The sequence below is a fragment of the Vibrio splendidus genome, from assembly GCF_002873455.1.
GTDB classification, from domain to species: domain Bacteria; phylum Pseudomonadota; class Gammaproteobacteria; order Enterobacterales; family Vibrionaceae; genus Vibrio; species Vibrio splendidus_J.
Genome location: NZ_MCUN01000053.1, coordinates 1 through 56,919 on the forward strand (window position 1 = coordinate 1; position 56,919 = coordinate 56,919).

Annotated in this window: 56 protein-coding genes, 1 tRNA gene and 1 riboswitch (2 of these 58 cut by a window edge); of the genes, 40 read left to right on the forward strand and 17 right to left on the reverse strand. The window is 44.0% G+C overall.

The features are described from left to right. The first annotated feature begins 80 nt into the window (after nt 1-80). A tRNA-Asp gene (locus BCU75_RS21875) sits at nt 81-157 on the forward strand. 881 nt (nt 158-1,038) lie between these two features. Here BCU75_RS21875 and BCU75_RS21880 read toward each other — a convergent pair. The 4 genes from BCU75_RS21880 to hemC are packed head-to-tail and all read right to left on the reverse strand — an operon-like array spanning nt 1,039 to nt 5,135. Next, on the reverse strand, nt 1,039-2,220 hold the full coding sequence (locus BCU75_RS21880) for a heme biosynthesis protein HemY (RefSeq protein WP_102475081.1): 1,182 nt from the start codon (nt 2,218-2,220) through the stop codon (nt 1,039-1,041). Further along, nucleotides 2,220-3,446: a uroporphyrinogen-III C-methyltransferase gene (locus BCU75_RS21885; protein WP_102475082.1), complete on the reverse strand. Its 1,227-nt coding sequence runs from the start codon at nt 3,444-3,446 to the stop codon at nt 2,220-2,222. The genes BCU75_RS21880 and BCU75_RS21885 overlap by 1 nt, the downstream gene beginning before the upstream one ends. A 19-nt stretch (nt 3,447-3,465) precedes the next feature. Further along, on the reverse strand, nt 3,466-4,194 hold the full coding sequence (locus BCU75_RS21890) for a uroporphyrinogen-III synthase (protein WP_102475083.1): 729 nt from the start codon (nt 4,192-4,194) through the stop codon (nt 3,466-3,468). 2 nt (nt 4,195-4,196) lie between these two features. Beyond that, entirely contained in the window at nt 4,197-5,135 is a 939-nt protein-coding gene (hemC, locus tag BCU75_RS21895; protein WP_102442463.1) for a hydroxymethylbilane synthase, read from the reverse strand. 344 nt (nt 5,136-5,479) lie between these two features. On the opposite strand from hemC, the gene BCU75_RS21900 reads away from it, so the two are divergent. Then, nucleotides 5,480-8,008, forward strand: coding sequence for a class I adenylate cyclase (locus BCU75_RS21900; protein ID WP_076678517.1), 2,529 nt, complete (start codon nt 5,480-5,482; stop codon nt 8,006-8,008). Nucleotides 8,009-8,079: 71 nt separating this feature from the next. Here the strand turns inward: BCU75_RS21900 and cyaY are convergent, their stop codons facing one another. Beyond that, nucleotides 8,080-8,394, reverse strand: a complete 315-nt coding sequence (cyaY, locus tag BCU75_RS21905) for an iron donor protein CyaY (RefSeq protein ID WP_076678518.1) — start codon at nt 8,392-8,394, stop codon at nt 8,080-8,082. A gap of 75 nt (nt 8,395-8,469) precedes the next feature. Between cyaY and lptM the strand changes: the two genes are divergently transcribed. From lptM to BCU75_RS21945, 8 genes are all read left to right on the forward strand, one after another. Next, nucleotides 8,470-8,586, forward strand: coding sequence for an LPS translocon maturation chaperone LptM (gene lptM / locus BCU75_RS24870; protein ID WP_425336951.1), 117 nt, complete (start codon nt 8,470-8,472; stop codon nt 8,584-8,586). A 42-nt stretch (nt 8,587-8,628) separates the two neighbouring features. Then, nucleotides 8,629-9,882, forward strand: coding sequence for a diaminopimelate decarboxylase (lysA, locus tag BCU75_RS21915; protein WP_076678520.1), 1,254 nt, complete (start codon nt 8,629-8,631; stop codon nt 9,880-9,882). An 11-nt stretch (nt 9,883-9,893) separates the two neighbouring features. Continuing rightward, nucleotides 9,894-10,724 carry a diaminopimelate epimerase gene (gene dapF, locus BCU75_RS21920; protein ID WP_102475084.1) on the forward strand — a complete coding sequence of 277 codons (831 nt, stop codon included), beginning with the start codon at nt 9,894-9,896 and terminating at the stop codon, nt 10,722-10,724. Nucleotides 10,725-10,768: 44 nt separating this feature from the next. Then, nucleotides 10,769-11,467: a DUF484 family protein gene (locus BCU75_RS21925; RefSeq protein WP_102475085.1), complete on the forward strand. Its 699-nt coding sequence runs from the start codon at nt 10,769-10,771 to the stop codon at nt 11,465-11,467. Then, nucleotides 11,436-12,368 (forward strand): tyrosine recombinase XerC, encoded by a 933-nt coding sequence (gene xerC / locus BCU75_RS21930; protein WP_076678522.1) that lies wholly within the window; start codon nt 11,436-11,438, stop codon nt 12,366-12,368. The genes BCU75_RS21925 and xerC overlap by 32 nt, the downstream gene beginning before the upstream one ends. Before the next feature lie 15 nt (nt 12,369-12,383). Beyond that, the gene (gene yigB, locus BCU75_RS21935) at nt 12,384-13,100 is read left to right on the forward strand and encodes a 5-amino-6-(5-phospho-D-ribitylamino)uracil phosphatase YigB (protein WP_102475086.1); all 717 of its coding nucleotides are present in this window, start codon (nt 12,384-12,386) and stop codon (nt 13,098-13,100) included. A gap of 170 nt (nt 13,101-13,270) precedes the next feature. Beyond that, nucleotides 13,271-15,769 carry a bifunctional diguanylate cyclase/phosphodiesterase gene (locus BCU75_RS21940; protein WP_102475087.1) on the forward strand — a complete coding sequence of 833 codons (2,499 nt, stop codon included), beginning with the start codon at nt 13,271-13,273 and terminating at the stop codon, nt 15,767-15,769. A gap of 192 nt (nt 15,770-15,961) precedes the next feature. Continuing rightward, the gene (locus BCU75_RS21945) at nt 15,962-18,442 is read left to right on the forward strand and encodes a bifunctional diguanylate cyclase/phosphodiesterase (RefSeq protein WP_102475088.1); all 2,481 of its coding nucleotides are present in this window, start codon (nt 15,962-15,964) and stop codon (nt 18,440-18,442) included. A gap of 180 nt (nt 18,443-18,622) precedes the next feature. Here the strand turns inward: BCU75_RS21945 and BCU75_RS21950 are convergent, their stop codons facing one another. Both BCU75_RS21950 and BCU75_RS21955 read right to left on the reverse strand, forming a co-directional pair. Then, complete coding sequence (locus BCU75_RS21950) at nt 18,623-19,219, reverse strand: tRNA-uridine aminocarboxypropyltransferase (protein WP_102475089.1); 597 nt, start codon at nt 19,217-19,219, stop codon at nt 18,623-18,625. A 2-nt stretch (nt 19,220-19,221) separates the two neighbouring features. Further along, a complete protein-coding gene (locus BCU75_RS21955; RefSeq protein ID WP_102475090.1) occupies nt 19,222-20,766 on the reverse strand; it encodes a COG3650 family protein in 1,545 nt (514 codons plus the stop codon). A 39-nt stretch (nt 20,767-20,805) separates the two neighbouring features. On the opposite strand from BCU75_RS21955, the gene BCU75_RS21960 reads away from it, so the two are divergent. After that, the gene (locus BCU75_RS21960) at nt 20,806-21,273 is read left to right on the forward strand and encodes an EVE domain-containing protein (protein ID WP_102475091.1); all 468 of its coding nucleotides are present in this window, start codon (nt 20,806-20,808) and stop codon (nt 21,271-21,273) included. 85 nt (nt 21,274-21,358) lie between these two features. Here BCU75_RS21960 and BCU75_RS21965 read toward each other — a convergent pair whose 3' ends face one another. Then, nucleotides 21,359-22,186, reverse strand: a complete 828-nt coding sequence (locus tag BCU75_RS21965; RefSeq protein WP_102475092.1) for a Cof-type HAD-IIB family hydrolase — start codon at nt 22,184-22,186, stop codon at nt 21,359-21,361. A 198-nt stretch (nt 22,187-22,384) separates the two neighbouring features. Then, entirely contained in the window at nt 22,385-23,365 is a 981-nt protein-coding gene (locus BCU75_RS21970) for an alpha/beta fold hydrolase (protein ID WP_102475093.1), read from the reverse strand. An 81-nt stretch (nt 23,366-23,446) separates the two neighbouring features. On the opposite strand from BCU75_RS21970, the gene rhtB reads away from it, so the two are divergent. The 7 genes from rhtB to BCU75_RS22005 all read left to right on the forward strand — a co-directional run bounded on the left by rhtB (nt 23,447) and on the right by BCU75_RS22005 (nt 30,002). Beyond that, the gene (gene rhtB / locus BCU75_RS21975) at nt 23,447-24,064 is read left to right on the forward strand and encodes a homoserine/homoserine lactone efflux protein (RefSeq protein WP_102475094.1); all 618 of its coding nucleotides are present in this window, start codon (nt 23,447-23,449) and stop codon (nt 24,062-24,064) included. 43 nt (nt 24,065-24,107) lie between these two features. Beyond that, on the forward strand, nt 24,108-25,328 hold the full coding sequence (locus tag BCU75_RS21980; protein ID WP_102475095.1) for an EAL and HDOD domain-containing protein: 1,221 nt from the start codon (nt 24,108-24,110) through the stop codon (nt 25,326-25,328). 99 nt (nt 25,329-25,427) lie between these two features. Beyond that, nucleotides 25,428-25,769 carry a metalloregulator ArsR/SmtB family transcription factor gene (locus BCU75_RS21985; RefSeq protein ID WP_102475096.1) on the forward strand — a complete coding sequence of 114 codons (342 nt, stop codon included), beginning with the start codon at nt 25,428-25,430 and terminating at the stop codon, nt 25,767-25,769. A gap of 40 nt (nt 25,770-25,809) precedes the next feature. Further along, nucleotides 25,810-26,811, forward strand: coding sequence for an ArsJ-associated glyceraldehyde-3-phosphate dehydrogenase (locus BCU75_RS21990; protein ID WP_102475097.1), 1,002 nt, complete (start codon nt 25,810-25,812; stop codon nt 26,809-26,811). Nucleotides 26,812-27,009: 198 nt separating this feature from the next. Further along, on the forward strand, nt 27,010-27,501 hold the full coding sequence (locus tag BCU75_RS21995; protein ID WP_102475098.1) for a cyclin-dependent kinase inhibitor 3 family protein: 492 nt from the start codon (nt 27,010-27,012) through the stop codon (nt 27,499-27,501). Nucleotides 27,502-27,598: 97 nt separating this feature from the next. After that, nucleotides 27,599-28,819 carry an organoarsenical effux MFS transporter ArsJ gene (arsJ, locus tag BCU75_RS22000; RefSeq protein WP_102475099.1) on the forward strand — a complete coding sequence of 407 codons (1,221 nt, stop codon included), beginning with the start codon at nt 27,599-27,601 and terminating at the stop codon, nt 28,817-28,819. 169 nt (nt 28,820-28,988) lie between these two features. Further along, nucleotides 28,989-30,002, forward strand: coding sequence for an acyltransferase (locus BCU75_RS22005; RefSeq protein ID WP_102475100.1), 1,014 nt, complete (start codon nt 28,989-28,991; stop codon nt 30,000-30,002). A gap of 50 nt (nt 30,003-30,052) precedes the next feature. Here BCU75_RS22005 and BCU75_RS22010 read toward each other — a convergent pair whose 3' ends face one another. Beyond that, a complete protein-coding gene (locus BCU75_RS22010; RefSeq protein WP_102475101.1) occupies nt 30,053-30,382 on the reverse strand; it encodes a DUF2500 domain-containing protein in 330 nt (109 codons plus the stop codon). A 244-nt stretch (nt 30,383-30,626) separates the two neighbouring features. On the opposite strand from BCU75_RS22010, the gene BCU75_RS22015 reads away from it, so the two are divergent. The 4 genes from BCU75_RS22015 to BCU75_RS22035 all read left to right on the forward strand — a co-directional run bounded on the left by BCU75_RS22015 (nt 30,627) and on the right by BCU75_RS22035 (nt 33,681). Further along, nucleotides 30,627-31,001, forward strand: a complete 375-nt coding sequence (locus tag BCU75_RS22015) for a hypothetical protein (RefSeq protein WP_004736595.1) — start codon at nt 30,627-30,629, stop codon at nt 30,999-31,001. A 928-nt stretch (nt 31,002-31,929) separates the two neighbouring features. Further along, a complete protein-coding gene (locus tag BCU75_RS22025; RefSeq protein ID WP_102475102.1) occupies nt 31,930-32,550 on the forward strand; it encodes a lysoplasmalogenase in 621 nt (206 codons plus the stop codon). A gap of 90 nt (nt 32,551-32,640) precedes the next feature. Next, a complete protein-coding gene (locus BCU75_RS22030; RefSeq protein WP_102475103.1) occupies nt 32,641-32,877 on the forward strand; it encodes a YecH family metal-binding protein in 237 nt (78 codons plus the stop codon). 219 nt (nt 32,878-33,096) lie between these two features. Beyond that, on the forward strand, nt 33,097-33,681 hold the full coding sequence (locus BCU75_RS22035; protein WP_076678541.1) for a YhgN family NAAT transporter: 585 nt from the start codon (nt 33,097-33,099) through the stop codon (nt 33,679-33,681). Nucleotides 33,682-33,792: 111 nt separating this feature from the next. On the opposite strand, the gene BCU75_RS22040 is transcribed toward BCU75_RS22035, so the two are convergent. Both BCU75_RS22040 and rsmD read right to left on the reverse strand, forming a co-directional pair. Next, nucleotides 33,793-34,059, reverse strand: a complete 267-nt coding sequence (locus BCU75_RS22040) for a DUF1145 domain-containing protein (protein WP_004736590.1) — start codon at nt 34,057-34,059, stop codon at nt 33,793-33,795. Between the two features lie 10 nt (nt 34,060-34,069). Next, a complete protein-coding gene (gene rsmD, locus BCU75_RS22045) occupies nt 34,070-34,672 on the reverse strand; it encodes a 16S rRNA (guanine(966)-N(2))-methyltransferase RsmD (RefSeq protein ID WP_004736589.1) in 603 nt (200 codons plus the stop codon). Nucleotides 34,673-34,902: 230 nt separating this feature from the next. Here rsmD and ftsY point away from each other — a divergent pair, with 230 nt between their 5' ends. From ftsY to glpG, 6 genes are all read left to right on the forward strand, one after another. Then, complete coding sequence (ftsY, locus tag BCU75_RS22050) at nt 34,903-36,168, forward strand: signal recognition particle-docking protein FtsY (protein WP_102475104.1); 1,266 nt, start codon at nt 34,903-34,905, stop codon at nt 36,166-36,168. Between the two features lie 77 nt (nt 36,169-36,245). Continuing rightward, a complete protein-coding gene (ftsE, locus tag BCU75_RS22055; protein ID WP_004736585.1) occupies nt 36,246-36,923 on the forward strand; it encodes a cell division ATP-binding protein FtsE in 678 nt (225 codons plus the stop codon). Then, nucleotides 36,910-37,878: a permease-like cell division protein FtsX gene (gene ftsX, locus BCU75_RS22060; protein ID WP_004736584.1), complete on the forward strand. Its 969-nt coding sequence runs from the start codon at nt 36,910-36,912 to the stop codon at nt 37,876-37,878. Before ftsE ends, ftsX begins: the two co-directional genes overlap by 14 nt. A 177-nt stretch (nt 37,879-38,055) precedes the next feature. Next, the gene (rpoH, locus tag BCU75_RS22065) at nt 38,056-38,913 is read left to right on the forward strand and encodes an RNA polymerase sigma factor RpoH (protein WP_026012297.1); all 858 of its coding nucleotides are present in this window, start codon (nt 38,056-38,058) and stop codon (nt 38,911-38,913) included. Nucleotides 38,914-39,329: 416 nt separating this feature from the next. Next, nucleotides 39,330-39,650 (forward strand): thiosulfate sulfurtransferase GlpE, encoded by a 321-nt coding sequence (gene glpE, locus BCU75_RS22075; protein ID WP_102475115.1) that lies wholly within the window; start codon nt 39,330-39,332, stop codon nt 39,648-39,650. Between the two features lie 58 nt (nt 39,651-39,708). Then, entirely contained in the window at nt 39,709-40,554 is an 846-nt protein-coding gene (glpG, locus tag BCU75_RS22080) for a rhomboid family intramembrane serine protease GlpG (RefSeq protein WP_102475105.1), read from the forward strand. Between the two features lie 86 nt (nt 40,555-40,640). On the opposite strand, the gene BCU75_RS22085 is transcribed toward glpG, so the two are convergent. Further along, entirely contained in the window at nt 40,641-41,048 is a 408-nt protein-coding gene (locus BCU75_RS22085) for a flagellar basal body-associated protein FliL (protein ID WP_004736708.1), read from the reverse strand. A gap of 162 nt (nt 41,049-41,210) precedes the next feature. Here BCU75_RS22085 and BCU75_RS22090 point away from each other — a divergent pair, with 162 nt between their 5' ends. Together BCU75_RS22090 and ubiA are read left to right on the forward strand one after the other, a co-directional pair. Beyond that, entirely contained in the window at nt 41,211-41,753 is a 543-nt protein-coding gene (locus BCU75_RS22090; protein ID WP_004736706.1) for a chorismate lyase, read from the forward strand. Continuing rightward, nucleotides 41,754-42,608: a 4-hydroxybenzoate octaprenyltransferase gene (ubiA, locus tag BCU75_RS22095; protein WP_102475106.1), complete on the forward strand. Its 855-nt coding sequence runs from the start codon at nt 41,754-41,756 to the stop codon at nt 42,606-42,608. Nucleotides 42,609-42,710: 102 nt separating this feature from the next. On the opposite strand, the gene plsB is transcribed toward ubiA, so the two are convergent. After that, nucleotides 42,711-45,134: a glycerol-3-phosphate 1-O-acyltransferase PlsB gene (gene plsB, locus BCU75_RS22100; protein WP_102475107.1), complete on the reverse strand. Its 2,424-nt coding sequence runs from the start codon at nt 45,132-45,134 to the stop codon at nt 42,711-42,713. Between the two features lie 219 nt (nt 45,135-45,353). On the opposite strand from plsB, the gene BCU75_RS22105 reads away from it, so the two are divergent. The 4 genes from BCU75_RS22105 (at nt 45,354) to dinF (ending at nt 48,880) form a co-directional block, all read left to right on the forward strand. Beyond that, nucleotides 45,354-45,716 (forward strand): diacylglycerol kinase, encoded by a 363-nt coding sequence (locus BCU75_RS22105; RefSeq protein WP_102475108.1) that lies wholly within the window; start codon nt 45,354-45,356, stop codon nt 45,714-45,716. Nucleotides 45,717-45,810: 94 nt separating this feature from the next. Further along, entirely contained in the window at nt 45,811-46,431 is a 621-nt protein-coding gene (gene lexA / locus BCU75_RS22110) for a transcriptional repressor LexA (protein WP_017104719.1), read from the forward strand. 97 nt (nt 46,432-46,528) lie between these two features. Continuing rightward, complete coding sequence (locus tag BCU75_RS22115; RefSeq protein WP_102475109.1) at nt 46,529-47,407, forward strand: class I SAM-dependent methyltransferase; 879 nt, start codon at nt 46,529-46,531, stop codon at nt 47,405-47,407. 117 nt (nt 47,408-47,524) lie between these two features. After that, nucleotides 47,525-48,880 carry an MATE family efflux transporter DinF gene (dinF, locus tag BCU75_RS22120; RefSeq protein WP_198593445.1) on the forward strand — a complete coding sequence of 452 codons (1,356 nt, stop codon included), beginning with the start codon at nt 47,525-47,527 and terminating at the stop codon, nt 48,878-48,880. Nucleotides 48,881-49,075: 195 nt separating this feature from the next. On the opposite strand, the gene sthA is transcribed toward dinF, so the two are convergent. Beyond that, entirely contained in the window at nt 49,076-50,476 is a 1,401-nt protein-coding gene (gene sthA, locus BCU75_RS22125) for a Si-specific NAD(P)(+) transhydrogenase (RefSeq protein WP_102475110.1), read from the reverse strand. 139 nt (nt 50,477-50,615) lie between these two features. Here sthA and BCU75_RS22130 point away from each other — a divergent pair, with 139 nt between their 5' ends. Genes BCU75_RS22130 through BCU75_RS22140 form a run of 3 tightly spaced genes read left to right on the forward strand, consistent with a single transcriptional unit; the run spans nt 50,616 to nt 51,816 of the window. Next, nucleotides 50,616-50,807 carry a pyridine nucleotide transhydrogenase gene (locus BCU75_RS22130; RefSeq protein ID WP_102475111.1) on the forward strand — a complete coding sequence of 64 codons (192 nt, stop codon included), beginning with the start codon at nt 50,616-50,618 and terminating at the stop codon, nt 50,805-50,807. Further along, nucleotides 50,804-51,445 (forward strand): HTH-type transcriptional repressor FabR, encoded by a 642-nt coding sequence (gene fabR, locus BCU75_RS22135; RefSeq protein WP_004736697.1) that lies wholly within the window; start codon nt 50,804-50,806, stop codon nt 51,443-51,445. The genes BCU75_RS22130 and fabR overlap by 4 nt, the downstream gene beginning before the upstream one ends. Then, nucleotides 51,445-51,816: a YijD family membrane protein gene (locus tag BCU75_RS22140; RefSeq protein WP_065205740.1), complete on the forward strand. Its 372-nt coding sequence runs from the start codon at nt 51,445-51,447 to the stop codon at nt 51,814-51,816. The genes fabR and BCU75_RS22140 overlap by 1 nt, the downstream gene beginning before the upstream one ends. Nucleotides 51,817-51,890: 74 nt before the next feature. Here the strand turns inward: BCU75_RS22140 and trmA are convergent, their stop codons facing one another. Beyond that, complete coding sequence (gene trmA, locus BCU75_RS22145) at nt 51,891-53,000, reverse strand: tRNA (uridine(54)-C5)-methyltransferase TrmA (RefSeq protein ID WP_004736694.1); 1,110 nt, start codon at nt 52,998-53,000, stop codon at nt 51,891-51,893. Between the two features lie 154 nt (nt 53,001-53,154). Next, nucleotides 53,155-53,358, forward strand: a riboswitch (cobalamin riboswitch). A 40-nt stretch (nt 53,359-53,398) separates the two neighbouring features. On the opposite strand from trmA, the gene BCU75_RS22150 reads away from it, so the two are divergent. The 3 genes in view from BCU75_RS22150 to murI are tightly spaced (at most 60 nt apart) and all read left to right on the forward strand, a layout consistent with a single transcriptional unit that may run on beyond the window. Beyond that, nucleotides 53,399-55,342, forward strand: a complete 1,944-nt coding sequence (locus tag BCU75_RS22150; protein ID WP_102475112.1) for a TonB-dependent receptor — start codon at nt 53,399-53,401, stop codon at nt 55,340-55,342. A gap of 48 nt (nt 55,343-55,390) precedes the next feature. Continuing rightward, complete coding sequence (locus BCU75_RS22155; RefSeq protein WP_102475113.1) at nt 55,391-56,056, forward strand: ATPase; 666 nt, start codon at nt 55,391-55,393, stop codon at nt 56,054-56,056. Between the two features lie 60 nt (nt 56,057-56,116). After that, nucleotides 56,117-56,919: the 5' portion of a glutamate racemase gene (gene murI, locus BCU75_RS22160; RefSeq protein WP_102475114.1), read on the forward strand. 4 nt of this gene lie beyond the right edge of the window; the window shows 803 of its 807 coding nt (coding positions 1-803); its start codon is at nt 56,117-56,119; the stop codon falls past the right edge of the window. Beyond that, nucleotides 56,886-56,919, reverse strand: partial view of an RNA recognition motif domain-containing protein gene (locus tag BCU75_RS22165; RefSeq protein WP_004736687.1) — the end only. Its footprint extends 419 nt past the window's final position; the window shows 34 of its 453 coding nt (coding positions 420-453); its start codon lies off the right edge, out of view; the stop codon is at nt 56,886-56,888. The two genes, murI and BCU75_RS22165, sit on opposite strands and share 38 nt — an antisense overlap.

Below are 56,919 nucleotides of genomic sequence, written 5' to 3' on the forward strand. Positions count from 1 at the left end.
GACATCGCCAGGCTTTAAATTAAATCTTTAGGTTGACCGACCTGGAGATATGGACGCTCACTTAGTGAGTTGACCACTGCGGAGTGGTAGTTCAGTTGGTTAGAATACCGGCCTGTCACGCCGGGGGTCGCGGGTTCGAGTCCCGTCCACTCCGCCACTTATTGGGAAAGCCCTGCTAGAAATAGCAGGGCTTTTTTACATTTGAAGAAAAGAGTTTTGCTTGTAGATTGTATGAGTGCTGTAAAGGCATCGAGACCCTACACTTCACGCTATTCCGGCACATATTAGAAAGCCTAGTCTGACGACTAGGCTTTTGTCGTTTCCGGCATATGAATCTTATTATTCAACTTCGAGTTTTGTAGATGCGTTGGCCGTTGATCTCGGGCTCTGACATTCCGACACTTATAACAAAGTCTGCTATTTCTAGTAGAGCTTGAGTTGATGTTGTGCATCACCTAAATGACCAACCTTTCCAGAACGTCTTCGACAGCTCTAATTTCTACTAATTTGAACTGGCTTATAAATATGCCTCGTTATTAATAACAAGGTTTTGTTGACCGGCGACTCTTGCAATATCCCTTCTACTTAATAGATGAATCTACAGAGCTGTTACGTGAAGCCCTGTCATAAAGGTTTATAGTGGAATATTGAGGGCTATTTAATTGCTAATTCAGCGTGACTTAAAGTGGGTATCTGTCTGCGGGTAAACATCTTTAAACGTCTTCTCTCAAGGTGAGCTCCTTTTACTCTTCAGCTTAGAGGTGCCACTTTTCTCTATGACTCCTCTCGAGCCTCTTCCTAGAGCTTGTTTATAAAAATCGCAAAACTAAGTGTAGACACAATTAAAGTAATTCTCCGTGTGTTTGGGAGGCTTTATTACGCTATTTCATAGTTACTTTTGTGCACTAGGTTTGCTGGTGTTGGGAGGGTAAGGGTTCGATGAGTTGGGTTTATAGGTGTTGTAGAAGTTATCTAGGGGCAAGTAACAGATACAAAAAAGCCGATGCTAGACATCGGCTTAGTTTGAGTCATTTTGAATTACGCTGGTTGAACGAGAGCGAGTGCCTTACGAGAAACTTCGTGTGCTGCCTTCGTTAAGTTTTGCTTTTCTAGTGCATCAGACAGGTATCCGTAATCGGATACGTTTGAGCGAAGTGCTAGTGCTTTTTCAAAGTGACTTTGCGCTTCTGCCCACTTCTGTTCTCTTAGGTAGAACTGAGCCAATGCGCTGTGTGCTTCGGCATTGCCACCGTCTTTACTGATAGCGCGTTCTAGCATTACCACTACGGGATGGTGATCGGCAAGATTAAGCTCAGGAAGCAACATGTAGAGTTCATTTGAGCCACTCTTCGCAATATTCTCTTTGATCACTGTGAAGGCTTCTGAGTTAGCTTTCCGAGCGATCAGTTGTTTCACAAAACAAGAAACAAGGTGAGCGCTTTGCTTCTGCTTTCTTGAAAGCTTGTTCCAATGGCTGATTAAACCTTCGCTACCTTGCTGTTGTGCCACATCGTGAAGTAAGCCACATTGTGCTTTTTGTTCTAACTCAACTTGCTCATCAGCCGTAAGAAGCTTGTTTTTAGCTAGCTTAGGCGTTAACTCTAATAATGGCTGCCAAAGTTTAAGCTGCATGTAGGTGGCTTTTAGTAAGCCAAGTACAGCGGTGTTATTAGGGTATGTACCTTTTAAAGTCGAAAGTGTATCGAATGCGGATTCGTAGTTCGACTCACTGATTTGTTGTTTTGCTTTAGTTAGCTCAACGGCCAGTAGAGAGTCCTCTTGTTGGCTAGCAAGCTCGATGTACTTATCACGCTCGCTTGTATTACCTTGTTCGTGAGCAGCTTGAGAAGCGACTAAATAACAAAGCAGAGGCATGTCGTGATGGTTAGCCCAACGAGTTACTTTCTTCTCTGCGCCTTTCCAATCACCTTCAAGAAGCTTGATGATGCCTTCATTGGTATAACGACGAGAGCGTTTTAGTTTACGAACACTGAACCAATTCCAAGTTGTCGAGCTTGCGTACATAAGCTTTTTAAATAGGTACTCCAAGCCGAATAGAGCAGCTAGAAGAGCAATGACAAAAATAACCAGTGTTGTCACACTCATCTCAATGGTCTTATTTGCTATCGAGATCAGGACATAACCTTGTTGACCTGAGAACTGGGTACCGACAATTAATCCAGTACCTAGAACGAGAAAAAGAAAAATCCAACGAATCATTATTTTTCCTCCGTGTTCATGACGGTCACTTCACGACGTAAGCGCTCACGTATAACATCTGACAACTCATTTTGAGACTCAAGTTTTACAGGGTATTTCACAGAGATATTCTGCTCACTTAACTGTTTAATCGCCTTCTCAAATTCAATCACTGAGTTGTTATCTTGGTTTAAGTACGCTTTCGACCACTCGCTAGCGGTATTAAGTGCAGCACTATAGACATCACCTTGCTCTTTGTAGACAGCTCGAATTGCGGTCTCTAATTTGCCTTTAATGTTTTCACGTAGGTAGAAGTGTTGCTCAGGAGAGAGTAAAGGGATGACTTCACCATCACGACTACGGAAGGTGATGAAGTTTTCTGAGAAGTCTTTCATCGACGTCATCAGGTTGTTCTGCCAATCATTGATATCTTGCGATACCGCTTTTTTCTCAACAATCGCAGCTTCTGGAAGAATTGCATTGGCAAGCGGTAGCGTATCGACTTGCTGTTGTAGGCTTGTGATGCGTAAAACTAAGCCATCGCGATCGACAAGAGGGATAGTGCGAAGCTTAGTAATATCATTGGTCATTGATTGGCGCAGTGATACTAAGCTTGGGTCATTCAGTGCTGCGATTCGTTGATCGGCACTTTCCATTAGTTTGGTTGCGCTAACAGCGTCATGCTCAAGGAACAGTTTACGACCAGCAAGTTTTACTAGGTAATCGGCTTCAGCAAGCAACCAGTCATTCGGTCGACGGCCTTTAACGTCAGCCACTGCTAACTGCAGGCTTTGAATGCTCTTTTGCTGTTGAGACTGTACGACCTGAGTTTTCTCCACCGCGTGAGAAGCTTCTTGGATAGTCTCTTGCTTGATGGTTTGCAGGTCTTTATTTACTGCAGATTGGGTATTTTGCAGTTGTGTTTGAAGAGCTGCGATTTGAGCTGAGTACTCAGCGCTCTTTTGCTGCATTTGAAATGCGATACCACCACTGAAAATAATAGAAATAGCGATCGCAATAGCACCTAATTTGACACCGCGTTTACCTTGCTTTTCTGCTTTCTCGATTTGCTCTTTATATTCAGCTTGAGGTTGTTCACTTTGAGCAGTATTTGACGTAGAAGCATCAAGTTTTTTTTCGGGCTGTTTTGTCTCTGTAGATTCAGCTTTTTCGTTTTCAACAACTACTGGCTGAGTGTCTTGTTTCTTTTCAGGTTCAATATGCTCATTATTTTTTTTGCTTGTCATGCTTATTTCCTGTTTCTAGCTAGGGCCGGAGAGCAGCCAGTAATATTTGGTTCGTAGCACTGTGAGTATTGGTCACGTTCGAGAAACCGAGTTGTTGTGCTCGTTCTACTATGCGCTGGCTTGGGACAAATAGTTGTCTTGTTGAAAGCCAAGCCAAATACTCATCAGGGGTAATTGAGCAGAGATACTCCAATTGTTCCTGACTAGTGATGACAACTTTGGACGTTTTTTTGTTTATCCATGTTTGATAGATATTGTGATCGTTAATGGGAATATATTCTCTACGGTAGGTCTCACAATAAGAGACTTGTGCACCTCGATTGAGTAAAGAATCTCTAATGAGCTCACGCCCACCATTTCCACGCAGTATCAAAATAGATTTATTATCTACGCCATTAAGTTCAGTAAGTTTGAGAAGGTGTTCACTATCACTCACTTGGGGATAGTTTACTTTTTGTTTACAGATTTTGCTTAAAACGTGCGCAGTTTTTTGACCAACGCCAAGATAAAGTGGCGAAGTTGGCCAAATAGATGAAGTTTTTGAAAGGATGCTTTGGGCAGCGGTCACGGCATGGTGACTGACTGCAATAATGATATCGCTGTTATTAAGCAGGGTGCTTAAATCCGATGAGTGTGGATTATCAACGATACGAATAAGCGGATGATGGATTGCTTGAATCCCTTCATCCGCTAGTTGTTGGCAAAGCGATTGTCCCTCTGAGCCGGGACGTGTCACCAACACTGTCATGATTATTCTTGGTCAGCGTAGAGCTTGGTTAAGATTTCTCTCGCGCCATCATCCAGCAATTGATTTGCCAGAGTAACGCCAAGCGCTTCTGCATCTTTGCGAAGGCCAGAGATCTCACCACGAACCATTTTAGAACCATCTGGTTCGCCTACTAATGCACGTAGCCAGATATTATCGCCATCTAATAGTGAGTAGCTGCCGATAGGAACCTGACAACCACCTTCCAGAGTAAGGTTCATTGCACGTTCACAAAGTACGCGATCGGCTGTGTCTTTATGGTTCAGTGGTTCAAGAAGCTTGATTAGACGTTCATCATCAAGACGACACTCAATGCCAACAGCGCCTTGGCCTACAGCAGGTAGAGACTGTTCTGGTTCGATGAAGCTACGAATACGTTCTTCTAGCTCTAGGCGCTTAAGGCCAGCAGCAGCTAGCACGATAGCATCGTATTGACCATCATCGAGTTTACCTAGACGAGTACCAACGTTGCCGCGCAGTTCTTTGATGATGAGGTCTGGGCGGTATTCTAGCAACTGACATTGACGACGCAGGCTACATGTACCAACGATAGCGCCTTGTGGTAGCTCGTCGATGTTGTTGTAGGTATTTGAAACGAAAGCGTCACGAGGGTCTTCACGTTCACAGATAGTGACCAGACCTAGACCTTCTGGGAAGTCGACAGGTACGTCTTTCATTGAGTGAACTGCTAGGTCAGCACGACCTTCTAGCATTGCCACTTCGAGTTCTTTAACGAACAACCCTTTACCACCCACTTTAGCCAGCGGGGTATCTAGGATGATGTCACCTTTGGTCACCATAGTTACCAACTCAACCTCTAAACCAGGGTGAGCAGCTTGAAGTGCATCCCTTACAAAGTATGCTTGCCAAAGGGCAAGAGGGCTTTTTCTGGTCGCGATACGGATTGGTGCTGAATTTGTCATGGTGTTTCCGATATTGGTTCTGTAATAGGCTAATCCTACCATTGTGAGGCGAAAATTCTTACTGTTTGATCATTCCATGCTTTGATAGCTGAGGGATTTTCATGAGTTCACCAAAATAGTGTGATTGGTATCTCATTTGAAACATGGGCTATTATTAGAAATAGGTAATAAAGGGGACACTACGGCGCCGTGAGTTTAACTTTTTCTCATCAAGGCATTGGCCAGTATGACAGGTTCCTTTACTTTACCATTAAGGGTAAAAGTGTTAAATTGATCACGTTTTGTTGCTCCTTTCGTTCAGTAACTAAACAGAAGTGCATTTAATCTCAAACCAAGGACTTACCTTGCAGGCTTACACTCAGACTTTGATTCAACGATTAGACAATCTTAATCAGCAGCGCATTGATCGTGCGTTGGCGTTGATGAATGTCCAAGGTCAGCGAGTTTTCAACCTTATTCCTGCACTACTTCACTTCAATCATCCCATGATGCCTGGTTATTATGACCAACAAGTTCCTTTTGGAATTCGTAGCTTCACGCCTAATGAATTCCAAAAGCAATTTGTCTCTGATACCGAATTAACGCTGGGTGGAAAACTCACCGAGGCTGCTGAACCAGCAATCCTGGGCTTGTACACCATGGGCAGTACTTCTTCTATTGGCCAAAGCACTTCAAGTGATCTCGATATCTGGGTATGTGTTTCTCCGGATATGGATGGCGCATCTCGCGACAGCCTGACCAACAAATGTTTGTTGATTACCGACTGGGCTGAAACCTTAGGGGTTGAAGCTAACTTTTTCTTGATGGATGAACAGCGTTTCCGCTCAAACCATTCTGAAGAGATGACCGGTGATAACTGTGGTTCTTCACAGCACTTATTACTGCTTGATGAGTTCTATCGTTCTGCCGTTCGTTTGGCAGGCCAGCGTTTGTTGTGGCAAATAATCCCGCCAGAAATGGAAGAGTGTTACGACGAATATGTCCAAGGTCTGTGTCAGGATGGTTATCTTGATTGCTCGCAGTGGATCGATTTCGGCAAGCTGAACCGTATTCCTGCTGAAGAGTACTTTGGTTCAAACCTATGGCAGCTCTATAAGAGTATCGACTCACCGTATAAATCGGTTTTGAAGGCGATCCTGTTAGAAGCTTACTCATGGGAATACCCAAATACCCAGCTACTTAGTATTGATACTAAGCGTCGCTTCTTCGCGGATGAACCTGATCTGTATGGCATGGATAGCTATTATTTGATGCTAGAAAAGGTAACGCGCTACCTAGAACGCATTAACGACCACACTCGTTTGGACTTGGTGAGACGTTGTTTCTACCTTAAGACCCACGAGAAATTGTCACGAGATGCGGGCATTGGCTCTGTCGAATGGCGTCGTGAAGCCTTAACTCAGATGACAAAGTCCTGGAACTGGGGACAGGAAACCATAGCTGAGCTCGACAACCGCCGTAACTGGAAGGTTGAGCAGGTTAAAGTGGTGCACCATGCACTGCTTGATGCTTTGATGCTGAGCTATCGTAACCTGATTCAATTTGCGCGTCGCAACGACATCACTTCTGCAATTAGCCCACAAGATATCAGTATCTTGGCTCGTAAGCTTTACGCTGCGTTTGAGGTATTGCCAGGAAAAGTGACGTTACTGAACCCGCAAATTTCACCGGATCTGCATGAACCAGACTTGAGCTTTATTGAAGTTCGTCAGGGTCAGTCCAACAAAGCTGGGTGGTATCTATATAAACAGCCGCTGGTAGCGCATCGTATTCTTGGTCAGCCCTCACTTGAGCACCATGAGTACTTGAGTAAACTGGTTGCTTGGTCATTCTTTAATGGCTTGATTACGGAGTCTACGCGTTTGCATTCTGTGGTGCGTGATGCTCACATTGATATCGATAAGTTCTATCAAATGGTGAGCGATCTACGCAATACTTTTTCTTTACGTAAGCGCCGCCCGAGTATGCAAGCACTGGCAAGCCCGTGTGAAATAAGCCAACTGGCGATGTTTATCAATTTTGAAAGTGACCCAACTTCTGAATTGAGTGGTCGTGCATTGAAGGTTGATCTTAAGAATGCCGACATTTTCAGTTTCGGCGAAGAGGGTAAGAGTTTAGTCGGAAGTGTTGATCTGGTTTATCGTAACTCTTGGCATGAAGTACGTACGCTTCATTTCCAAGGTGATACTGCAATGCTAGACGCGCTGAAGACGGTACTTGGCAAAATGCACCAGGATGCGTTGCCGCCAGAATCGGTCGATGTGTTCTGTTACAGCAAAAACTTACGTGGTGTGATGCGTAACATGGTGTACCAACTGCTTGCTGAGTGTATCGACTTGCGATTAAAACCGATTGAGCCAGAGAAGCGTCGCCGCTTCAAGGCTATTCGTTTGGCAAACAAGATGTTTGGTCTGTTCTTTGAACGTCGTGGTGTTTCGGTGCAGATGCTCGAAAACTCAGTTGATTTCTATCGTAGTATCTCGACAAATAAGTTGAAAGGCTCACCTTTACTGATGCTCGATAAAGAGCAAGAGTATCAGCTACCAGAGGTGGTTGATGGCTTTGCGAGTGAAGGTTTAATTCAATTTTTCTTTGAGGATACCGACAAAGGTTTCAATATTTATGTATTGGACGAGTCGAATCAAGTTGAGGTATATCACCAATACAGCGGTGAAAAAGATGAGATGATCGCGAGCGTGAATTCTTTCTACACTTCAGTAAAAGATGAGTCGAAGGTGTCGTCTAAGTTGATTAATTTCAATCTACCTCAGTACTACCAAATCGTTCATCCTGAAGAAGGTAATTCTTACGTGGTGCCTTACCGTAACGATGCGACTTTAGCTTCTCGAAGCTCAAAGATAGTTAACATCTAGGCTTACTAAGACTGATTGGTATTAAAAAAGGAGTGATTGATTCACTCCTTTTTAGTTTTGCTTACAAATGATTAGACCCAATTGATCTCTTCATCTGCGTGCTTTTCGCATTCTTCTTTGACCATCTCAAACAATTCCACACCCGTCTTTGAGCATGTCCATTTGTCATCAACTAGCTTGAAGTGAAAGCCACCAGATTTAGACGCTAACCAGATTTCTTTCATTGGTTCTTGGCGGTTGATGATAATTTGGCTGCGGTTCTCAAACTCCAGCGTCATTACGTTACCAGTCACTTCGTAATCAATATCTGCCTCTGATTCATCGATAGCTTCTTCGATGTTTTGCATCTGTATATCGACCAGTTGATGAAATTCAGTCTCGTTCATCCTTTCTATCCTATTGCTTTTCCTGAGTGTGGTGCGATTATAGGGGGCATTGAGTCAATAATCACGATATGCAAAATGAAAAAATTAATTACCGCTCTGTTTATGGTGTCCGTTATAGGACTTTCTGGTTGTGGTCAAACAGGTCCGTTGTACGATCCTGATGCAGTACAGCAAACTGAACAGTCAGAATAAGTGAAAACACGCAGAAATCGTTATTTATAAGGGATAAGAACTTTGGATTACTTCAACTATCAGGAAGATGGCCAGCTTTGGGCTGAGGACGTCGCACTTTCACAACTAGCAGAGCAATATGGTACACCGCTGTATGTATATTCTCGTGCAACATTAGAACGCCATTGGAATGCGTTTGATTCGTCGGTTGGTGAGCATCCACACTTGGTCTGTTATGCCGTTAAAGCTAACTCGAACCTTGGCGTGCTGAATACTTTGGCTCGTTTGGGCTCTGGCTTCGACATCGTTTCTGGTGGTGAACTAGAGCGTGTGGTTGCTGCAGGTGGCGACCCGGCTAAAGTTGTGTTCTCTGGTGTCGGAAAAACAGCGGCTGAAATGAAGCGTGCGCTTGAGTTGAACATTAAATGTTTCAACGTAGAGTCGGAGCCAGAACTGGAGCGACTGAATAAAGTGGCTGGTGAGCTTGGTGTTAAAGCGCCGATTTCACTGCGTATCAACCCAGATGTTGATGCAAACACTCACCCTTACATTTCTACGGGTCTGCGTGATAATAAGTTTGGCATCGCCTTCGACCGTGCTCCTGCTGTTTATGCGTTTGCAAAAACACTCGATAACTTGTCTATCCATGGTATTGATTGCCACATCGGTTCCCAATTAACGAATATCGAACCTTTTATCGATGCCACTGATCGTTTGCTTGCACTGATCGACCAACTACGTGCCAACGATATCAACATCAAACACCTTGATGTCGGTGGTGGTTTGGGCGTGGTTTACCGTGATGAATTACCACCACAACCATCAGATTACGCGAAGGCCTTGTTGGCTCGCCTAGACAATCATTCTGATCTAGAGCTGATTTTCGAGCCTGGAAGAGCGATCGCTGCTAACGCTGGTGTATTATTAACGAAAGTCGAGTTCCTGAAGCCAACAGAGTATAAGAACTTTGCCATCATCGATGCGGCAATGAACGATCTGATGCGTCCGGCACTTTACCAAGCTTGGCAAGATATTGTGCCAGTGAGTCCGCGTCAGGGTGAAGCGGTAACTTACGACTTGGTTGGCCCTATCTGTGAGACGGGTGACTTCCTTGGTAAAGATCGTGACCTTGTTCTCGAAGAAGGCGATCTACTGGCCGTTCGTTCTGCAGGTGCTTATGGCTTTGCTATGTCATCTAACTACAACACTCGTTCGCGTGCGGCTGAAGTGATGGTTGATGGCGATAAAACTCACTTGGTTCGTCAGCGTGAAGAGCTTACGAGTCTGTGGGAACTTGAAAACATTCTTCCGGAGTAATTTTAAGCGTTATGCACTTCCACTTTTCTAAAATGCATGGTTTGGGCAATGATTTCATGGTCGTGGACTGCATTACTCAAAATATTTTCTTTTCTCCAGATTTGATCCGTCGTTTGGCGAATCGTCACACTGGTGTGGGCTTTGATCAGCTACTTGTGGTTGAGGCTCCATATGATCCAGAAACTGACTTCCATTACCGCATATTTAATGCGGATGGCAGTGAGGTGGAGCAGTGTGGTAATGGTGCGCGTTGTTTTGCTCGATTCGTTCGTATGAAAGGCTTAACGAATAAGTACAGCATCAACGTGAGCACCAAGAAAGGTAAAATGGTTCTCAAGATTGAAGACAATGATCAGATCACTGTCAATATGGGCATTCCTGAGTTTGAACCTGGCAAAATTCCATTCAAGGCAAAGCAGCCTGAGAAGACGTATATCTTAAGAGCGGATGTACATACCTTGTTCTGTGGTGCCGTAAGCATGGGTAACCCACATGTGGTTACCGTTGTTGATGATGTCGATACTGCAGACGTGGAGACCTTAGGTCCGCTTCTTGAATCACATGAACGTTTCCCTGAGCGTGTTAATGCTGGCTTTATGCAAGTGATTAACCGTGAAGAAGTTCGCTTGCGTGTTTATGAACGCGGTGCGGGTGAAACTCAGGCGTGTGGCAGCGGTGCATGTGGCGCGGTTGCGGTTGGTATCAATCAAGGCTTGCTGGCTGAGAACGTGAAAGTTCGTCTACCTGGTGGTGATCTACAGATTAGCTGGCAAGGTCCGGGTAAACCTCTGTTTATGACTGGCCCTGCAACCCATGTGTTTGATGGTCAACTTTCTTGCTAATAAGCATTCATAACCAATAGATTCATAAAAATAAAGGATAGGTTTTGTCTTACGTTGAAGCCGACGCGCTCACCTCAGAAGTGGTCGCGGAATATTTACGTGATAACCCAGATTTTTTCCAAGACAGGAAAGGTTTGGTTGATCGCCTTGCTATCAATAACGTTGAGCAGGGCGCTGTATCTCTGGTGGAGGTTCAGCTTAAACGCCAACGCCATCGAATCGAAGAGCTAGAGGAAGAAATCACTGGCTTGATGTCGTTGGCAGCGAATAACGACAAAACCTTCTATGAATTTATGGATCTGCAAGCTCACGTGCTGAAATGCAGTGACTTTATGCAGGTTATCAAAGCTGTTGAACAAAAAGCGTTAGATTTAGGGCTGAAGGCTCATGTACGAATTCTCTCGCAACCTGGCTTTTATAAGCTGAGTGAAGAGCACTATTCGAAGTTTTCGCTCAACCACTTCAATGGCAAAGATGCTTATCTAGGGCGCTTGAGAAAAGCCGACAGACACGATTTGTTTGGTGATTTCCAGGTTCCAGAGCTAGGCTCTTATGTAGTACTACCACTTGCTAAGCAGTCTCCATTGGGTTTGCTTGCCTTTTCTAGTGAAGATGGCGGACATTTCCAACCTCATATGGATACGCTATTTTTACGCCATTTAGCACTTGTTGTGTCTCATTTGGCGGACACCTTACCTTGGCAGATAAATAATGAGCCTAGAGCCCAAAATACCTCTTCCTAACAGCCTTCAAAAGCCACTTTCTCGCTTCTATGAATATCTCAGAAGCGAGAAGGGACTCAGCCTACACACCCAACGTAATTACAAACAACAACTTGAAACTATGGCCGCTCATTTGGTCACACTTGGACTGAAAGATTGGGGGCAAGTAGACGCGGCGTGGGTAAGACAACTTGCCAGTAAAGGCATGCGTGAAGGAATGAAAGCGAGCAGTATCGCGACGCGCTTATCTTCACTACGCAGCTTCTTTGATTTCCTTGTATTACGTGGCGAAATGACTGCAAACCCAGCCAAAGGGGTTTCTGCACCTCGCAAACAGCGTCCTTTACCTAAAAATCTCGATGTCGATGAAGTCGGACAGTTGCTTGACGTGAATGAAGACGACCCATTATCGATTCGTGATCGGGCGATGATGGAGGTGATGTATGGTGCAGGTTTACGTCTCGCTGAACTAGTTGGCATCAATCTTAAAGATGTGTTGGGCCGGCAAGGCGAAATCCGAGTGATTGGTAAGGGCGACAAAGAACGCAAAGCGCCGTTTTCCGGTTTGGCGAAAGAGTGGGTCGATAAATGGCTCAAAGTGCGTGGTGATCTTGCTTCTTCGGGAGAAAAAGCCCTGTTTGTGTCCAAGTTAGGGACCCGGATCTCTCACCGCAGTGTGCAAAAGCGCATGGAAGAGTGGGGTAAGAAGCAATCCGTCGCGAGTCATATCAGCCCGCATAAACTGCGTCACTCCTTTGCAACTCATGTGCTTGAGTCGAGCCAGAATCTTCGTGCTGTCCAAGAGTTGCTGGGGCATGAAAATATTTCGACAACCCAAATTTATACTCACTTGGACTTTCAACACTTAGCTCAAGCGTACGATGAGGCTCACCCTAGAGCACGTAAGAAGAATAAAGATTAGATTAAAGGTTTTACTATGCGAATTTATCGAGGGTTGAAGCCCATCAAAGCCATGACCTTTGACTTGGATGACACACTGTATGACAACTGGCCTGTGATCATGAAAGTAGAAAAAGAGATGGCGCAGTGGCTTTACCAAAAGCACCCAGTGTCGGCTTCTTTATCGCTCGAAGAGTGGCAGGGTATTAAGCAGCAAGTTGCCTCTGAAAACCCAAATTTAAAGAATGATGTTACCGTTTGGCGTGAAACACAGATTAAGAGAGGCTTGTTACAGTTGGGCTATTCTCAGCAGCAAGCTGAACAGGCGGCTCGTGAGGGGATAGAACATGCTTTGTGGTTACGCAATCAAGTCGATGTTCCTCAAGAAACGCATCGAGTGATGGCAGAACTTAGCCAACGGATTCCTTTGGTTGCGATTACCAATGGCAATGTCGATCCATATAAAATTGGTTTAGGACAGTATTTTCAACTAATCCTTAAAGCTGGCCCAAACGGCAGAGCAAAACCCTACCCAGATATGTTTGATAAAGCGCAGCAATACTTAGGTGTTGATGCCATCAACATTCTCCATGTTGGCGATCATCTTAGAACGGATGTTTACGGATCTAAGCAAAATGGCTTCCAAGCATGCTGGTTTAATGACATTGGTTCCAATTTATACCTCTCTTCGAAGGCGAGTGTGCTGCCTGATGTTGAAATAGAGCAACTTAGCGATCTTATGCGACTAATTTAAAGACCTCTGTAAGCTTATTGTGTCGCATTTATGATATTGAATTGTTACATTAGTCGCAATTAAATGCCTGTTTAGGCTAGGATAATTGGCGACTACTTTTTAGCGATTCATTTCAGTCATAGCTGTGGTTGCGGGTTCTTCACTTCACTCTATTTCGATCAAGGGTTGGCATGCAAACATTTACATTTCTCGCAAATACTGAGGAGCTATTTAAATCTCAATTTGATCAGAGAGAGTGGTGTGACAGCAAGCAATATCTTATTCAACTTTTCTCAGCCCAATCTTCTGATGTGGCTCGTCGAATCGCGAGTGTTGCTCTCAATCGCCTAAGCAATGCCACCTTAATTGGCCAGAGTGCTCGCCATGTTATCTGTAACAATTGTCTTGAGAGTAGTTGTACCTTAATCATTATCAGTGAGTTTAATGAAACCTGTTTAACCTCCGCAGTTCAGCCTTTTACAGGCAACCCAAACCAAGACAGTCAAGAGCTCGTCTCTCAACTAGACCTCTCGAAAGATGCTAAAACAGTCATCAGCCTTTGCGATCAGGTTGAGGGTCGTGATTACCCTATCTATAGCGCCTTTGAAAGCCTACCTTATACAACGCCTGTTGCTGGTGGCTTGTGTCATGAGAATGAATACGGGCGTTGGGTTATGCATAACGAACAGACTTACCAACACGCTTGCGTGGCGGTGGCTCTGACTAACCCAAGATTGAAGGTTTGGTCGGACGCGTACTCTGAGTGGAACCCGATTGGGATGAAGCTGCGAGTGACTCATGCCGTGGGTAATCGTTTGTATGCGTTGAATGATAAGCCTGCTATCGATGTATTCAAACACTACCTTGCTGACGGTAAAGATCTTCCTTTCAGCCAGTTGATGAGCTTTCCGCTTTATCGAGAGCTTGGCAGAAAGAAGGGCATATCGACACCGCTGCGTATTAATGATGATGGCAGTATCGAGTTTGATAGTCCTTGGCATGTCGGCGAAGAGGCACAGTTTTGTTATAATCACCCGTCTTTGACCGCAGAAAAAGTGCGTCACGGCGCTGAGATGCTTGCCATGCATCAGCCTGAATCGGTGATCATCTATAACTGCGTCTCTCGACTTGAATTCATCGACAGTAAACTTGAGCTAAAGCCATTTGAGGGGATAGTAAATGCGTGCGGCGCATACTGCATGGGTGAGCTATACCGCAACGACGATCGCCAAGAGATACTGCATCACAGCCTCACCTATATTGCGATGAGAGAGTCGGACGAGATTAATGAGTTTCGTTGTGAAGATTTCCAGCGTGACTCAACGGTATCGCCACTGCTTAATCTCGTCAGAAATGCGGTGGCTGATCTCGACAGTATGAACACGCAGATGGAGAAAAAACTTCATCAACAGGCGCGTCGTTTAACCGAAAGCTACCGCATTGATTCCCGCACCGGGCTACCCAACCGTATCGTGTTAAAAGAGCGCCTCAATACGATTCTCTTCAGTGAGCACTTACTGACGTTAAAGCTGACTAATTTCCATCAAGTTAACGAGAAGTATGGTTACCAAGTGGGTGACCAGTTGTTACTCGATCTGTCTAATCATTTTGTTGAGCGCTTACACCTTAGTGTGGCTAAGGAATCTCAGGTAAAAGTGGAGCTGTTCAGCATTGGCGTCGGCGAATGGGCGATTATTTTTAACGCAAATGTTGGCTGCGATAAGATAGAACAACGTTTCGTTGAGTTTGCTGATGATATTGAGCACATCAATTTTGAGCCGTATGGATTGGCTGATATTGATTACCTGTCAGTTTCTCTGTGTGGTGGCTTCGCTAGTCGTTGCGATTTCCTCACCGATAATGGCGATGAGATCTTATTGAAAGCGATCGAAGCTCGACGTTATGGGGTCAGGAATAACACTCACATCACCAATGCTAAAGACATTCAGGTGAGTGAAGAAGATCGTAAAGAGCAACTAGGCTGGTTGAGCTGTGTGAGCCGTGCGATTTTAGACCAGAATATCATTACCTATTCACAGCCCATTGTGGCGTCCGGTACTCACGAAATGATTGGCCAAGAGTGCTTGGTCAGAATCATGGAATCAGACGGTACCATTGTGCCACCAGGTAAGTTCTTACCTATTATTACCGACACGCATCTTTACACTCGTCTCAGTCGGCACATGATTAAGAACACCATAGGTTATATGGCGGATAAACAAACCCCATTTTCTATTAACCTATCCCCGCAAGATTTTTTGAGCGACAAGACGCTTGAGGTGCTTGAGACTGCCATCAGTGCTATGAACGATCCCATTCGACTTGGCCTAGAGGTTCTAGAGTCTGAGCAGATTAAAGATTATGGTCGCATGATTGAGGTGTGTGATCACTTCCGTGCTCTCGGGGCGAGAATCATTGTTGATGACTTTGGTTCTGGCTATTCTAATATCGATGAGATCATTAAACTTGAGCCGCAGATTATCAAGCTTGACGGTAGCCTGATTCGCAATATTGACAAAGACCAAAAGCAAAGAAATATCGCTTCTCAGTTGGTTCGCTTATGCCAGGTGTTTAATGCACAAACCGTCGCTGAATTTGTCCATAACCAACAGGTTTGTGAGATAGCAGAGCAAATGGGTGTCGATTATCTGCAAGGTTATTACTTTGGTGAACCTAAGCGATTGTTTTAGAATATAATATTAGTCTGCCATACGATATATTGGATGAAACGGTTGGTAATTAAGGCTCGCCGCTTGTTTTCATTGAAATGAATGATGTTTAACTAACATCACATTATTCACAATATGATCGCAAATATTGCGTGCAAGCCTTATCGATAGTAAGCACAATAACAAATCATTAACGTAACGATTAATGTGAATATGCAGTCGACCTCTCTCTTAATAAAAGACATTGAGCAAATCCATAATGAATTGCCAAAGCTTGCTTTTCGTAAAAACGAAAACTTGCTGATTCAGGTATTTTCATCTTTTGAGAAAGACTCTGTTTTGGCTGCCTGCCAAGTGATTCAATCGATCTTTCCAAACGCTAAGCTCATTGGTTGTAGCGCAAATCATTACATCAGCCAAGGTGCTATTTTGCATCAGGGCTTATATCTTATTGTGACTCGCTTCGATGCTACTTCATTGTCTTGTGGTGTTGTGGAATACAGCAACCAACCTTTACGCGATAGCCATTCCATGTGGCAGCAACTTAAGTGTCATTCTCAAACTCAAAGTATCATCTGTTTTGCTGATCGCTTGCAGATAAATGACAGGGCTCTATTTGCTGAATTCGAACAATCTCGATACTCATTGCCCATTTGTGGGGGGGCATCAACCAGTACCGATAATGGGCGATGGGTGATGTTGGATGGTCGTTGTTATGAAAATGCTTATGTCATGGTGGCCTTGCATAGCTCTGAACTCTCGATCGCCAAAGGTTATTACACGGAATGGAACCCAATTGGGCGAACTTTTCGCGTTACTGGCGCGCAAAATAATCGGTTGACTGAATTGGATGGAATGCCAGCTCGTGAGGTTTACAATCGCTACTTAGGTGATGGTCTTGAAGTACCTTTCGAACAGTTGCACAACTTCCCTCTGATGGTAAGCGATCCGAAAGAGCAGAAAATTCATTTGCCGCTCAAAATAGCTGAACAGGGAGATATTGAATTTAGTGGCGAGTTTCAGGTCGGCGATGAAGTACGGTTTTGTTATGACCACCCTTCACTGACCTTAGAGCAGATTCGACTTGGTGTTCAACAGATTGCTTCTCATAAGTCTGAGCAGTTTTTTATTTACAACTGCACCTCTCGTATCGATTTTATTGATGGTAACCAAGAAGTTGAGGTTTTCCAGAATCTCGCAGACACTTATGGTGTGTACTGCATGGGAGAACTCTATCAAGAGCGTGGCCAACAACGAATTCTACATCATAGCCTCACTTATCTTGCGCTTAGAGAAGGTGAAGGCAAGGCTGTACAGCCATTAGAGACACAACCCGAGACCAATATTTCTCCTCTGTTTTCATTGATTCGAAACGCACTGCTTGATGTTGATGACATGAACAACAGCATGGCGAGTAAGATTCAGCAACAAGCGACCGCATTGACGGCAAGCTACCGAATTGATCGTCGCACTGGGTTACCCAATAGAAGTGTACTGCGTGAGAAGCTGTCACAAATGAGCTCTGACAGTCATTTGTTGGCTTTAAAGGTCACCACATTTGGTCAAATAAATGAGAAGTATGGTTATCGAGTGGGTGACAAACTTCTGCATGATCTGAGTGAATATTTTCAGAAAGCGCTGTGGCAGTTTTTTGATGAGGGTTGCCAACTCTATAGTATTGGTATTGGAGAGTGGGCGGTGGTGTTTGATAGTTGGGCCAGCCAAGAACACATTCATCAACGTTTCTCTGAATTTTCCGACCAGACCGAGCATGTCAATTTTGAGCCGATGGGGTTACCCGATATCGATTATCTTTCGGTTTCAGTTTGTGCGGGTATCGCGAGTCGCCGAGATTTTCCTGTGACCTCGATTGATGACTTGTTACTGAAAGCGATTGAAGCTCGACGCAGTGCGGTGAGCCAGAACAAACATCTGGTGAGTGCCAAGACGTTAATTCAACTGGAGAAGCATCGCCAAGAACAACTCGGTTGGTTGTCTTGTGTGAGCCGCGCAGTGCTCAATCAAAATATTGTTGCGTGCTCTCAACCTATTGTATCGGCGCATAGCCATCAGGTAGAAAGTTATGAGTGCTTGGTTCGAATTGAAGAAGACGGTCAGCTGATTGTACCGGGTAAGTTCTTGCCGATCATTGAGGGTACTCATCTCTATACGCGTTTAAGTCGCCAGATGATAACGCGCACCTTTGATTTTATGAGCCAGAGAACCGATTCGTTCTCGATTAACTTGGCGCCACAAGATTTCAGCAATGAGAAAACCATTTTGCACCTTGAACAGGCGATTAAGAAAATCAGTCACCCGCAGCGTATTGGTTTAGAGGTGTTGGAAACCGAGCAAATTCAGGATTACGGTCGCTTGATCGAGGTGTGTAATCACTTCCGAGATCTTGGTGTGAATATTATTGTCGATGACTTTGGTTCGGGCTATTCGAATATTGATGAGATATTGAAACTGGAACCACAAGTGATAAAGCTTGATGGCAGTTTAATTCGCAATATCGATAAAGATAAAAAGCAACGCAAGATAGCCCAACAACTGGTGAGTTTATGCCAGATTCTGAATGCTAAGACGGTGGCGGAGTTTGTACATAATGAACAGGTGTGCCGAATCGCCGAGGATATGGGCGTCGATTACCTGCAGGGTTACTACTTCGGTCAACCTCAGCGATTATTCTGATAGGGAGAGTAAAATCTCTTTTCAGCGAACAGCCAGTGTGTGCGTTTCACGTGAAACACTCACTTGGTCGATAGATTTAAGTCAGATGTGAAAAGGGTGAGCTTATGGCTCACCCTTTTTGTTTTTAGTATCTGTCCCGTCCTAAAATGTGTTTATTGCCTTCCAGCGCTCCTGCTTGATCTATTTGAGAGCGTGGCCACATTTGTCGGCATGGAATACTTTTAGATACTGTTGGTAGTAGTCATCAATCAGTTTGGCAGGTTCGCTTTCACCTAAAGATTTGAGTAACTCAATGCCCACTTCGCAAGTACACAGATGGCCACTGTCTTGATTGCGGCGCAAGGTGTAAGAGGATTCGCTGGTGATGCTGAGGTGAATCTGTGGGACAGTTTGCAACCACGAGCTCTTGTTAAGCATCTTCTTCGCTTCTCGCCATGTCCCATCTAAGATAATGAATAGCGGTTTTCGACTCATGGCTTGGGTCATCACTGCTTGCTGACATTCGATGCTTTTATCACTCGGGAACAAAAGAAACGGTTGTCGTGTTTCATCTTCAAGCAGAGCCACTAGCTCAGCTGGTGGTGTTTTCCTTTGCCATATCAAGGACTGACACTGCTCAAGGGATTGCTGAAGCAGCTTTCCGGTATTGGTATCGCGCGACAGTTCATTCTCATGAGTCAGTAGGACAAGATCGGTTTGGCTTTCAACCGTCGGTATTAGATGACAAACGCACTGGTGAGTGAAGCCACAACCATGGCAAGCTTGTTGGTTACTCATCCTTACAGCTTAACTCCATTTTGTGCAGGTGATACACCATCAGCAAACAAAACCACATCGCTGATATCAGCATCATCTGCAATTGGAGCAACACTTGGGTTGAGTGGGTAGCTGACACCAGAATATGACAATGTGTGTTTCGCAGGTGTTGCACCGCCGCCGCTGACATTGAAGATTAGATTCTGCCAGCCATGATTGTGTGACTTACCTAAGCGTATGTCGCCCTTAACCAATGTCACTCGGCTATTGAAGCGCCAGTTATCTTGATGATTTTCAAAAATAAGCAGTGTACAGCCACCAGAGCCACACCAATCGAGCTGGGCAAACAGTTCTTCCTTACCATCGCCATTTAAGTCGTAGGTTAACCAACGGTATTTAGTATCGTCAGGTGAGCTGTTGTTGATCTTAAAATATTTGCGGATCGCTTGGTCGACTTTTTGATCAAGTTGATCACTGGAGTTCACCTGCTTTGCGGTTAGATCAACGTTAGTGGTCGTGTTTACTTGCGATTGTGCACTCTTAGCTTCGAATAGCACCAGACCGCCATTGGCAATCGGGTAGACAACGTTGCCCACTTTTTCTTTTTCAGCGACCAGCTTGCCGTTATCAAGCGTGAAGATACGCTCGGAGATCAAATATTGCTGCTGGTGGCGAGTCATTACCACTTGCACCTGATTTTGGTTCAGTTGCTGCCAGAAGCCCTGCTCAACAATCGAAGGGTCTCCGTTGCTGTACGAGTATGTCGTAATAGCGCTGTGGTCATCATTGAGCTCAAGGTTGATAGAGAATCCTGTGTTCTGTGTTGAGCTAGCGAAGTAGAGCCCGCTCCAGTTCAGTGTTGGATCTTGATTAGATACCGTCGCACAGCCATTGTAACTGCTGTCATTGAGATTAAGTTTGGCTTCCCATCCATAAATAGAATCGCTCATGCCATCGCTGCAACTCTCTTTCTTGAGATTGAGTTCGCTTTGCGCCGTTTTACCTTCTAATTGGTAATCACGACTGTTTGGTGTAGTACGGCTTGATTCTATATTAAGGCGTTGTGGCTCTTCGCCCATCTTGGCGTATTTCAGCTGATCTTTATCGAAGGTTGCTGACCAGAAAGGTTCATTGCCGAATACACGTGTCGAACGTAGGGGTTGGTCGCAACGATCAGGGTTTTCTGCTGTCAGGATATTCACTTGATCAACCACGAAGCGTGCCGTGAAATCTGCGTTATACCCAGTTTGGCTTGGTACGGTTAGATGACCAATCAGCTCGCCGTATAAGGCTTGGTAAGGTCTTGTTGAGAGCCCTTGCGCTTCTAATGCTAGTTCTGGCGTTAAATCTAACCAGTATTGTTGCTGGCTACCGCAAGGAGTGAAGGTTCGGCTTTCATGGCCAACCACAACCTGACCACGCATGATGAAGGTTTGCGGTTGAATGCTCAGTGGCTCATCCAAGGTTGCTGGTGGTAGTTCTGGCTTTTGGGGTGCATCTGGCGCTGTGACACAGCCTTGTAGAGCGAACGCGACTAGCCATGTCACTGGGTTTTTCATTACCTTCATGTTATATCTTCCTCGGAGCAACCGTTAATTGGATTTATTATGGCATATTGGTTATTTAAAACAGAACCCGACACCTTTTCTATTCAAACTCTGAGAGTACAAAAAACCTCTTGTTGGGAGGGTGTACGCAACTATCAGGCTCGAAATATGATGCGTGATGACGTTAAGCTTGGCGATCTGGTGATGATATACCATTCATCATGTAAAAAAGTGGGCGTCGCGGGGATCGCTAAAGTAACCAGAGAAGCCTACCCTGACCATTTCCAATTCGATCCCGAGAGTGATTACTATGATGTTAAGTCTTCGCCAGACAACCCGCGTTGGATAATGGTGGATGTTGAATTTGTGCGAGTGACTGAGCGCTTGATTCCCTTAGCAACACTTAAAGCAATGCCTGAGTTAGCTGAAATGCCATTGGTTAAACGAGGCAATCGCTTATCCATCATGCCGGTTACAGAGCAAGAGTGGCAGGCGATCTTAGGAAAAGAAGTACTCGGCTCTCGTTAGCGTTAGAGGAAGCTTTTAGCGTAAGGTTCAAAAAAGGCAGCCATTGGCTGCCTTTTTATTTATTCAGATTTTTTACTAAATTAGATTAAAGCAGGTGCTTTTCTAAGTAGTGCGCAACCGCATCGTCGGCGTTGCTGCCAATCACTTCATTATCAGGCAGTGCTTTAAGTACTTTTTCATGGGATGTACCCATTACTAAGCCTTTACCTGCCATTGATAGTAGCTCGACATCGTTCATTCCATCACCAAAAGCAATGCAGTTTTCTAACTCAAGGTCGATAGATTGAGCCACGGCTTGTAGCGCGTCGCCTTTAGACACTTCTGCAGCCATCACTTCCAAACACCAAGGTGTTGAGAAAGCGACATTTAATTTTTCACCAAACAGAGCGTTGAGCTCATCTTCAAAGGGAACAAGGTCTTCATGTGATTTATTTGGGTGAGTACAGAAGATTTTAGCAATGCCTTCACTCGGTGCGTTATCTGCATCGTACAGTCGGTATGTGAAGCCTGTTTGATCGTGAAACTTCTTCATTGTTTCGTCATCACGATTCAGTAACCATTCATCGTTCATATAGATATGGATGAAGATCTCTGGGTCTTTCTTAAACACATCCACAACACTTTGCACTAATTCGGCAGGGATGTTCTTGGCATACATTAGATTGTCGTCTTGGTCATGTACGCGAGCACCATTCGAGGTGATCATGTAAGCAGGAATGCCCGTTTGCTTGCGAATACCGGCAACATCAACATGGTGACGACCTGTTGCGAAGATAAAGGTATAACCTTGTCCGTGTAACTTCGTGAGTGTTTGCTTGGTAAAATCGCTTAACTGATGGTTGGGAGCCAAAAGCGTACCATCTAAATCAGAAGCGACAATTTTCACGGAATCTTTTAGTGCAGGAATACTCATTTAACCCTCATTGTAAAATGCTTAACCAATATTGACTCTAGCCAACGCTAGAATCGTTTTAACTACAATATCTCTAGGTAGAAATTGTATGCCAATTTCATGCAAGAAAAGAGGGCAAAGCTCACTTACTTCTCTTCCTCTTTAGCGCTTATGTTCTCGGTAGGTTACTCAGCTTATTAGCTTATTAGTTTATTAGCTCTAGGCAAAAAACTGATTGATAGCATTCAGTGTTTGATTGCGATATTCGTCTTGCTCAAACAGCACCTCATGCCTAGACCCTTCAATGACCTTAAACTGGCAGTCTGAGTTGGTTTTCTTCAGCTTATTGATGAACTTCACTTGAGCGCTGTTGCTGACAATCTTCTCTTCCCCTGCTTGAATCAGTAATAGTGGGATCTTGATTTGACGAGTTTGTTGGATTGCCTGCTTCGATGCCATTAACCCTTGCCAAACCCAGCGAGTACTTGGCCCGCCAACCTGCAAAGAAGGGGATCCGTCATACAAGCAACGGAACCACTGGTAACGAACCTTACTGTGGCTGAGTAAGTTGTTCTCAAAAGGCTTTGAATAATAAGCTTGTTGGCCCGGAGCGTAGGTTGGTTTAGCGTAAAGAGCCGTTAACACTTGTCCGACGATCATCGCAATAGGTTTAAAATACCATTCAGTCTTAATCCCAAACATCGGAGCGCACAGAGTAACTTTGTCAAACGGGTGATCGGGGTGAGTTTGTAGATAGCGAGTGGCTATCGTGCTGCCCATTGAGTGTGCCAGTAGGTAGCGATTGGCATATCGGCTGAGGTCAAAACTGGCAATGACATCAGACATGTCTGATGCGTAATCATCAAACTCATGAATGTGACCAATGTCAGAGTCTGTTACCATACGTTCCGACTGGCCTTGACCTTGGTGGTCAAATGAATAAACGTCATAGCCTTGCTGATAAAAATCATAAAAGAGTTCTTGGTATTTCAAGCAACACTCAATGCGGCCATTTGAAATCACAATGGCTTTGGTGTGCGTTGGTGATGTTAGGCTACACCAGTACAGCTTCTTTTTACCAGATGATGTGATATACCCATCTTTTCGTTGTTGCCAAAGGGCAGGGATCGGGTGTTTAATCGCTTGCTCGAACTCAGGTTCTTGCGTGTACGAAAACGGGGCGGCACTGTGGTTTTCCATGGGAAATTACCTGAACTGATGCGTGTGAGAGCTTTATTGCTACTAATGTTGTTAGATTAAAGAACTAGTAAGGAAATGCAAATGGATACTCATGTTTGGCTTGCTTATGTCGTCACTGCGATATTGTTTAGTTTGGCTCCGGGTTCAGGTACCGTTAATTCAATCAGCAATGGGCTAAGTTATGGTACCAAGAAGTCACTTGCGTCGATCGCTGGCTTACAGCTGGGTCTTGCATTTCATATTATGCTGGTGGGCGCGGGTATTGGCGCATTAGTCGCTCAATCTGCATTGGCGTTTACCATCATCAAATGGGTGGGCGTGGTTTACCTTCTTTGGTTGGGTATTCAAAAGTGGCGTGATAATTCTAGCTTGGTGGCTTCAGCAGAAAGCTTAACGCTATCGAGTGGTAAGCTGCTTAGAAATGCCGTGCTTATCAATCTAACCAACCCAAAATCTATCGTGTTTTTGGTGGCTCTGTTTCCTCAATTTATCGATCCGACACAACCGCAAGCACCGCAGTTATTAGTGCTAGGAGTTACAACAGTATTCATTGATAGTGTTGTTATGTTGGGTTACACCTCATTAGCGTCACAAATGGGACGTTTTATTCGTTCTGATCGTATAATGGGTAAGATAAATAAAATATTTGGTGGTATGTTCATGGGTTGCGGTGCTTTGCTTGCTGCCGCTAAAGCTTAGTAAAGCAATACAGCTATAGATAAATTAATAGAGTTATAGATAAATGACCGCTACGTACGTTGCTCGACAACCTATCTTAAATCGTAACAAAAACACGCTCGGTTATGAGTTGTTGTTTCGCGACGGAGAAAGGAATGCCTACCCAGCACATATTGAGTCAAATAGAGCAACGTATCGTCTTATTGTTGAAAACTTCTTGTCGGTTGGACACAACCCTTCGATCCCATCTTCGCGTTGTTTTATTAATTTTCCTCATCAAAGCTTGATTCGTCGGCTTCCTTTAGGTTTGCCGAAAGACAAGGTTGTGGTCGAGATTCTTGAAACCTGCCAACCGACTGATGAGTTGTTAGAAGCGGTCAAAGAGCTCTATCAAGCGGGGTACATGATTGCCCTAGATGACTTTACCTCGACGCCTGAATGGGAACGATTCCTTAAATACACTCATATTGTTAAGCTCGATATCATGCAAATGGGCTTGGATGAGGCGTGCGAACTTGTCAGGGCTCACCAAGGGAAGAAGTTTAGCTTTCTGGCTGAACGAGTCGAAACTGAGCAAGAGTTTAAGCAAGCGAAAGAGGCGGGTTTTAAGTTCTTCCAAGGGTATTTCTTCAGCAAACCTGAAATCATAAAGACTAAGTACATCAGCCCTGAGCAAGTGATTGCTATGGAGTTGTTCCAAGAAGTGTGTAAGCCCGAAGTTAACTTCCAACGTGTTGAAAGCATCGTCGCGAAAGATGTCGCCTTGTCGTATAAGTTACTGCGTTTTGTGAATACCATGTCCCCTCGCCTTGAGGTCACTATCTCTTCATTTCGTCAGGCTTTGGTTTATCTGGGGCAAGAGAAGCTGAAAATGTTTGTCTCGTTAGCGGTGGCGTCTTATGTCTCTGATAAGAAACCAAAAGAGCTATATGGATTATCGCTTCAGCGAGCTCAGTTCTGCCAACGTATGTCTCGTTATCAGGCATTTGAAGGGCATGCCGAGCAAGCCTTTATGATTGGTTTGTTCTCGTTGCTTGATGCGCTGCTTGATTTGTCGTTAGAGAACTTAGTTGAGCAACTGCCTTTGTGTAAAAGTATCAAGGTGGCTTTACTACGTAGAGAAGGGCCATATGGAACCTTGCTGGCCCTTGAAGAAAGCTTTGAACATGCTGATTGGCAGCAGATGGATGAGCACTGTGCTCATTTAGGATTGAGTGTGGAACAGGTTAAAACTGAGCTCACCGAAGCTCGACGCTGGAGTCATAACGTAACCAACCAGTTCTGATTTATCTTCGTTAAACTTTTATGACAATTAAAACGCACGCCTTGACGTGCGTTTTTTTACATTTAACATATATGCATATCCATATATGAGTATGTATTTATGCTTCCTCACCGATTTTTTAAATTACTTTCGGATGAAACGCGAGTGCGTTGCTTAATGTTGATTGTGCGCAATGAGTGTCTCTCTGTTGGTGAGTTGACTCAGGCTTTACAAGAAAGTCAGCCAAAGATTTCCCGTCACTTAGCGCAGTTACGTTCAAATGGCATTTTGATGGATGTTCGCCAAGGGCAGTGGGTGTTTTACCGCTTATCACAAGATTTACCCGGTTGGATGCTCAAGTTAATTGATGACCTTATCGCATCGAACTGTTTGAAAACTGAATACCAGCAAGATATTGAGCGCCTAGAAGCGATGACTTCACGCCCTCAATGTTGCGTTTAAATTTTAATTTAAGTTTCATCACTAGTTGAGAGAAAAGAATATGACAGTCAAAGTAGGTATTAATGGTTTTGGTCGTATCGGCCGCCTAGCACTTCGCGCAGCATTCGATTGGGCTGAGCTAGAATTCGTTCAAATTAACGATGTAGCAGGCGACGCAGCAACACTGGCTCACCTTCTTGAATTCGATTCAGTGCAAGGGCGTTGGAACCACGAAGTCTTGGTTGAAGGCGATGAGATGATCATTAACGGTCAACGCATTAAAACCACACAAGAGCGCGACATCGATGCGATCGATTGGTCTGGCTGTGATGTAGTTATTGAAGCGACAGGTGTTCACCGTAAAACATCTTTCCTAAACAAATACCTAGAGCAAGGCGTGAAGCGCGTTGTGGTCTCTGCGCCAGTGAAAGAAGAAGGCATTGCAAACATCGTTGTCGGAGTGAACGACAACATCTTTGATCCAGCGGTACACAAAATCGTAACCGCAGCATCTTGTACAACCAACTGTCTCGCACCAGTAGTTAAGGTGATCAACGAGAAACTCGGTATCGAGAACGCAACCTTTACCACTATTCACGATCTAACCAATACACAAACTATATTAGATGCTCCGCACAAAGACCTACGTCGTGCTCGTGCATGTGGTATGAGTCTTATCCCGACAACGACAGGCAGTGCTAAAGCGATTGTTGAGATCTTCCCAGAGCTTGAAAACCGTATCAACGGCCACGCGGTTCGTGTACCACTAGCGAATGCTTCTTTAACTGACATCATCTTTGAAGTGAAGCAAGACACCACAGCCGAAGAAGTTAACGCGATGCTGAAAGAAGCCTCTGAGAATGAACTGAAAGGCATTCTTGGCTTTGAAGAGCGTCCACTAGTTTCTATCGATTATAAAGGCGACCAACGCTCAACAATCGTGGATGCACTATCAACTATGTTGGTAGGTAAGCGCATGATTAAGATCTACGCTTGGTACGACAACGAGATGGGTTACGCAACACGTACGGCAGAGCTAGTACGTACAGTTGGTTTAGCATAATCCATACTCTTCATACTTGAAGCTACAGCGTTGTTAACTGCGTAAGTTCACCGGAACGCCGGCCGCCCTAATCACATAGAAAACCTATGCTCATAGGGCTGAACTTCATTTCTTTGTAGGGAAAACGTTGCCTCACTGTAACTCCAATTATTTTGAGTATCGGTTTGCATAGACAAGATTTTTAAGAGATTGATAATTATGACACATCCAACATGGCAACTAGATTTAGAAACTGGTGCGTTAGTGCTTACTCCGTGCCCAGGCACCAAAGAGGCTGACCTAGATGCATCTCTAGCTCAACTAAAAGCGCAAGGCGTAGAAGCGATTGTGACGGCTCTAGACAGTGAAGAACTGGCGAGCAAGAACGTATCTGAGCTAGGCGAGAATGCGCAAGCACTAGGCATGCAGTGGTTCCAAATCGAAATCGAAGACGATTGTGCTCCGGGTGCCGATTTTGCTGCGAAATGGCAGGCGGCTAGCCCTGCGTTGCATCAAGTGGTTGATAATGGCGGCAAGGTTGCGATGCATTGTATGGGCGGTTCTGGTCGCACTGGCTTACTAGCTGCACACCTATTGCTAGAAAAGAACTGGGACATGGGTAAGATTGTTCAAGAAGTGCAGGCGCTTCGCCCAGGGGCATTTACTAAGCCGATTCAAGTTGAATACATTAGTGGCGTAGCGAACAGCTAATAAACCATTGCTGTTATACAAGGGGCTTTTGGTATTTGGAGTGTTGAACTTATCATGATCCAAAAGCTCTTTTTGTTTAGATTGCAGAGATAGCATTATGTTTTCAAATCTAAGTAAGAGCGTTCGCCAATACATGTTGGTGACTTTCAACTACTGGAACTTCACTATTACTGATGGTGCACTTCGCATGCTGGTGGTTTTGTATTTTTACGACCTTGGCTACAGTTCTCTAGAAATTGCCTCACTGTTCTTGTTCTATGAATTCTTTGGTGTGGTGACCAACCTAATCGGTGGCTGGTTAGGGGCGCGTCTTGGCCTCAATAAGACCATGAACATCGGGTTAGGGATGCAAGTCGTTGCTTTGGGTATGCTCGCGGTGCCATCAGCCATGTTGACCATTCCTTGGGTAATGACGGCGCAGGCTTTGTCTGGTATCGCTAAAGACCTCAATAAGATGAGTGCCAAGAGCTCGATTAAGACACTGGTACCTGATGAACAGCAGAGTGCACTTTATAAGTGGATTGCGATTCTGACCGGATCTAAGAATGCGCTTAAAGGCGCAGGGTTCTTTATTGGTGGTTTGTTGCTTTCAACCATTGGTTTCCAATATGCAGTGCTTGCGATGGCTGCTGTGCTGACATTGGTGTTCATTGGCAGCTTGGTGAGCTTAGAAGCGGACATGGGTAAAGCGAAAACCAAGCCCAAGTTTAAGCAGATTTTCTCTAAATCTGAATCCATCAATATCTTGTCTGCAGCTCGTATGTTCCTATTCGGTGCCCGTGACGTGTGGTTTGTGATTGCTTTGCCGATTTACCTCGGCAGTGTGTTTGGTTGGGACCACTCATGGGTAGGTGGCTTCTTAGCGGTTTGGACCATCGCTTATGGCTTTGTACAGGGCATCGCACCTAAGATTACTGGTAAAGCTCAAGGCAAGGTGCCAGATGGGCATGCGGCGCTATTATGGGCGGGTGCATTGGCTATTGTGACTGCCGGTATTGCCTATGCGGTGCAAATTGGCTGGCAACCCGAGTTAGTTATCATCGGTGGCTTGATGGTGTTTGGTGCCATCTTTGCGGTGAACTCATCACTTCACTCATATTTGATTGTGAGTTATGCGAAAGGCGATGGCGTTTCTCTTGATGTCGGTTTCTATTATATGGCAAACGCAATGGGCCGTTTGATTGGCACTATTTTGTCAGGGTTGGTATTCCAAATGGCCGGTTTGTCTGCGTGTCTGTGGGTATCTTTTGCGTTCTTAGCGATAACGACGGTGATCTCTCTGCGTTTACCTAAAGTGCCGCAAATCTCAGCAGCATGAGCTTCAACCGCATGAGCCTCATTTGTAAGAGTGAAAGTCGCATAAGCTTTAGCCGCACGAGCTAAATTAGCGATAAGCCTCTCCTTTAACACTAAGCTGACTTGGTATTTATTCCGGTCAGCTTTTTTATTGCTATAGTAGAATGATTGAATATTAATCAGGCATTTACATGAAGCAGCGAATTCTCTTTTTTGATTTAGCACGATGTGTCGCGGCCATAGCAGTTATCGCGATTCATGTTTTGGCGCCTTATCGGAATGAATTAGGCACCATTCCTTTCGGTGAGTGGCTTACTGCCATTACGGTGAACGGTTTCAGTCGTTGGGCGGTGCCGGTGTTCATCTTGATTACTGGCGCACTGATGCTCAGTGATCAGCGCCCGTTTGACGCTAAATACTACCTCAAGCGTCGTCTGGGCAAGGTACTGATACCTTTCATTGTCTGGTCGCTTTTCTATACCTATCTGTCGGGTTGGTCGGCAATGGGCTTTGATGCCGACGTCAGTTGGGACGTGTTGCTCAATAGCTACCATCATTATACCTACTACCATCTTGGTTTCTTCTATTACTTCATCCCACTCTACTTTGTGATTCCTTTCTTACAGATCATGGTGAGAAAGTACGGTGATAAATCTGTCTATGCATTTACAGCTGTATGGTTGTTCACAACGTTATTGTTCTTGTTGAAAATCGATGGGCCTTGGAGCCATGAATTGTGGTTGTACACCGGGTACTTACCGTTGGGTTACCTGCTGTATAAGATTGTTCCACTTAACAAGCTGACAGTTGGCGTGAGTGTGTTACTTGGTGGGCTAGCGTTACTAACCACTGTTTATATGGTGGTTGATGCAAGTTTGGTAGCAGAAAAGTACACAGTAGGACGTTGGTTATCTTACAAGACGTTGAATACCGTATTAGCGGCGAGCATGGTGTTCATGCTGTGCCGTTATTATGGTGAAGGGTTGTCTGAGAAGAGCAATCAAGTGGTTGGTTTTATCAGTAAACACAGCTTAGGTATTTATCTGCTGCACCCGATTTTTTTATGGCCAATGAAAGAGTTCGGTTGGTATCAAGGACACCCTGCTTGGGTTATTCCATTATGGATCGTGATCAGTGGAGCTGGCGCGTTATGGATGAGCTGGTTGGTCTCTAAATCAGAGAAAACACGTTGGTTACTGCCTTAGCGATTGGAGCTAAGGCTTTTACTGGTGGTTTGTTAAGAGGAGGCGAACGTTTAGCGTTTCAATGCAAAGTGTAAGAACTTTTCGCCTTGGTAGGTTAAGGTTCCTTTGTCGCCAGGATTCAGGGCGTGGAAGTAGTGGATACCAACTTGGAATTCTCGTTTTGGACCAACGACACCGCGTTGAACGTAAATCCAGTATTCTTGATCTTCTTGGCCTGGTTCTGCGTCAGGAAGGTCGATGGATTGTTTGTCTAATACCGTGACGTTCACTTTCTTTTCTGGCGCATTTTCACCTTGCGAGTGCTTTCGATAGAAACCAATAAATACCCAAGCCGCTAGACCGGCGAGTGCAAAAATGGCAAAAAAGAGTGAATTAGGCATATAACCTCCATGTAGTCGTGATGGTTATTCTAGTCTTTCGAGCAATAGGGATATGTGTTTAAAGCCGTTATTCGTGAACTGTTGTAAGCCAAGCTGATTATTTTTCGGCAGACATCACATTTAATGACTGGTTTGGGATAAAGCATTGTTATTTATTGTCTCTTTCTCTCGTAAATAACAGTGATTTTGTATAAGAATAAGGAAATGCTCGACTAGAATTATAGTGTGGAGTGGGAGGGCTAAGATGACCGATATTGAAAAAGTGGTGACAAGAACTCGCAATATAGAGAAGTTATTGAGGCTTCAATATCATGCCGAAGGCGAAGGATTGCATGAGCTTGTAACAAGCTGTGAAGAAAGACTACCACACGATATGGTGAGCAAGCTGCGTTATATAGCAACGTGTCGTAATAAGGTAGTCAATGAACATGAGGCTAAGTTGGAAGACCAACATAAGTTCATCATGATGTGTAACGACTGTGAGAAGGAGCTGACTCCACGTAGTGGTCGTTTTATCTGGCGAGTTGCGATCTTACTGATGATGGCAATGACTTTAGCTGCCGCGGGTTTCTATTATGCAAACTGGGATGTGCTAACACTGCATCTGTTTTCGAAGTGAAAAAATTGAACAAAAAAAAAGGACGCTCATGGCGTCCCTTTTTTTATCTGTAACTTGCTTAGTACATCATCGGTAGTGTCATTAGACCTACAACTACCGCGATCATTACAAGTCCTTGTCTTTGCGAAGATGAAATCATAACACTACTCCTAAATTTGGTTGTCTCTCGCTATGTTTTAAACAATAGCACTACTTATGGCTTTAGATCAAGAATTACTTTCGAAAGCTTTAAAAGTAGTAGAAAACTATGAGTTTTTGGCTTGTTTGGCTGTATTTAACTGTGTCTTATGGTGTGTTCTTATTTTGTTCGTTGTGATTCATGTTTGTTCTTATTTTATTTAAGTTGTTGTTTTATAATGGTTGTTTTGTGTGATTTATATTGTTAAAGGTTGTTAAACTGTATTAATGGGGGTTGGTGGTTTCTGACTTTGATTTGGTTCTGTTTTTTATTTTTCGGCTTGGTTTTTGTGGCGATTTTTACAGAGAGCTTGAGAAAAACTGACAAAGTTGGGTTTTAAGAAATCAATCTACTTACTTTATAAGTCTAGAGCGATATCGTGTTTTTATTTTCCAGTAAACTCTAGGTTTGTTTATTTAAGTTATTGTTAATATTGGTTTTAGTTGAAGTATTTTTAACTTTATAAGTGTGATATTTTACGATATATGGGGTTTTCATAAGGATTCTATAGGTTAGAAGTGACCAAAATTCAAGTCAGGGCGCTCTAATGCCAGTTTAAATAAGTTTTACGATGAATCACTCTAGTTTTAAAAGAATAGCCATAATCGCCATGGTAATTGTTACGACTTCAATCTAAAGAGACTCTTTTTAGTGGAAGCGTAATCAAGATCCAATTTTGAGGGGCTGAGGCTTTACATCAACACTCGTGTGCCTAGACTGACGACGATTTAAAGCAATAGGGCAAATGGTATGTGGAGTTGGTTGGCGGTTTCCTTATCTGGTATCGGAGCAATAGCAGGAACGAAACATGGACATATCGGGCAGGCCTTGTCGTATAAGGTATTTACCTTTGTATTATTAGCGACCATTGCTTTAACTCAATCTGTAGTTGCGGACTTTACCTATTGGATAGTCGCTGGGTTGACGATCTCTGCGATCGCAGATGTCCTTCATACGGTTACTCAGAAACGCCTTTTGCATTTTGTTTGCTTCCTATTGGCTCAGCTCTGTTACAGCAAAGCATTTTGGTTACAACTATCAGGAGAAATGGTCTGGTGGTTGTTTGCACTTCTATTAGCGGCTTGTATCGTTGCTTTCTTCTTATTACTGCCTCGCTTAGACAAGCTCGTCTTTCCTGTGGTTATCATGGGTATCGTGCTTATTCAGCTTGCATGGGCTTCTGGTGAGGTCTGGTTGCTTGATCCTCAACTGTCGCATGCGGTGGGTTTTTCTGGTTGTGCCGTGTTGCTGCTTTCGGCATTGGCGTACGCTTTGAATTGCTATCGTAGCCCAATTAAGGGTGCCTACTTTTGGGTGACTGGCAGTTACTTTCTGGCGCACGCTCTCATTGTTGCTTCCCTTACCATTTAGGGTAGAGCTATCTTAATTCTGAGCTACATCAAGGCAGCTAAGATGAAAGTAGGTACTCTACGTCTACTTCATTAAACATGAGATAGAGTTATGACTACCGAAATTCATGCACACAACGTTTTAAACCTACTGAGTGAAAAGCCACTGACTCGTGAAGAGTTGACGCAAGAGCTCGATCAAACATATGGCGCAGAAGCTCGCTTCCATACGTGTAAGCTAAATGGTCTGGATTTGGATGACCTGCTGAAATTTTTCCTGAAGATGGAAAAGGTCGTGGTTGTTGATGATAAACTTTGCACCAATCGCGAACGCGTGTGTAACCACTAATCTCGAGTAACAATTGGTTTTTTGAGCCCTTTGACTTTTATATAAGAAGAGTGGATGCGATGCTTTTCGGCTCCACTCTTTAAATTATCTCTTCTAGCTTTCTATCTGCTCTCGCAAAATTCCCTTTTAATTACGTAAATTAATCCTTTTATTACTGCGTTCGAAAATCAATGTTGAGGCTGCTATACTCCGCGCACTTACGCTTTTCGAGACAAACTTATGGAAATTTTATCTGCAGCAACCATGCTGTTTCTTATTATGGATCCGCTTGGTAACTTACCAATCGTGCTTTCTATCCTTAAGCATATTGATCCGAAACGTCGCCGTATTGTTCTTGTTCGTGAACTGATGTTTGCACTGATTATCCTGCTGTTGTTCTTGTTCGCTGGCCAAAGCATTATGAACTTCCTGCACGTGCAGCCTGAAACGTTGAGTATTTCTGGCGGTATTATTCTGTTCATCATCGCAATTAAGATGATTTTCCCAAGTGCAGGCAGTATTACTGGCCTAGCGGCGGGTGAAGAGCCGTTTATCGTGCCGATGGCTATTCCGATGATTGCAGGCCCGTCGGTGATTGCTGCACTGATTTTGCTGTCGACACAGCACCCTGACAACATGTTAGAGCTTTCAGCCGCGGTGATGCTGGCTTGGGGCGCTACCTTCTTTATTCTGATGTTTAATGGTTTCTTCCTGCGAGTGCTGGGTGAGCGAGGCCTTAAAGCCATCGAACGCTTGATGGGCTTGTTGCTGGTTATGTTGTCGACGCAAATGTTCCTAGATGGTGTGAAAGGCTACATTGGTTAATATTATCGATGAATAAAAAAACGCCGCTCAAATGAGCGGCGTTTTTGTCTTTACTGTTTCTGTCATGATGTTTTCTGTAGCTAAGCGTTTTATATCTGAGCTTAAGCTTGATTACATCATGTGTTTGCGTCGGATATCGAGGAGGGCAAAGACTCCGAAAATCAATATTGACCACTTCTCCCAACGTGACATTTCGATCTTATCGCCGAAAGCACCGATAAAAATCAGCATCTGCAGGCCGTGCATGAAGAACAAGAATGCTGTCATGATGTAAAGCGCAATCGCAGCATTACCCGGGAATGGGTAGAAAATATTTACGATTAAGATAAACCAAACAAAGGCGATGGCTACTTTTGCTAGTGGAAGTAAGAACTTCATTCAATAACTCCTATTCTTCAGTGGTTCGATTAAAAAGTCGGTAGCTAGACTGGCCAGTGGTCTTATCGCGATGCAATTCCCAGTTCTCTGGCATAGCCTCAAGCTGCAGCTCTTTTTCTGTCTCGACGTAAATGATGGCGTTGTCTGCCAACCAGCCATTGCTCTCAAGCAGTTGTACAGTTTCTGCAAGTAAGCCTTTACGAAATGGTGGATCAAGGAAAACCATATCGTAAGGAGTACCAGGCTTCTTAAGGAAAGAGATAGCATCAGTATTCACGACATTGATGTTGTCTGCCTTGAGCTCTTTCGCGTTATCAGAAAGCTGTTTGGCCGCCTTTTGATTCATTTCGAGCAGTGTCACCATTTTTGCTTGGCGAGAAGCTGCTTCAAAACCTAGACCGCCAGAACCGGCAAATACATCCAAGCAAGTTGAATGTGGGATATCTTGAGCCACCCAGTTAAAGAGTGTTTCTTTGACTCGGTCAATGGTTGGGCGTAATCCCTCTAAATCATGAACAGGTAGCTTTCTACCTCTCCATGAGCCACTAATAATTCGAACAAAGCCTCCGGATGGCTTTTTTTGTGATGTGTTTTGCTGGCGACGTCTTACCATAGATTTTTTGACCGCTAATAAAGTGATACTATACCGAGCCCAATTTAAGTGGGTTCGAATATTTAATAAATTTGCAATGACAAAGTGTATCAAGCTAAAAGCAAACTTATCACTGCTTTGTCATTTTTCTTTACTATTCGTTTGTACAAGCTTGTATTGTATAACAATAGCAAAGAGTCGACGTGTATTAAGTCAATACAGCTAATTAGTAAATCTAGGAAACTCCTCTGATGACGGAAAAAAAGAAGCGCGGATTATTATCGTGGCTTGGTTTTGGTGAAGAAGAACAAAGCCCAAAAACTCAGAATGAAGCGAACGTAGAAAACGTTGAAGAGCAAACTGAAGTTGAATCACAAGTCGAGGTTGAACAAGCCGAGTCTGAACTAGAGGCAACTACGCCGGTTGAATCTAAGCCAGTTGATTCAGAGCAAGCGCTTGAAGAGAATCAGCAAGAGCAGCAGTCTGTCGCAGCAGAAGCAGAAGCAGAAGCAGAAGTAGAAGTAGAAGCAGAAGCAGAACAGGAAGATGTTGCTGTTCCTCAAGCTCAGGTTGAAGAAGTTCAAGATAAGCCGACAGAAAGCTTCTTTGCGCGCCTTAAGCGTAGCCTTAGCCGCACTAAAGCAAACATCGGTGCTGGCTTCTTTGGCTTGTTCAAGGGGAAGCAAATCGATGAAGATCTGTTTGAAGAACTAGAAGAGCAACTTCTGATCGCTGACGTGGGCATGAATACCACGGTTAAGATCATTGAAAATCTGACAGAAAAAGCATCTCGCAATGACCTAAAAGACGGTGAAGCTCTATATGGTCTGCTCAAAGAAGAGATGTCAGAAATCTTGAGCCAAGTGGAACAGCCATTGGTTGTTGATACGACTAAAACACCTTACGTTATTTTAATGGTTGGTGTGAACGGCGTCGGTAAGACAACCACCATCGGTAAGCTGGCTAAACAATTCCAAGGTGAAGGCAAGAAAGTGATGTTGGCGGCGGGTGATACCTTCCGTGCGGCAGCGGTTGAACAACTTCAGGTTTGGGGTCAACGTAATAATGTTCCTGTGATCGCTCAGCACACAGGTGCCGATAGCGCGTCTGTTATCTACGATGCCATTGAAGCGGCGAAAGCACGTGGTGTTGATGTTGTGATTGCCGATACTGCAGGTCGTTTGCAGAACAAGAGCAACTTGATGGAAGAGCTGCGTAAGATTGTTCGTGTAATGAAGAAGATTGATGACTCTGCACCGCACGAAATCATGTTAACGCTAGATGCAGGTACCGGTCAGAATGCTATCAGCCAAGCGAAGCTGTTCAGTGACGTGGCACCAGTAACGGGTATTACGCTAACTAAGCTAGATGGTACAGCGAAAGGTGGCGTGATTTTCTCAATTGCTGACCAGTTCCAGATTCCAATCCGCTACATTGGTGTGGGTGAAGGTATTGATGACCTGCGTCCATTTGAGTCGAAAGACTTTATTGAAGCACTATTTAGCCGCGAAGAGTAACGCGTGTAGCAAAGTGGTTTATCCTTAACCTGCTACCGTTTTAAATTTGATATGAGTGATCGTAAGAGGAATTTTCGGTGATCAAATTTCAGCAAGTGAGCAAAGCCTACCGAGGCGGACGACAAGCGCTCCAAAAAGTGGACTTTCACCTTAAACGTGGAGAGATGGCTTTTTTGGGTGGGCACTCTGGAGCTGGTAAAAGTACCTTACTGAAGTTGATCTGCGCCATCGAGCGTCCAACTGACGGACGTGTTTGGTTTAACGATCACGATATCACTCGTATTCCAGCTAAAGACATTCCCTTCTTACGTCGTAACATCGGGATTGTCTTTCAAGACCATCGCCTACTGATGGATCGCTCGATTTTTGATAACGTCGCACTGCCTATGCGTATTGAATCTATTTCTGAAAATGAAATAAAACGCCGAGTCAGTGCTGCGTTGGATAAAACCGGCTTACTAGACAAAGCCCGTTGTTTGCCAAGCCAGCTTTCTGGTGGTGAGCAGCAACGTGTGGGTATCGCTCGCGCTGTGGTTAACCGTCCAACTCTGCTTTTAGCGGATGAGCCGACCGGTAACCTCGATCCTGAATTATCTAACCGTGTATTACGTTTGTTTGAAGAGTTCAACCGTGCGGGTGTCACGATCATCCTAGCGACGCACGATATCGGGTTAGTGAACACTCGCCCTCAGTACCGTCATCTTGAGTTAAACCAAGGCTTTTTGAGTGAGGTTGAAGACTATGGCCGCGAATAAGCGCATTAAGAAACCTCAATCCAATCGAGCAGCAAACCGGGCTTCAAGCGACGGTTTCTTTGTTGTTCATTGGAAACAAGCTAAGTCATCGTTCTCGCAAATGTGGCAACGTCCGTTGGGTAACTTGTTGACCCTTGCGGTGATCTCAATGGCTTTGGCGATGCCAGCTTGTTTGTACCTGCTGGGCAAGAACGTTGGTGAAGTGGCTCAAGATGTCACCAGCCCGTCACAAATAAGTGCTTATGTAGAGGATGGCATTCCTGAGCCGAGAGTAATGGTGCTTAAGGATGAAATTGAAAGTTGGGATCAAGTCGAGCTGGTGGAATACATTTCACCGCAACAAGGGCTTGCGGATCTAAGCCAGTATTCTGGTTTTGAAGATGCCCTGACTATCCTAGATGATTATTCATTGCCAGGTGTGTTGGTGATTACGCCAAGCGTGCACAGTGATGTCTTAATCAAAGAATTAGCAAGCAACGTTAAAAAGCAAGAGCTAGTGACCGATGTTCGTTTAGACGAAGATTGGTTAGCTCGATTAGATGCGATCAAAGCATTAGCAGCTGTCATCGTTATTACCCTAACGGTATTGATGTTGGGCGCGGTATTTTTGATTATCGGCAATACATTACGTTTTAATGTGTTGGCGCATAAAGACGAGATTCAAACCATGAAGCTGATTGGTGCTACCGACAGCTACATTCTTCGACCATACCTTTATGCAGGGATGTGGTTTGGGGTATTAGGTTCGATTAGCGCTTGGGTAATGACGGCATTGATTACCGTATTGCTCAACAGTGCAGTGGATGACTTGGCTCAGCTTTATGATAGTCACTTCCGCTTAATTGGCCTGAGTTGGGATGAATCTTTATTGCTTTTGATCGTCGGAACCCTGCTTGGTAGTGTGGCCGCGAAGCTTTCCGCACAGCGTCACCTAAAAGAAATTGAACCAGTTTAGGTGAATAGAGTCATATTTAGACGAAAAATAGGCACTTCTTAACCAGTTTTAGCCTTGTATAGACGAATTGATTATGCATAATTACTTCCCCCTCCTTGAAACCTGTTCATTTTAGGTTCAAGATTGTTGGGTTTTAATAGATGTATTACTCCAGATCAGAGATTGATGAGGAACCGAATGGCAAACCAAGCGTATCAAATGGCTTTAGTCACACAAGATAGTTTAGATAGCTATATCCGATCAGCGAACAGCTACCCAATGCTGACGCCTGAAGAGGAACGTGGACTTGCAGAGCGATTACATTACAAAGGTGAGATCGATGCTGCGAAAGGCTTGATCCTTTCCCACCTACGATTCGTGGTACACGTTGCAAGAGGCTACTCTGGCTACGGGCTACCAATGGCTGATCTCGTCCAAGAAGGTAACATCGGCTTGATGAAGGCTGTTAAGCGCTTCAATCCAGAAGTTGGTGTTCGTCTAGTCTCTTTTGCTGTTCACTGGATCAAAGCTGAGATTCATGAGTACGTTTTGCGTAACTGGCGTATCGTTAAGATCGCAACAACGAAAGCACAACGTAAATTGTTCTTTAACCTTCGTAAGTCTAAAAAGCGTTTAGGTTGGTTCAATAACGGCGAAGTTGAGACGGTTGCACGTGAGTTGGGTGTTGAGCCTTCAGAAGTTCGTGAGATGGAATCTCGCTTAGCGGCACAAGACGCTACGTTTGAAGCCCCGATGGATGACGATGACGGTGGTTCTGCTTACACGGCTCCAGTTTATTACCTAGAAGACAAAGCATCAGACGTTGCAGAAACGGTTGAAGCGGCTAACTGGGAATCTCATACCAATAATCGTTTAGGGCTCGCATTGAAGAGCTTAGACGAACGCAGCCAGCATATTGTGCGCTCACGTTGGTTGGATGATAACAAGTCGACCCTGCAAGACTTAGCTGATACTTACAGCATTTCTGCAGAACGTGTTCGTCAGTTAGAAAAGAATGCGATGAAGAAATTGAAACAAGCCGTTGGCGATTTCTAAGCATACTAAACTAACTGCACCATAAAAATTAGAATTTAAAAGGCCGAGATCGAGAGATCTCGGCCTTTTTGTTTTGGATCGATTTCTCAATTTTTGCGATCGAAATTTGCAAAGTGATTTTGTGGATAACTCTGTGAGAAGTTTATTCGTCAGCTGTCTAAAAGCAGGGTGTAGTAAGGCTTTGAAGGGGTTTTTCGAGTGGGGATATGTTTCAGTTAACCCACAGCTAGATCAGGATCATTACTACATGTTGTGGATCTATTTTTAAAAAAGCACTTTATTCACGCAATTCACAGGTTTATCCACAAATGGTGTAAAAGTGATCGCTGGTGGATAACCTTATTAAGTGGATGTGATTGTTAGCCTTGGGATAGGTTACAATGGCAGCAAAGCAAATCAGTATAAAAGAGAAAGTCATGGACCAGTTTAAACATATCGATGTTAAAGGTGCTCAAGCCCTTATTGAACAAGGCGAAGCTCGACTTGTCGATATACGTGACCCGCAGTCTTTTGCGGTAGCTCACTCAAAAACCGCTTACCATCTTACTAACGATACGATGGTGTCGTTCATGGATGAGGTTGAGTTCGAACAGCCAATCTTAGTGATGTGTTATCACGGTATTAGTAGCCAAGGTGCGGCACAATATTTAGTGAACCAAGGCTTTGAAGAGGTATATAGTGTTGATGGTGGGTTTGAAGCTTGGCATCGTGCTGAACTTCCAGTGATCGTGGGTTAATAGCCTTTATCACTTGAACCGCTTCAAGCATCTCTCATAGCATGAATAGGAAGTACCAATGATTAGATTGATGGTGTTAGACAATCCACGTCTTGCTCAAGCGTTTATTGATTTTATGGCCTCTCGTCAGATCCCTATTCAGATGTCACCTGAGGGAGAAGGACGTTTTGCTCTTTGGCTTCTTGATGGTCAATATCAGGTTGAAACCGAGGCTGAGCTGAATCGTTTTCTCGCTGAACCCAATCATAAGCGCTATCAAGCAGCGTCTTGGGATATGGCAGAGACCAGAAAGAGCAACTTTCATTATCATACCCCGAGCTTCATGGGCATGATAAAAGCAAAAGCAGGCCCAGTAACACTCAGCATTATGCTGGTATGTGTCGTTATTTTTGCTCTGCAGCAGATAGGTTTTGGTCAGGCTATTTTTAACGCCTTACACTTTCCTGCGGTTGATGGACAACAATGGCAGCTTTGGCGCTGGTTAAGTCACGCTGTTTTACATTTCTCTGTTATGCATATCGCATTCAATATTTTGTGGTGGTGGCAACTGGGCGGAGATATAGAGAAAAAGTTAGGCGGTCTTAAGCTACTTCAGATCTTTGCTGTCTCTTCTGCGCTTTCAGGTGCTGGGCAGTATTGGGTTGAAGGGGCGAATTTCGGTGGTTTGTCTGGTGTTGTGTATGCCCTGGTTGGTTACTTATGGGTTGTCGGTGTGAAGGCTCCACAACTTGGCTTAGGTATTCCAAGACAGATCGTCGGCTTTATGTTGGTGTGGTTAGTGCTTGGGTACATGCAGCCGTTCATGGCCATTGCAAACACAGCTCATTTGGCTGGCTTAGCGGCTGGTGTCATTATTGGTTGGATTGATGCAATGAAAGCACCGAGTTCAGCACGAAGCGAGTAGATGCTTTTTGGCAGTAGTTAAATGATAGAGACAAAAAAGCGGCCAGATGAGCCGCTTTTTTATTTGGATTCGTTTTTACATCATTATTACTGATAAAGGTATTTGGTAAATAGTAAGTCAGCAATGAGGGTTTTGCCTGTCTCAGGAAGTAACACTTTGTTGAGGTGCTCAACTAAGGTTTTTCTTAAATCTTCACGACCAGACAGAGACTTAATGGTTTCTTCGTTTTGTTTACCGAGCAATTCAATCACAGCATCACGAATCAGTGGTTGGTGGTGCTCAATGGCTGCCAGGTCGTTACTATTCGCAACCATAATATCGAGGCGAACCTGAATGTAGCCCAGTTTTTTACCTTTAGTGTAAAAATTGGTGGTCAGGTCAGGCTCTAGTGTGAAGTAGGCTAGTTTGGGTGCCGACTCCTCTTCAGCGAAACTTGATGCTGAAAAGAGTAGGGTAATCGCAAGAAATATTTGGGCTACATAACGTTTGTGCATATTTGTGACTTTTCTTTAGTTTATTCGCGATATTCGAAACGCATTAGTCTTGTTACAATGAGCGGTCTAAATCTAAATACGTTTACAATTCGAAGAACGCTTTAATTTTGTTCGAAAGTTGAAGCTTTATTGTACGTGTAAAGTCACCTATTGAATACTAGTATGAATCAGCCAATATCGCTGTATCTTAATTCGTTAATGAATGTAGATTGGCAAAGCACAGAAACATTTGATTTTCCTAATAAAATCACCAGAGAGTGGCTTTTGGAGCAAGGTTCTCTTTCCCGTAAGTTGGGCAAGAGCTGTCAGCACCTGTCTGTTGAGTTGCTTCATAATCAAGTTGTAGAACGCTCAATGCTACAACAAGACGAGGAACTTCTTTTATCATCATTTGATTGCTTACTACGTAAAGTGATTTTGAAGGGTGATGATGAGCCGTGGGTGTTAGGGCGAACCTTGATTCCTCGAGTCACATTAGAAGATCATCAGCATTCTGACCTTTCTCAACAAGGCAATGTTCCGCTTGGATTGACCGTGTTCAGTGCTGAGAACGTGGAGCGAGATGCGCTGCAAGTCGGTTGGGTTATCGCAGGTGATGAGCGACTGCTCGCACGTCGTTCTCGATTATGGATGAACCATAAACCGATGCTTGTGGCTGAACTGTTTTTGCCAACATCCCCCATTTACTCTAAGGAGAGTGTGTAAATGCTTGCCACCAAAGCGAAGGCGTATTGGCAATTAACGCGAATGAATCGCCCGATTGGTACCCTGTTACTCCTTTGGCCGACCTTATGGTCGCTGATTATCGCCGCACAAGGCATGCCTGATTTTGATGTCTTGGTGGTTTTCGTACTCGGCGTGGTATTGATGCGTTCAGCTGGCTGTGTAATCAATGATTTTGCTGACCGTAAAGTGGATGGTCATGTAAAACGCACTAAGCAGCGCCCATTACCTTCAGGTTTGGTTTCCAGTAAGGAAGCTATTCTGCTCTTTTTAGTGCTAGCCATGGTTTCATTCTTACTGGTGCTAACCATGAATCCGCTGACGATTAAGCTTTCTGTTATCGGTGTTGGCTTAGCCTTCATTTATCCTTTCATGAAGCGCTTTACCCACCTCCCACAGCTATTCCTTGGTTTAGCGTTTAGTTGGGCGATACCAATGGCTTGGGCGGCGCAAACTAATGAGCTACCTAGTGTGGTCTGGTTTATTTTCGTGATTAATGCGCTGTGGACAATCGCCTACGACACACAATATGCAATGGTTGACCGAGATGACGACTTAAAAATTGGCATCAAATCGACGGCGATTCTATTTGGTCGTTTCGACAAGCTGATCGTTGGCTTCTTACAGCTAGTGACACTGGCGATGTTGATAACGTTAGGCATGCATTACCAATTAGGAGATACCTTTTATTGGGCACTGCTGGTTGCGGGGGGCTTGTTTGTGTATCAACAACATCTGATGCGCCACCGTGATCGAGATTTATGTTTCCAAGCTTTCCTAAACAACAATTATGTTGGAATGGCAGTGACAGCAGGCTTATTCATTACCTTCTGGTAAGCACGAGTTTTTGTTAAACGAACGCTCAATAAAAAGGCAGCCAATGGCTGCCTTTTTTGATCGTGTTCAGTCTCGCGATTAAAGCGATTGCTAACCAAGAGATTACTCTGCTTGGTGGATACTCTCTTGAATCGTCAGACGGACCTCTGGGTAAAGCATTGAGTAAAGAAGCTTAGCGAATTGCTGAGTCTTTTCTAAATCGCAGTTACCATCGTTATCCAGATATTGTTGCTGTTTCAGAGTTGCGAACATCGATGCAAACACGCCTTTATCGAAGAACTCTGGTGCATTAATACCTTGTAGACGCCCCAATCGTTGTGCGATGTCTTGGCTCTTCTGCTCAAGATCAGATTTATCCAGATCAGGGTTTTCTGCCAATAGGTTCAAAGCAATAGAGTAGCGCTGTAGCGTTTCTGAGATCGTACGGCCTAACAGCATCAGTGCTTGGCTGTTTGACTGGTTGATGGTGACTTGGTTGTCCGACACCACAAGCATACCTTGGCCAACAAGCTCTCCAATGATGCTCGCCACCACGCTTTCAAGCTGAGCTTCGTCGTAGCTTAAGAACAACTCTTTCTTCAAGAACGGGTAGATAGCAGCAACGTTCTCTTGAATCGCGTCAATGGTTAGGCCGTGCTGACGAATGGTCATTTGAGCAATTAACGATGGTAGAGCAAACAAATGAATGATGTTATTTCGGTAGTAGGTCATCAGAATTGACTGGTGACGGTCTAGCGAAATAATGTCGCCCATTGAGTCTGATTCAATCAAGAACTTGTTCAGTGATTCAGCATGTTTTACCAAATCTTCAGCGCTGTCTTTTGGTACCGTAAATGTATCAGAGTAAGGTACGTTCTTAAGCAGAGACAGGTAACAGTTGATCTGAGAAACCAAAGAATCACGAGACAATGCACGCTGTCGAGAAGCGAGTAGCGCGGTCGCACAGAGTGTCAGTGCATTGGTCGCTGCTGCATCGTTAATGTGCGTCATCATCTTAGTCGCCAGATCGTTAACCACAGGGTTCATCCATTGTGGTTTGCTGGTGCCCATAGGATCGATGTCTTTTGTCCACTCCGGTGCGTGCTCGTTCAGGTATTGGTTTAGTTGGATCGGCTCACCGAAGTTCACATAACCTTTACCAAAGTTGCGCAGCTTACGCAGAGTACGAATCACAAGGCTCGCATTTTCTTTCTCTTTGCGCTTACCACGCAGCTCTTTGGCGTAAGTAGCTACTTCCATTACGTGTTCATAACCGATGTACACAGGAACCAAAGTTACAGGACGGTTCATACCACGCAGCATTGCTTGAATGGTCATCGCTAGCATGCCCGTTTTCGCTTGCAGTAGACGACCCGTACGAGAACGACCACCTTCACTGAAGTACTCAACTGAGTAACCTTTAGCGAACAGTTCGGCTAGGTATTCACGGAAAATCGTAGAGTACAGTTTGTTGCCTTTGAAGCTACGACGAATAAAGAACGCACCGCCGTGACGGAAAATAGGACCGGCAGGGAAGAAGTTGAGGTTGATACCCGCAGCGATGTGCGGAGGCACCATGCCTTCATGATAAAGCACATAAGAAAGTAGTAAGTAATCCATGTGGCTACGGTGACAAGGCACGTAAACAATCTCGTGACCGTCTTGAGCTAGCTTACGAACCGTTGAAGCGTTGCTGATATGCAGGCCTTGGTACAACTTATTCCACAACCAACCAAGAATCTTCTCACCGCGCTTGATTAGTGAGTAAGAGAAGTTAGCTGCGATCTCATCCATGATGTCTTGAGCTTCTTTGCTCGCTTTCTCTATGGAAATATTTTTTGATTCAGCTTCGTCTTCGATCGCCTTTTTGATAGCTTCTGACTTTAGCAGACGGTCGAACAGAGCTTGGCGGCTTGGTAGGTTAGGACCTGATGCTGCAAGCTTTTGACGAGAGAAGTGAATGCGTGCCACGCGAGCAAGCTTATGCGCGATGGTGCTATCGGTGCCGTGTGAGTTGGCCATGTAGCGTAGAGAGACAACCGGGCTAAAGCGAACCAGACAATCACGACCAGCCAGTAATACCGCTTTTGATTTTTCTAAGCCGTTCATTGCTTGTAGGTAAGGTTTCTGGTTATTCTCTTTACCTGGTTTACGTCCCCACAATACGGTTGCTGGGATAACTTGAACATCAAGCTCTGAGTCTTCAGCATGCAGTGAAAGCAGCTCAGAGAAAACTTCAATTGAAGAGCTTGGAACATAGTCATCATCTTGCAGCAATGTTTTACGTGAAGAGATGAACACGAAGCGTTGCAGTGATTTGCCGTTTATTTCAAGCTTGCTAAAAGGATCGGGTAAGCCCAATTCTAGCGCATGCTTTTGCAGCGTAAGTAGGTCGACACTTGAGCGAAATGGTAAGGCGTATACAATCGGTTTGCCTAAATCAATGTTCAAATCCTCAACCGGATTCGAAGGTATTGATGTGCCCTTTACCAAAACGGATAAAGGTAGCTTCATTAATGAACGTGAAAAAGATTGTCCAGAAGACATATAGGTTCACTGCCTCAATAGTTATTTCAATGTGCTTAAGCGTATCTCTATTTCTATGATGAAAGGATAAATCCTGTGAGTGAAATAGGGATAAGCCTAGGCGTAAATTTAATCGATGCAAGAATACCAGAAACTGGTCTAACCTTTTAATGGAAATAGTCATATTGCCGTTAAGTTTGTTTAAAATCATTCATCGACTGATTGAGTATAGGGTTAAAAATGAGCAAAAAATCAAACACCGGATTCAAACGCATAGTGAAAGCAGCAGGCTTTTCATGGCAAGGCATCACTAGCTCATTTAAAAACGAGGCGGCATTTCGCCAAGAAGTATTTATGGCAGCGGTGTTAATCCCACTGGCGTTCTACTTAGATGTGAGCCAGGTAGAGCGCATCTTAATGATTGCTGCTGTTGTATTAGTGGTCGTGGTCGAGTTGATCAATACGGCGATTGAAGCGGTCGTTGATCGGATTGGCAGTGAACATCATGAGCTAGCGGGCATGGCTAAAGATGCCGGTTCTGCTGCGGTTTCTGTCTGTTTAGGTTTGGCGGGTTATGTTTGGCTAGACATTTTATTTTTGTGATTTTTGAAAAATGAACTAAAAACAACCAATTGCTTTGCTTTTGTTTGGTTACTGGATATACTCACAGTCAACTGTATAAAAAGACAGGTGAATCATGAAGCCGTTAACGCCCCGCCAACAACAAGTTTTCGATCTTATCAAAAGTAAGATTGACGATTTCGGTATGCCACCGACACGCGCAGAAATTGCACGTGAACTAGGCTTCCGTTCTGCTAATGCAGCAGAAGAACATTTGAAAGCTCTTGCTCGTAAAGAAGCGATTGAGATTATCCCGGGTGCGTCTCGCGGTATTCGTATTTTGCTTGAAGATGCAGCGAACGAAGAGCAAGGTTTACCATTAATTGGTCAGGTTGCCGCTGGCGAGCCTATTTTGGCTCAAGAGCATGTAGAAATGCATTACCAAGTTGACCCAGGTATGTTTAAGCCACAAGCTGACTTCTTACTTCGTGTAAATGGCGAAAGTATGAAAGACATCGGTATTATGGATGGCGATTTACTGGCCGTGCATAAAACACAAGACGTGCGTGATGGACAAGTTGTCGTTGCTCGTGTTGACGATGATGTAACGGTAAAACGCCTAGAGCGCAAAGGTTCTACTGTTCTGTTACATGCTGAAAATGAAGAGTTTTCTCCAATTCACGTGGACTTAGAATCCCAACACTTGTCTATTGAAGGGCTTGCGGTTGGTATTATTCGTAACACGGACTGGATGTAGTCATTACAAACAGCTTATTGATATTTATTCTCAATAACTTGTTATTGTAATTGATATTCATTATCATCTTCTTTGTCGAGATACAAGGAAGATGATGATGCCAAACCCAACCAAACCTCAAATGAAGCCGCTTGTTCGTAAGCCGTGCTCCTCTGATCAAAAGGCCTCTTCTGATCGAGGGTCTGCACATCAAGAATTTCAAGTTCCGACCAATCTCGTTCAACATCTTTGGTTTCGCAGTCGCGAAAGCCTTGCCGATGATGGCCTAGTTTACGATCCTATTGCAGCTCAAGCCTGTAAGCGTTGCCAACTAGCGCCTGAATGTCTTACTGGTGAACTCGACCAACAACAACTTCTCTACGCAACATTGACTCAGCTTTGTGACTCTCAAGTTCAACAATTTTTATCTCATAACCCAGATGCTTGGATTATCAATGTTGGGGCTGGCCTCGATACTCGTTTCTACCGTTTAGATAATGGCCGTTGTCATTGGGTTGAATTGGATGTGACAGAGAACCTAGTTTGGCGCCAACGCTTATTTCACAAAAATGAACGCTACCGTTTGGAATGTGGTTCGGTTGACGATCTAACGTGGCTCGATGAACTGAACATCCCAGAGCAAGCCTCAGTGATGGTGGTGTGTGAACATGCTTTGCTTGATTGCAATGAACAGCAGACGGCACATTTTATTCAGTCTCTCAGTCGTTATTTTACTCACGCCCACGCCTGCTTAGTCTTGGCCGGAGATAAGAGCTCAAGTACGTTGGGGCAGAAGCTAGGATCTGGTGAGTATGCTCACGGATTGTCTTCACCAATAGACAGTGTTCTCAATTGGTTGCCATGGGCACAATGGGTTAAGTCATTTTCACCACTAGAGCAGCAATGTAATCGTTGGAAGTTGTGGCAGCGATTGTTGTGTAAGATTTCTCAGTTTAAAAAGCGTTTAACTCCTCAATTAGTACTCGTTAAATGGTAGCGCTAGCTTCTTCTATCAACGGATAGTTTGGTAACAGCTAATCAATATACAAAGTACACAACATAGTGAAAGCACATTCACTAGGTTAAACTATCGCCTCTAATCAAAGAGGTGATCGTGAAGTTATTTAATCCCCAAACTATTTTTCAAACTCTATCCAATCAGGCGATGCACAAAAAAGTGCTGTTGCTCGCGATCCCCATGGTTCTTTCCAATATTACGGTTCCTTTGCTGGGCTTGGTTGATGCCGCGGTTATCGGTCACCTAGAGCATTCTTGGTATTTAGGTGGTGTGGCATTAGGCGGCACCATGATCAGTGTGACCTTCTGGTTGCTTGGTTTCCTGCGTATGTCGACGACTGGATTGGCCGCGCAATCTTATGGTGCGAATGATGGTAAGCAGCTTGGTTTAGTCTTTGTGCAAGGCGTGACTATGGCCTTAGGGTTTGCTGGTGTCTTTTTGCTTTTACACAGCTTTGTTGCGGATGCAGTTTTCTCATTGAGCAGTGCCAGCGAGCAAGTCAAACATTATGGCCTGCAGTATTTCTCTATCCGTGCCTGGAGTGCACCTGCTGCGCTAACTAACTTTGTAATTTTAGGTTGGTTGCTCGGAACCCAAAATGCTAAAGCACCAATGTGGATGGTGATTATCACTAATATCACCAACATCGTTTTGGATATCGTTTTTGTTATTGGCCTTGGATGGCAAGTTGAAGGTGCGGCATTGGCATCGGTGATAGCAGATTATGCCGGGCTAACGTTTGGCTTGGTTTGTGTTTATCGAATCTGGGCAAAGAGGCAATTGCCATCACCATGGGATCTGCTTAAGAAAACCAGTCAAGGCTTGAGCCGTTTTGTGAAACTGAATCGAGATATCTTTTTACGTTCATTATGTTTGCAAGCCACTTTTACTTTTATGACTTTCCAAGGCGCAAGCTTTGGTGATGATGTGGTGGCAGCCAATGCGGTATTGATGAGTTTCTTGATGATTATCTCTTATGGGATGGATGGTTTTGCTTATGCAATGGAAGCCATGGTCGGAAAGGCGATTGGCGCGAAAGATAAAGAAGAGTTAAATCAGTCTTTGATTGGCACTTTTTTCTGGAGCTTCAATATTTGTTTGGTACTGACCATAGCGTTCGCGATTGCTGGGTCTAGTTTGATTAATATGATTACTACAATTCCAGAGGTTAAGAGTCAGGCTGAGGTGTATCTGCCATGGCTGATTGCGATGCCGCTCGTTTCTATGTGGTGCTTCTTGCTAGACGGTATTTTCGTGGGCGCTACCAAAGGCAAAGATATGCGTAACAGTATGTTTGTGGCCACCTGCAGTTTCTTTGCGATTTTCTACTTAGCATCAGGTTTAGAGAACCATGCGCTGTGGCTAGCAATGTTGAGCTTTATGGCAATGCGTGGGATTGGTCTTGGTGTTTTATTTATCTCTCAGTGGAAGAAAGGGGAGTTTCTTGCTTAGCTTAGCTTAGCTTAGATAGATTAGTTCAGGGACCGAAAAGGAGAAGCTGTGCAGGTAAAGTGGCATTTAGAACATCATGATCTAATTGCCCACATAACTATATAATTCAGTGATTTAAATAAAAACAGCAAGCTCATGGCTTGCTGTTTATGTATTTGGCCTACAGGTGGTCAAATAGTCCTATTGGTTCTTTGTTTAGAACAAACGGTTAAGTCCGTTCAGCGCTGCGACACGATACGCTTCGGCCATTGTTGGATAGTTGAAGGTAGTATTCACAAAGTACTCGATGGTATTGGCTTCGCCTTTCTGTTCCATGATCGCCTGACCGATGTGGATGATCTCAGCAGCACGCTCACCAAACACGTGGATACCTAAAATCTCTTTAGTTTTACGATGGAAAAGTATCTTCAAGCTACCAATATCTTTACCTGCGATTTGAGCACGAGCTAAGTGTTTGAATGAAGATCGTCCCACTTCATAAGGTACTTTAGCTGCGGTAAGCTCTTGTTCTGTTTTACCGACAGAGCTGATCTCAGGAATGGTATAGATACCTGTTGGGATGTCTTCGATAAGGTGTCGTTCTGCTTCACCTTTCACCACGGCTTGGGCCACGAATCGACCTTGGTCATAAGCAGCACTTGCTAGGCTAGGATACCCAATCACATCACCAACAGCGTAAACATGTTCAACACTGGTTTGGTAGTTGCTGTTGACTGATACTTGTCCTCGAGAGTCTGGTTCTAAGCCAACGGCACCAAGGTTAAGTTTGTCGGTATTACCCGTTCGGCCATTGGCATACAGTAGGCAATCAGCACGCATTTTCTTACCAGACTCTAAGTGAATGATCACGCCATCGTCAGTACCTTCAATTTTCTCAAAGGTCTCATCGTTACGAATAACAACGCCACTATTCCAGAAGTGGTAAGAAAGCGCATCCGAGGTTTCATTGTCTAAGAATGACAACAGGCGATCGCGAGTATTAATAAGATCGGTTTTAACGCCTAAACCACGGAAGATCGAAGCGTATTCACAACCAATAACGCCGGCACCATAGATGATGATGTGTTGAGGGTCGTGTTTAAGAGAAAGAATCGAGTCGCTGTCGTAGATACGTTCATGCAGAAAGTCGACGTTGTCTGGTTGATAAGGGCGAGAACCTGTTGCGATAACAAATTTGTCTGCGCTGTAATGTTCTTCAGTACCATCGCTCTGCATGACAGAGATAGTGTTAGTATCGATAAAACGCGCAGTACCAAACACCAATGTGCACTGGTTACGGTCGTAGAAGCCTTGACGCAATCGAGTCTGTTTGTCGATGACTGATTTAGCATGACCTAGAATGTTGGAGAAGGTTGAATGAATGCTTTTATTATTCTGACAAAACAACGGGTTGCTATTGAATTCAATGATGCGGCTTACTGCATGACGCAGTGCTTTTGAAGGAATCGTTCCCCAGTGGGTGCAACCACCACCAACGCTGCTCTCTTTTTCAATGATTGCAACGTTCAACCCGGCTTTGGTTAATCCCATCGCTGCCCCTTCGCCTCCGGGGCCACTACCAATTACGATTACATCAAAGTGGTTGGAGTGTGGCATAGATATCTTCCTTGTTATATTTGATTAACATTGCTTTAGCGAGATTTTAACTGATTCTGTTCTTGGGTACATGAAAAGGGCATCAGAGAGTCGGTGGGATCACGCAGTGTTATCGAAAAAATAATATTTGGTATGTTGTATGTCTCCAAATGACAGTGTGGATATTGAAATTTTTTCTTCGAACGTATTTACTTCGGTACGTGAACAAAGAGGTGTGTTTAGTGTCTTATATAACCAGAGTGCCTTATATAAACATGTGATTCGCGTTATATTGAACAGAGTATTAGGCATGCCTGTTTTGGCTGTAAAAGAAGAGTTTGATAAAGTATGAAACCAATGGGCATTCGCGCGCAGCAAAAAGAAAAAACTCGTCGCAGCTTAATCGATGCAGCATTTAGCCAGCTCAGTGCCGATCGTAGCTTTTCCAACCTAAGCTTGAGGGAAGTTGCTCGTGAGGCTGGAATAGCGCCGACTTCCTTTTATCGTCATTTCAAAGACATGGATGAGCTTGGCTTAACCATGGTTGATGAAGGTGGCTTACTGTTGCGTCAGCTAATGCGTCAAGCTAGGCAACGCATAGTAAAAGAAGGCAGTGTGATTCGTACCTCGGTTGAAACCTTTATGGAGTTCATTGAAAGCAGCCCAAACGTATTCAGACTGTTATTGCGAGAGCGCTCAGGAACCTCTTTTGAGTTTCGTGCTGCGGTAGCTCGTGAGATACAGCACTTCTCTGCTGAGTTAACCGAATATTTGATAACGACTGGCATGACACGAGATGAAGCTTTTACTCAAGCTGAAGCCTCCGTCATTTTGGTCTTCAACTCAGGGGCAGAAGCATTAGATTTAGATCGACGTCAGCGAGATGAATTGGCTGATCGCTTGATCATGCAATTGCGAATGATGGCCAAAGGTGCTTTTTGGTATCGTAAAGAACGTGAACGTAACCGATTAAAAGGCGGGATTGAATAATGTCGAATGAAAATAATACTGTAAACCGTGGTTCTGAAAGAAAGACACTCGTACTTGCTGTTGTTGCAGGTGTGTGTGGTGATGCACTGTTATCTTGGGTAACAATGAGCGAAGTGGGCTTCTCTATTTTCCCACTAATTGCTTTAGTTTTGGCTGTACAAGCGCTTTACCAAGAATACCTAACGAATCCAGTATCTGAAGATATTCCATTAGTGGGTTTAGCTTGTTTCTTTGTAGGTGCATTTGGCCACTCGGCTTTTGTGAAAGCACAATACCCTGATGCAGGATCAAACTTCTTTGCGATTATCGTCGCTATGCTACTACTCGCTTGGGTAGGTAAGAAGCTAGGCTTTATCGGTAAAACCGCTTAAACCAACGTATAAATAAAAAAACGAGCCAATTGGCTCGTTTTTTTGTATCTGCTGTACGGCCTAGAGAGCGAGATTTACGCTTTACGCTCCAGGAATACACCGGCTTCCATGTGGTGGGTATAAGGGAACTGGTCAAATAGAGCAAAACGAGTGATGTCGTGTGTTTCGCTTAGAATGTCTAGGTTCTCTTTCAATGTCTCAGGGTTACAAGAGATGTACATGATGCGCTCGTAGCCTTGCACCATCTTACAAGTATCAACATCCATACCTGAGCGCGGTGGATCAACAAAGATAGTGTTGCAGTTGTAGCTCTTTAGATCGATGTTCGCTTGTTGTAGGCGACGGAATTCACGTTTGCCTTCCATTGCTACGGTAAAATCTTCCGCAGACATACGAATGATCTGAACATTATCAATCTTGTTTGCCGCAATGTTGTATTGAGCAGACTCTACAGATGGCTTCGCTAGCTCAGTTGCGAGTACACGTTCAAAGTTTTGTGCCAGCGCTAATGAGAAGTTACCGTTACCGCAGTAAAGCTCAAGCAAGTCGCCTTTGCTGTCTTGGGTACAGTCAACAGCCCACTCAAGCATCTTTTCTGCGACTTTGCCGTTTGGTTGAGTGAAGCTGTTTTCTACTTGTTGGTAGATGTAGCTGTCACCATTCACGTCTAGCTTTTCAATGACGTAGTCGCGATCAAGGACGATTTTCATCTTACGCGCACGGCCAATCAGGTTTAGGTTAAAACCTTCATCATTCAATTGCTGCTTAAGTGCTTTAGCATCTTGAATCCATTGCTCACCCAATTGACGGTGGTAAAGCAGTGATACCAAAATCTCACCACTCAACGTAGAAAGAAAATCTACTTGGAATAGCTTATGGCGTAGAGAGTGGTTGTCTTTCATTGCATCTGTTAGTAGAGGCATTAAGTCATTGATAAGACGACTAGCCGCTGGGAACTGGTCTACACGGTATTTTTCTTTGGTCTCTTGATTGAACATGACGTAATACATATCGTCACCTTCATGCCACACGCGAAATTCAGCACGCATGCGGTAGTGTTGTTCTGGAGATTCATACACTTCCAACTCAGGCACATCGTATTGTGAGAACATTTCAGTAAGACGTTCAGTCTTTTCTGCTAGTTGTTCTTGGTAGCGTTGCGGGTTTACATCTAAATTCGCCATTGTTATGCCTTTTGCTGTCGTGCTTTTAAATCAAGAGCGCAGATTTTATTCAATCACAGGCGCTTGTCCAGTGTTGAGAGCTATTCAATGTAAATCGAGCATGAAAACTATAGCTTATAACTATCTTAGACTAGACAAATGATTCATAGGTTAATACTATCTCCCGCAAGCTGGTGCCATTTAGATGTATAGATGGCTGAAGAGGGAATCTGGTGTAAATCCAGAACTGACGCGCAGCGGTAAGAGAGAACGAGTATTCATAAGACACTGCAAATAGCTTTTTGTGGGAAGTCGAATATCAGGTAACCATAAGGTTGTGCTCTTGAGTCCGAATACCTGCCAGCGGCTAAGCCATACAATGTGGTTTGGTAGGACTTTACGCGATTTAGGATCACAACATGAACAAATCCCTTTTAGCGGTTGCTGTAGCATCGCTACTTTCACCTATCCCCAATTTACACGCCCAAGAAGCATCTACTGACGAAACCATGGTGGTTTTAGCTCGTAGTGATTTTAATAATTCAATTGACGATATACCTGCCAATGTAACTGTTATTACATCAGACGATATAGCTGCGAGTGGAGCTAAAAGCTTAGATACATTGCTGCGAGCTAGAGCAGGAATTCAAGTTTCTGATACTAACAGCGGGCCATCATTCTCATTACGCGGTTTTACTGGTGGGCAAGCTGCTAACAATACACTGATCCTAGTTGATGGACGTCGTCTAAATAAGCAAGATTTGTCAGCTCCGCAGGTTAGTTCAATATTAATCTCTCAGATAGAGAGAGTTGAGATACTGTCGGGTAGTGCTGGTGTGCTTTATGGGGATCAAGCCGTAGGTGGTGTTATTAATATAATCACCAAAGGGGCTTCAGAAGATGGTGGTAATTTGTCAGTTAGCGCTGGTAGCTTTGATTCCTTTGCTGGCAACGTTGATTTTTCTAGAAAACTAAACGAGCAATGGAGTTTGTTCTTTAGTGCTAGTCAAGATAACAGTGACAACTATAGAGATCATAATGCTCGTGAGACTGGAGCATTATTAAGCCGATTGAATTATAAGCAGGATTCAACTGAATTTTTTGTAGAGGCTAGTTACTACGATAATAATCGAGAGTATGCCGGCTCATTGACAGAGGAGCAGTACAAGAATGATCCGACACAAGCCGCTTCTGCGAATCAAACAGATTATTCTCATGAAATCACCCAAGCATTTAGAGCTGGTTATAAGCAAGATGTGAATGAATCTTGGGTCTTAGGGACTGATGTTATTTACGATAATACGTCTGGTTCAGGCTCTGCATGGGGAAGCTCAACGATCAGCGATAGTAAGCAATTATTTGGTTCAATAAAGCTGGAAAATCAGTTTTCAACAGGATCCGGCGAAGGTAATGCTTTATTAGGACTTGAAGGGGCAAACCGTGATCATTCTTATAAATCATCTTCCACCGATCGTTCGAATGAACAAGATACTTACAGCGTCTTTGGACAAGTTAACTACCCACTTCTTGATGATTTAACTCTTACAACAGGCGCACGTTATAGTGCAGTTGAAGATAAGATTTTTGATGCAGCTATATACCCAAATAAAGAGAAATTAACAGAGGCACAGGATGCTTATGAACTTGGGCTTAATTATAACGTTAGCGAATCACAACGCATTTATCTACGAGGCGAGACAAATTTTAGGTTCGCTAAAATTGATGAACAAGCCTATACCTCTCCTGGCGTCCTTGGTCTAAAGCCGCAAACGGGTAAATCAATTGAAGCTGGTTGGGGGTTAATTGAGAACAATTATAGTCTCAGAGTTGATGTGTATAACTTACAGCTTGAAGATGAAATTATTTTTGATAGTAGTGCTCCCACTCCTATTGGGGGCGCTTTTACTGGAGCTAATGTGAATGCAGATGAATCGGAGAGAAATGGCTTTACGGTAAGTGGTGATCTATATGCTACCGATTCGGTTTTGTTAGGTTTGGAATATAGTTTCATTGATGCTGAATTCTCTTCTGGCGATGACAAAGGTAAGAAGCTACCTTGGGTTGCCCGAAATTCAGGGCGTGCATTTGCAACCTATGACATTAATTACAACTGGCAAGTTTTTGTTGAAGGTGTCTATACTGGTACTAGATTTAAAGACGGTGATACATCAAATAGTTTGGCAAAGCTTCCTGCCTATTGGTTGAGCAACATCGCTGTTAATTTTTCTCAAGATGTATGGTCGGCAGGACTTCGTATAGATAATGCATTTGACGAAAAATACCCTGCGAATGCCAATAATTGGGGAGCATATTACCCTGGTGATGGTAGGAAAGTCATTTTGACTGGCGCCTATAAATTCTAATTTACACCTAAACCGCCTCCGGGCGGTTTTTTCTTATTGGGTATATCAATGAAAAAGAAAGTCGTCATAAGTTGGTCGTCAGGTAAAGACTCGACATTAACGCTAGAGCGTCTACTTGAAAGCTCCGAATATGAAGTTGTTGCTCTCTATACGACATATGTTGGAGATGAAGTTCCTTTCCAAGTGACTCCGATTGATGTTGTTGCCATGCAGGCTCAATTAATCGGGTTGCCATTAATCACGATTGAGCTTCCAGAAGTCTTTCCGAGTAATGAGATTTATCAAAGTACTATTGTCTCCGCACTTAAAGGTTCTGGCTTATCAATTGATGCGGTCGCGTTTGGAGACATGTTCTGTAATGGCATTGCTGATTACCGAAGAAGCTATATAGAACCAGCAGGTTGGGAATGTGTATTTCCTCTAATGGGAGAGAGCAGTCAGGCACTTGCGAGTGAAATAATAGACAGAGGAATCGAAACCTTTCTCGTCACAGTCGATAGCGATGCATTGGACATGAGCTATTGCGGAAAAGAATACACGCTTGAGCTAATAGATAGTTTTCCGAGTCATGTCGATCCATGTGGTGAAGATGGTGAGTTCCATACCTTAGTGACGTCAGCGCCATGCTTTAGAGGTAAGCTCAAGATAGACCTAGAAAATGTAGAGCAAGGTGAGCGCTTTGTTCATCAACGTTATCAAGCTTGCATTATATAGAGTGAGGATTGGCGAAAACTAAGCGAAGGAGTATCATTGCAGCGAAACTTATTATAGGTAATCGTTGTGTCGGATAGTCTGCAAAAAAATATACTGGTCTTTGATTCTGGAGTGGGTGGCCTATCTGTATATAAGGAGATAAGCCAGTTACTACCGAATCATAACTATACTTATGTATTCGATAACGAGGCTTACCCATACGGTGAACTCGATCAACAAGTCCTTGTTCGCAGAGTCCAAAGCATCGTCGCCAGCTTTGTGGCTACTCACGCAATAGATATCGTAGTGATAGCCTGTAATACAGCAAGTACGATTGTATTACCTACACTCCGTGCTAATAATCTAATCCCAATTGTTGGCGTTGTTCCGGCAATCAAGCCTGCATCCCTACTTGCCAATAAAGCGGTGGGTCTCATTGCTACTCCCGCAACGATTACTCGTGAATACACACACGAGCTCATCAAAAACTTCTCAAGTAATAAAAGAGTCGAACTTTTAGGTTCTACTCGGCTAGTGGATATGGCCGAAGATAAACTCAGAGGTGAGGCGATTAACCTTGAAGAGTTACAGCAAATCCTTCAACCGATGATCAATACAATTGATGTAGCCGTTTTAGGATGCACACATTTCCCGCTGATAAAATCAGAGATTCAACAAGTCCTAGGTAAGAGTGTTTTATTGGTTGATTCTGGTAAAGCGATTGCGAAGCGAGTTCAAGATTTATTGGATTTGGAAAGTAGTGATAAAGAAGGGGGAGTGCGTGAGGTTTTTTGTAGTGCACTTCCTAAGAAAGAAAGTGCACTAAATAGCATGTTAAAGCAGTTAGGATTTAGCTCAGTTCAGCTTCGTCCGTTTCTGGATGT

What these genes read in the sequence shown, in the direction of transcription:
- BCU75_RS21945 (WP_102475088.1), top strand. Translation starts at nt 15,962, where the DNA reads ATGCAGTCGACCTCTCTCTTAATAAAAGACATTGAGCAAATCCATAAT.
- plsB (WP_102475107.1), bottom strand. Translation starts at nt 45,134, where the DNA reads ATGTCTTCTGGACAATCTTTTTCACGTTCATTAATGAAGCTACCTTTA.
- BCU75_RS22130 (WP_102475111.1), top strand. Translation starts at nt 50,616, where the DNA reads ATGTCTCCAAATGACAGTGTGGATATTGAAATTTTTTCTTCGAACGTA.
- BCU75_RS22115 (WP_102475109.1), top strand. Translation starts at nt 46,529, where the DNA reads ATGCCAAACCCAACCAAACCTCAAATGAAGCCGCTTGTTCGTAAGCCG.
- BCU75_RS21985 (WP_102475096.1), top strand. Translation starts at nt 25,428, where the DNA reads ATGCTTCCTCACCGATTTTTTAAATTACTTTCGGATGAAACGCGAGTG.
- BCU75_RS22090 (WP_004736706.1), top strand. Translation starts at nt 41,211, where the DNA reads ATGAATCAGCCAATATCGCTGTATCTTAATTCGTTAATGAATGTAGAT.
- BCU75_RS22040 (WP_004736590.1), bottom strand. Translation starts at nt 34,059, where the DNA reads ATGAAGTTCTTACTTCCACTAGCAAAAGTAGCCATCGCCTTTGTTTGG.
- arsJ (WP_102475099.1), top strand. Translation starts at nt 27,599, where the DNA reads ATGTTTTCAAATCTAAGTAAGAGCGTTCGCCAATACATGTTGGTGACT.
- BCU75_RS21980 (WP_102475095.1), top strand. Translation starts at nt 24,108, where the DNA reads ATGACCGCTACGTACGTTGCTCGACAACCTATCTTAAATCGTAACAAA.
- BCU75_RS21960 (WP_102475091.1), top strand. Translation starts at nt 20,806, where the DNA reads ATGGCATATTGGTTATTTAAAACAGAACCCGACACCTTTTCTATTCAA.
- ftsX (WP_004736584.1), top strand. Translation starts at nt 36,910, where the DNA reads ATGGCCGCGAATAAGCGCATTAAGAAACCTCAATCCAATCGAGCAGCA.
- BCU75_RS22005 (WP_102475100.1), top strand. Translation starts at nt 28,989, where the DNA reads ATGAAGCAGCGAATTCTCTTTTTTGATTTAGCACGATGTGTCGCGGCC.
- rsmD (WP_004736589.1), bottom strand. Translation starts at nt 34,672, where the DNA reads ATGGTAAGACGTCGCCAGCAAAACACATCACAAAAAAAGCCATCCGGA.
- BCU75_RS22030 (WP_102475103.1), top strand. Translation starts at nt 32,641, where the DNA reads ATGACTACCGAAATTCATGCACACAACGTTTTAAACCTACTGAGTGAA.
- BCU75_RS22035 (WP_076678541.1), top strand. Translation starts at nt 33,097, where the DNA reads ATGGAAATTTTATCTGCAGCAACCATGCTGTTTCTTATTATGGATCCG.
- BCU75_RS22150 (WP_102475112.1), top strand. Translation starts at nt 53,399, where the DNA reads ATGAACAAATCCCTTTTAGCGGTTGCTGTAGCATCGCTACTTTCACCT.
- BCU75_RS21955 (WP_102475090.1), bottom strand. Translation starts at nt 20,766, where the DNA reads ATGAAGGTAATGAAAAACCCAGTGACATGGCTAGTCGCGTTCGCTCTA.
- BCU75_RS22015 (WP_004736595.1), top strand. Translation starts at nt 30,627, where the DNA reads ATGACCGATATTGAAAAAGTGGTGACAAGAACTCGCAATATAGAGAAG.
- BCU75_RS21885 (WP_102475082.1), bottom strand. Translation starts at nt 3,446, where the DNA reads ATGACAAGCAAAAAAAATAATGAGCATATTGAACCTGAAAAGAAACAA.
- BCU75_RS21965 (WP_102475092.1), bottom strand. Translation starts at nt 22,186, where the DNA reads ATGAGTATTCCTGCACTAAAAGATTCCGTGAAAATTGTCGCTTCTGAT.
- ftsY (WP_102475104.1), top strand. Translation starts at nt 34,903, where the DNA reads ATGACGGAAAAAAAGAAGCGCGGATTATTATCGTGGCTTGGTTTTGGT.
- glpG (WP_102475105.1), top strand. Translation starts at nt 39,709, where the DNA reads ATGATTAGATTGATGGTGTTAGACAATCCACGTCTTGCTCAAGCGTTT.
- trmA (WP_004736694.1), bottom strand. Translation starts at nt 53,000, where the DNA reads ATGGCGAATTTAGATGTAAACCCGCAACGCTACCAAGAACAACTAGCA.
- BCU75_RS21990 (WP_102475097.1), top strand. Translation starts at nt 25,810, where the DNA reads ATGACAGTCAAAGTAGGTATTAATGGTTTTGGTCGTATCGGCCGCCTA.
- lexA (WP_017104719.1), top strand. Translation starts at nt 45,811, where the DNA reads ATGAAGCCGTTAACGCCCCGCCAACAACAAGTTTTCGATCTTATCAAA.
- glpE (WP_102475115.1), top strand. Translation starts at nt 39,330, where the DNA reads ATGGACCAGTTTAAACATATCGATGTTAAAGGTGCTCAAGCCCTTATT.
- BCU75_RS21950 (WP_102475089.1), bottom strand. Translation starts at nt 19,219, where the DNA reads ATGAGTAACCAACAAGCTTGCCATGGTTGTGGCTTCACTCACCAGTGC.
- BCU75_RS21880 (WP_102475081.1), bottom strand. Translation starts at nt 2,220, where the DNA reads ATGATTCGTTGGATTTTTCTTTTTCTCGTTCTAGGTACTGGATTAATT.
- BCU75_RS22085 (WP_004736708.1), bottom strand. Translation starts at nt 41,048, where the DNA reads ATGCACAAACGTTATGTAGCCCAAATATTTCTTGCGATTACCCTACTC.
- sthA (WP_102475110.1), bottom strand. Translation starts at nt 50,476, where the DNA reads ATGCCACACTCCAACCACTTTGATGTAATCGTAATTGGTAGTGGCCCC.
- BCU75_RS22010 (WP_102475101.1), bottom strand. Translation starts at nt 30,382, where the DNA reads ATGCCTAATTCACTCTTTTTTGCCATTTTTGCACTCGCCGGTCTAGCG.
- rhtB (WP_102475094.1), top strand. Translation starts at nt 23,447, where the DNA reads ATGGATACTCATGTTTGGCTTGCTTATGTCGTCACTGCGATATTGTTT.
- BCU75_RS22155 (WP_102475113.1), top strand. Translation starts at nt 55,391, where the DNA reads ATGAAAAAGAAAGTCGTCATAAGTTGGTCGTCAGGTAAAGACTCGACA.
- BCU75_RS22025 (WP_102475102.1), top strand. Translation starts at nt 31,930, where the DNA reads ATGTGGAGTTGGTTGGCGGTTTCCTTATCTGGTATCGGAGCAATAGCA.
- ubiA (WP_102475106.1), top strand. Translation starts at nt 41,754, where the DNA reads ATGCTTGCCACCAAAGCGAAGGCGTATTGGCAATTAACGCGAATGAAT.
- cyaY (WP_076678518.1), bottom strand. Translation starts at nt 8,394, where the DNA reads ATGAACGAGACTGAATTTCATCAACTGGTCGATATACAGATGCAAAAC.
- xerC (WP_076678522.1), top strand. Translation starts at nt 11,436, where the DNA reads ATGAGCCTAGAGCCCAAAATACCTCTTCCTAACAGCCTTCAAAAGCCA.
- dapF (WP_102475084.1), top strand. Translation starts at nt 9,894, where the DNA reads ATGCACTTCCACTTTTCTAAAATGCATGGTTTGGGCAATGATTTCATG.
- BCU75_RS21890 (WP_102475083.1), bottom strand. Translation starts at nt 4,194, where the DNA reads ATGACAGTGTTGGTGACACGTCCCGGCTCAGAGGGACAATCGCTTTGC.
- yigB (WP_102475086.1), top strand. Translation starts at nt 12,384, where the DNA reads ATGCGAATTTATCGAGGGTTGAAGCCCATCAAAGCCATGACCTTTGAC.
- hemC (WP_102442463.1), bottom strand. Translation starts at nt 5,135, where the DNA reads ATGACAAATTCAGCACCAATCCGTATCGCGACCAGAAAAAGCCCTCTT.
- BCU75_RS21970 (WP_102475093.1), bottom strand. Translation starts at nt 23,365, where the DNA reads ATGGAAAACCACAGTGCCGCCCCGTTTTCGTACACGCAAGAACCTGAG.
- lptM (WP_425336951.1), top strand. Translation starts at nt 8,470, where the DNA reads ATGAAAAAATTAATTACCGCTCTGTTTATGGTGTCCGTTATAGGACTT.
- fabR (WP_004736697.1), top strand. Translation starts at nt 50,804, where the DNA reads ATGAAACCAATGGGCATTCGCGCGCAGCAAAAAGAAAAAACTCGTCGC.
- rpoH (WP_026012297.1), top strand. Translation starts at nt 38,056, where the DNA reads ATGGCAAACCAAGCGTATCAAATGGCTTTAGTCACACAAGATAGTTTA.
- BCU75_RS21940 (WP_102475087.1), top strand. Translation starts at nt 13,271, where the DNA reads ATGCAAACATTTACATTTCTCGCAAATACTGAGGAGCTATTTAAATCT.
- BCU75_RS22140 (WP_065205740.1), top strand. Translation starts at nt 51,445, where the DNA reads ATGTCGAATGAAAATAATACTGTAAACCGTGGTTCTGAAAGAAAGACA.
- BCU75_RS22105 (WP_102475108.1), top strand. Translation starts at nt 45,354, where the DNA reads ATGAGCAAAAAATCAAACACCGGATTCAAACGCATAGTGAAAGCAGCA.
- BCU75_RS21995 (WP_102475098.1), top strand. Translation starts at nt 27,010, where the DNA reads ATGACACATCCAACATGGCAACTAGATTTAGAAACTGGTGCGTTAGTG.